39 protein-coding genes (1 of these 39 running past the window's edge) are annotated in these 57671 nt (G+C 70.8%); 20 read left to right on the forward strand and 19 right to left on the reverse strand.

Annotated elements, in window-relative coordinates; genetic code table 11:
* Positions 1-538: 538 nt before the first annotated feature.
* Both AB0K14_RS33965 and AB0K14_RS33970 read left to right on the forward strand, forming a co-directional pair.
* Positions 539-1765: a cellulose binding domain-containing protein gene (locus AB0K14_RS33965; RefSeq protein ID WP_360466773.1), complete on the forward strand. Its 1227-nt coding sequence runs from the start codon at positions 539-541 to the stop codon at positions 1763-1765.
* A gap of 152 nt (positions 1766-1917) precedes the next feature.
* Positions 1918-2751 (forward strand): hypothetical protein, encoded by an 834-nt coding sequence (locus AB0K14_RS33970; RefSeq protein ID WP_364339848.1) that lies wholly within the window; start codon positions 1918-1920, stop codon positions 2749-2751.
* Between the two features lie 55 nt (positions 2752-2806).
* Here the strand turns inward: AB0K14_RS33970 and AB0K14_RS33975 are convergent, their stop codons facing one another.
* The 4 genes from AB0K14_RS33975 to AB0K14_RS33990 are packed head-to-tail and all read right to left on the reverse strand — an operon-like array spanning position 2807 to position 6942.
* Positions 2807-3862 carry an ABC transporter ATP-binding protein gene (locus AB0K14_RS33975; protein WP_360457544.1) on the reverse strand — a complete coding sequence of 352 codons (1056 nt, stop codon included), beginning with the start codon at positions 3860-3862 and terminating at the stop codon, positions 2807-2809.
* On the reverse strand, positions 3862-4683 hold the full coding sequence (locus tag AB0K14_RS33980; RefSeq protein ID WP_360457547.1) for a carbohydrate ABC transporter permease: 822 nt from the start codon (positions 4681-4683) through the stop codon (positions 3862-3864). The genes AB0K14_RS33975 and AB0K14_RS33980 overlap by 1 nt, the downstream gene beginning before the upstream one ends.
* On the reverse strand, positions 4680-5564 hold the full coding sequence (locus AB0K14_RS33985) for a sugar ABC transporter permease (RefSeq protein ID WP_360457550.1): 885 nt from the start codon (positions 5562-5564) through the stop codon (positions 4680-4682). The genes AB0K14_RS33980 and AB0K14_RS33985 overlap by 4 nt, the downstream gene beginning before the upstream one ends.
* Positions 5551-6942: an extracellular solute-binding protein gene (locus tag AB0K14_RS33990; RefSeq protein ID WP_360457553.1), complete on the reverse strand. Its 1392-nt coding sequence runs from the start codon at positions 6940-6942 to the stop codon at positions 5551-5553. Before AB0K14_RS33990 ends, AB0K14_RS33985 begins: the two co-directional genes overlap by 14 nt.
* 226 nt (positions 6943-7168) lie before the next feature.
* On the opposite strand from AB0K14_RS33990, the gene AB0K14_RS33995 reads away from it, so the two are divergent.
* Positions 7169-8845 carry a ribonuclease J gene (locus AB0K14_RS33995; protein ID WP_360457557.1) on the forward strand — a complete coding sequence of 559 codons (1677 nt, stop codon included), beginning with the start codon at positions 7169-7171 and terminating at the stop codon, positions 8843-8845.
* A gap of 98 nt (positions 8846-8943) precedes the next feature.
* Here the strand turns inward: AB0K14_RS33995 and AB0K14_RS34000 are convergent, their stop codons facing one another.
* A complete protein-coding gene (locus tag AB0K14_RS34000) occupies positions 8944-11244 on the reverse strand; it encodes a CATRA conflict system CASPASE/TPR repeat-associated protein (protein ID WP_360457560.1) in 2301 nt (766 codons plus the stop codon).
* Between AB0K14_RS34000 and AB0K14_RS34005 the strand changes: the two genes are divergently transcribed.
* The 4 genes from AB0K14_RS34005 to AB0K14_RS34020 all read left to right on the forward strand — a co-directional run bounded on the left by AB0K14_RS34005 (position 11243) and on the right by AB0K14_RS34020 (position 17873).
* A complete protein-coding gene (locus AB0K14_RS34005; protein WP_360457563.1) occupies positions 11243-11656 on the forward strand; it encodes a CATRA system-associated protein in 414 nt (137 codons plus the stop codon). The two genes, AB0K14_RS34000 and AB0K14_RS34005, sit on opposite strands and share 2 nt — an antisense overlap.
* 50 nt (positions 11657-11706) lie before the next feature.
* Entirely contained in the window at positions 11707-15474 is a 3768-nt protein-coding gene (locus AB0K14_RS34010; protein WP_360457566.1) for a CHAT domain-containing protein, read from the forward strand.
* A 200-nt stretch (positions 15475-15674) separates the two neighbouring features.
* Positions 15675-16589, forward strand: coding sequence for an alpha/beta hydrolase (locus tag AB0K14_RS34015; RefSeq protein WP_360457569.1), 915 nt, complete (start codon positions 15675-15677; stop codon positions 16587-16589).
* A gap of 30 nt (positions 16590-16619) precedes the next feature.
* On the forward strand, positions 16620-17873 hold the full coding sequence (locus AB0K14_RS34020; protein ID WP_360457572.1) for a hypothetical protein: 1254 nt from the start codon (positions 16620-16622) through the stop codon (positions 17871-17873).
* A 24-nt stretch (positions 17874-17897) separates the two neighbouring features.
* On the opposite strand, the gene AB0K14_RS34025 is transcribed toward AB0K14_RS34020, so the two are convergent.
* The 5 genes from AB0K14_RS34025 to AB0K14_RS34045 are packed head-to-tail and all read right to left on the reverse strand — an operon-like array spanning position 17898 to position 23125.
* Positions 17898-19106: a class I SAM-dependent methyltransferase gene (locus tag AB0K14_RS34025; RefSeq protein WP_360457575.1), complete on the reverse strand. Its 1209-nt coding sequence runs from the start codon at positions 19104-19106 to the stop codon at positions 17898-17900.
* A gap of 14 nt (positions 19107-19120) precedes the next feature.
* Positions 19121-19834, reverse strand: coding sequence for a DUF1365 domain-containing protein (locus AB0K14_RS34030; protein WP_360457577.1), 714 nt, complete (start codon positions 19832-19834; stop codon positions 19121-19123).
* The gene (locus AB0K14_RS34035; RefSeq protein WP_360457580.1) at positions 19831-21081 is read right to left on the reverse strand and encodes an FAD-dependent oxidoreductase; all 1251 of its coding nucleotides are present in this window, start codon (positions 21079-21081) and stop codon (positions 19831-19833) included. The genes AB0K14_RS34030 and AB0K14_RS34035 overlap by 4 nt, the downstream gene beginning before the upstream one ends.
* Positions 21078-22265 (reverse strand): FAD-dependent oxidoreductase, encoded by a 1188-nt coding sequence (locus tag AB0K14_RS34040; protein WP_360457583.1) that lies wholly within the window; start codon positions 22263-22265, stop codon positions 21078-21080. Before AB0K14_RS34040 ends, AB0K14_RS34035 begins: the two co-directional genes overlap by 4 nt.
* An 11-nt stretch (positions 22266-22276) precedes the next feature.
* Positions 22277-23125, reverse strand: coding sequence for a cyclopropane-fatty-acyl-phospholipid synthase family protein (locus AB0K14_RS34045; protein WP_360457586.1), 849 nt, complete (start codon positions 23123-23125; stop codon positions 22277-22279).
* Positions 23126-23706: 581 nt separating this feature from the next.
* On the opposite strand from AB0K14_RS34045, the gene AB0K14_RS34050 reads away from it, so the two are divergent.
* The 5 genes from AB0K14_RS34050 (at position 23707) to AB0K14_RS34070 (ending at position 34935) form a co-directional block, all read left to right on the forward strand.
* A complete protein-coding gene (locus AB0K14_RS34050; protein ID WP_360457589.1) occupies positions 23707-26022 on the forward strand; it encodes a tetratricopeptide repeat protein in 2316 nt (771 codons plus the stop codon).
* 209 nt (positions 26023-26231) lie between these two features.
* Positions 26232-29648 (forward strand): hypothetical protein, encoded by a 3417-nt coding sequence (locus tag AB0K14_RS34055; RefSeq protein ID WP_360457592.1) that lies wholly within the window; start codon positions 26232-26234, stop codon positions 29646-29648.
* A 79-nt stretch (positions 29649-29727) separates the two neighbouring features.
* Complete coding sequence (locus AB0K14_RS34060; protein WP_360457596.1) at positions 29728-32766, forward strand: glycoside hydrolase family 2 TIM barrel-domain containing protein; 3039 nt, start codon at positions 29728-29730, stop codon at positions 32764-32766.
* A 196-nt stretch (positions 32767-32962) separates the two neighbouring features.
* Positions 32963-33610: a response regulator transcription factor gene (locus AB0K14_RS34065; protein WP_360457749.1), complete on the forward strand. Its 648-nt coding sequence runs from the start codon at positions 32963-32965 to the stop codon at positions 33608-33610.
* Positions 33607-34935 (forward strand): HAMP domain-containing sensor histidine kinase, encoded by a 1329-nt coding sequence (locus tag AB0K14_RS34070; RefSeq protein WP_360457599.1) that lies wholly within the window; start codon positions 33607-33609, stop codon positions 34933-34935. Before AB0K14_RS34065 ends, AB0K14_RS34070 begins: the two co-directional genes overlap by 4 nt.
* Here AB0K14_RS34070 and AB0K14_RS34075 read toward each other — a convergent pair.
* Positions 34916-36412, reverse strand: a complete 1497-nt coding sequence (locus AB0K14_RS34075; protein ID WP_360457602.1) for an aromatic amino acid ammonia-lyase — start codon at positions 36410-36412, stop codon at positions 34916-34918. The two genes, AB0K14_RS34070 and AB0K14_RS34075, sit on opposite strands and share 20 nt — an antisense overlap.
* 63 nt (positions 36413-36475) lie before the next feature.
* Between AB0K14_RS34075 and AB0K14_RS34080 the strand changes: the two genes are divergently transcribed.
* Genes AB0K14_RS34080 through AB0K14_RS34105 form a run of 6 tightly spaced genes read left to right on the forward strand, consistent with a single transcriptional unit; the run spans position 36476 to position 44825 of the window.
* On the forward strand, positions 36476-38026 hold the full coding sequence (locus AB0K14_RS34080) for an FAD-dependent oxidoreductase (protein ID WP_360457605.1): 1551 nt from the start codon (positions 36476-36478) through the stop codon (positions 38024-38026).
* Positions 38013-39485, forward strand: a complete 1473-nt coding sequence (locus tag AB0K14_RS34085) for a long-chain fatty acid--CoA ligase (RefSeq protein ID WP_360457608.1) — start codon at positions 38013-38015, stop codon at positions 39483-39485. Before AB0K14_RS34080 ends, AB0K14_RS34085 begins: the two co-directional genes overlap by 14 nt.
* 15 nt (positions 39486-39500) lie before the next feature.
* Positions 39501-41078 (forward strand): NAD(P)-binding domain-containing protein, encoded by a 1578-nt coding sequence (locus AB0K14_RS34090; RefSeq protein ID WP_360457611.1) that lies wholly within the window; start codon positions 39501-39503, stop codon positions 41076-41078.
* Entirely contained in the window at positions 41075-42166 is a 1092-nt protein-coding gene (locus tag AB0K14_RS34095; protein WP_360457614.1) for an alpha-hydroxy acid oxidase, read from the forward strand. The genes AB0K14_RS34090 and AB0K14_RS34095 overlap by 4 nt, the downstream gene beginning before the upstream one ends.
* Positions 42163-43542: a cytochrome P450 gene (locus AB0K14_RS34100; RefSeq protein ID WP_360457617.1), complete on the forward strand. Its 1380-nt coding sequence runs from the start codon at positions 42163-42165 to the stop codon at positions 43540-43542. Before AB0K14_RS34095 ends, AB0K14_RS34100 begins: the two co-directional genes overlap by 4 nt.
* Positions 43539-44825, forward strand: coding sequence for a cation:proton antiporter (locus AB0K14_RS34105; protein WP_360457620.1), 1287 nt, complete (start codon positions 43539-43541; stop codon positions 44823-44825). The genes AB0K14_RS34100 and AB0K14_RS34105 overlap by 4 nt, the downstream gene beginning before the upstream one ends.
* 50 nt (positions 44826-44875) lie before the next feature.
* On the opposite strand, the gene AB0K14_RS34110 is transcribed toward AB0K14_RS34105, so the two are convergent.
* Positions 44876-45532, reverse strand: a complete 657-nt coding sequence (locus tag AB0K14_RS34110) for a TOPRIM nucleotidyl transferase/hydrolase domain-containing protein (protein WP_360457623.1) — start codon at positions 45530-45532, stop codon at positions 44876-44878.
* 184 nt (positions 45533-45716) lie between these two features.
* Positions 45717-46346 carry a GNAT family N-acetyltransferase gene (locus tag AB0K14_RS34115; protein ID WP_360457626.1) on the reverse strand — a complete coding sequence of 210 codons (630 nt, stop codon included), beginning with the start codon at positions 46344-46346 and terminating at the stop codon, positions 45717-45719.
* Positions 46347-46469: 123 nt separating this feature from the next.
* Here AB0K14_RS34115 and AB0K14_RS34120 point away from each other — a divergent pair, with 123 nt between their 5' ends.
* Positions 46470-47486 (forward strand): LacI family DNA-binding transcriptional regulator, encoded by a 1017-nt coding sequence (locus tag AB0K14_RS34120; RefSeq protein ID WP_360457628.1) that lies wholly within the window; start codon positions 46470-46472, stop codon positions 47484-47486.
* A gap of 7 nt (positions 47487-47493) precedes the next feature.
* On the opposite strand, the gene AB0K14_RS34125 is transcribed toward AB0K14_RS34120, so the two are convergent.
* From AB0K14_RS34125 to AB0K14_RS34140, 4 genes are all read right to left on the reverse strand, one after another.
* A complete protein-coding gene (locus AB0K14_RS34125; RefSeq protein WP_360457631.1) occupies positions 47494-49893 on the reverse strand; it encodes a glycoside hydrolase family 9 protein in 2400 nt (799 codons plus the stop codon).
* A gap of 259 nt (positions 49894-50152) precedes the next feature.
* The gene (locus tag AB0K14_RS34130) at positions 50153-50917 is read right to left on the reverse strand and encodes an ATP-binding cassette domain-containing protein (protein ID WP_360457634.1); all 765 of its coding nucleotides are present in this window, start codon (positions 50915-50917) and stop codon (positions 50153-50155) included.
* Positions 50914-51939 (reverse strand): ABC transporter permease, encoded by a 1026-nt coding sequence (locus AB0K14_RS34135; protein ID WP_360457637.1) that lies wholly within the window; start codon positions 51937-51939, stop codon positions 50914-50916. The genes AB0K14_RS34130 and AB0K14_RS34135 overlap by 4 nt, the downstream gene beginning before the upstream one ends.
* 3 nt (positions 51940-51942) lie before the next feature.
* Positions 51943-52995: a sugar ABC transporter substrate-binding protein gene (locus AB0K14_RS34140; protein ID WP_360457640.1), complete on the reverse strand. Its 1053-nt coding sequence runs from the start codon at positions 52993-52995 to the stop codon at positions 51943-51945.
* 225 nt (positions 52996-53220) lie between these two features.
* Between AB0K14_RS34140 and AB0K14_RS34145 the strand changes: the two genes are divergently transcribed.
* Positions 53221-54285 (forward strand): LacI family DNA-binding transcriptional regulator, encoded by a 1065-nt coding sequence (locus AB0K14_RS34145; protein ID WP_360457643.1) that lies wholly within the window; start codon positions 53221-53223, stop codon positions 54283-54285.
* A 70-nt stretch (positions 54286-54355) separates the two neighbouring features.
* Here the strand turns inward: AB0K14_RS34145 and AB0K14_RS34150 are convergent, their stop codons facing one another.
* Together AB0K14_RS34150 and AB0K14_RS34155 are read right to left on the reverse strand one after the other, a co-directional pair.
* The gene (locus AB0K14_RS34150; protein WP_360457646.1) at positions 54356-55975 is read right to left on the reverse strand and encodes a hypothetical protein; all 1620 of its coding nucleotides are present in this window, start codon (positions 55973-55975) and stop codon (positions 54356-54358) included.
* A 360-nt stretch (positions 55976-56335) separates the two neighbouring features.
* A protein-coding gene (locus AB0K14_RS34155) for a GAF domain-containing protein (protein ID WP_360457648.1) crosses the window boundary here: on the reverse strand, positions 56336-57671 show its 3' portion. Its footprint extends 458 nt past the window's final position; only the last 1336 of its 1794 coding nucleotides appear in the window; its start codon lies off the right edge, out of view; its stop codon occupies positions 56336-56338.

Genomic DNA, 57671 nt, shown 5'->3' on the forward strand with positions numbered 1-57671 from the left:
CTTCGACGTCGAACGGGCTGATCACGGTGCACTCCCGTTGCGGATCGACCGGTCAAGGACCGCGACGACTGTAGCGGGCACACGTATCGAGACCCGATCGTTGACACTTCAGGTGGCCCTGGCCACACTGTGTGACACACCTTGGTTCTGCGGGGAGCCGGTGAGGCCGGCACCGGGCCGAGCTCGGCTTCCCGGTCGACGTACCGCCGGTCAGTCCGACCTGGCCCGTGGCGGGGCCCACTCACCTCTGCACGGCCGGGATGCCGGGAGCCGGCAACGCGCTTCGCCGCGCACACGGCCGCTGCGGCCGGCCGGCGACTTCCCGGCCGGCGACTTCGAGGTCTCTTCACACCACCGGTCCCAGGTCGAGCCAGGCCCGCACACACGTCTGTCCGCCGCGTTTCGGCAGGAGGTACATGCAGTGTTAGGAAGCAATGGCGCTCCCTTCACACCGGGGGGACCCGCACCCGGTCGGTCGAAGCGCCCCACCACAGGTCGGCTGTGGCAGCGCGGCGCCGCCGCGGCAGCGGCCGCGGTCATGTTCGGGACGCTGACGGTCGCGGCGGCGGTCAGCCCGGCGTCGGGCGCCGAGAACCCGTACCAGCGGGGACCCGACCCGACACCGGCCAGCGTCTCCGCCAATCGGGGCACCTTCGCCACCGCCCAGGTCGGCGTACCGGCCGGGAACGGCTTCGGCGGCGGGGTCATCTACCACCCCACCGACACCAGCCAGGGAACCTTCGGCGCGGTCGCCGTCGTGCCCGGGTACACGGCCACCTGGGCCGCCGAGGGCGCCTGGATGGGGCACTGGCTGGCGTCGTTCGGGTTCGTCGTCATCGGGATCGACACCAACAACCGCAACGACTTCGACACCGCCCGCGGCACCCAGCTGCTGGCCGCCCTGGACTACCTGACCCAGCGCAGCCCCGTGCGTGACCGGGTCGACGCGAGCCGGACGGCCGTCATGGGCCACTCCATGGGCGGCGGCGGGGCCATGCACGCGGCGCTCCAGCGCCCCTCGCTGAAGACAGCGGTCGGGCTCGCGCCGTTCAGCCCGTCGCAGAACCTGACGAACACGCGGGTCCCGACCATGCTCCTGGCCGGGCAGAACGACACGACGACCACCCCGGCCAGCATCCAGACCCTCTACAACGGGATCCCGGCCGCCGTCGAGAAGGCGTACCTGGAACTCGCCAACGCGGGCCACGGCTTCCCCACCTCGAACAACCCCACGATGATGCGCACCGTCATCCCGTGGATCAAGGTCTTCCTCGACAGCGACACCCGCTACACGCAGTTCCTGTGCCCGCTGGCGGACCGCAACGGCATCAGGACCTACCAGAGCACCTGCCCGCTGGTGCCCTCGGTGCCGACGACCACCACGACCACCACCACCACGACATCGACCACCACGTCGACCACCACGACATCGACCACGACGAGCACCACGACCACCACGCCGCAGCCCGGTGGAGCGTGCAGCGCCGCCTACCGCACCACCAACTCGTGGCCCGGCGGATACCAGGGCGAGGTCACGGTGCGAGCGGGCGACTCGGCGATCAACGGGTGGAACGTCCGGTGGGCGCTGGACAGCGGCCAGACGATCAGCCAGGTCTGGAACGGCACGCTCACCGTCGACGCGTCGACCGCATCGGTGCGCAACGCCGCGTACAACGGCTCGCTCGCGGCCACCGCGTCGACCACGTTCGGCTTCATCGGCGGCGGCTCACCGCCCACGTCGCCCCTCTCCTGCACCAGCCCGTGACGGTGCGGGGCGACGCCCGCGGAGGTACGACCGCTGCCGCGACGCCGGGGCTGAGCCTCCCGGCGAACGGGTGATACCCGGAGGTCTCGGGCGAGGCGGCTAACGGTGATCCCCCTCGGGTCGATTCCGCAATCGACCCGAGGGGGATCACCGTGACGACGACCGTCATCCCACGCACCACCGCCGGACCCCTGCGCTACTTACCGCTGCTGGTGCCCGGACTGCTGTTCCTCGTCGCGCTGGCCATCGCGCCGGTCTCGCCGGCGAAGGCCACCGACGGCCTGTACAAGATCACCACCACGCAGTTCTCGATCAGCCACCACGACATCGACTGCGTGAAGGACGCCGAGCAGGTGGCCACCTGCACCACGACCGTCGACGGGAAGGTGCTCGACGTCCGGCTGGACACCACCCCCGTCACGGAGTTGTCGTGCACGGCGACGTACGACTCGCTCGACACCGCCTGCACACGTGCGTTCGACTACGGCCCCGGTTCCCACCGGGTGCACCTGGACTCGCTGGTCGTCCCGGAGCCCGCTGCCCAGGAGATCCGCGACGCGTACCCGTGGTGGTCGTGGCTCTTCGACGGCCCGTGGTTCCTGTTCGCCCTCGGCCTGCTCGCGGCCATGACGATCGCGGCCGGCGCGCTGGCGTGGGTCTGGTCCCGCCACCCCCGCCCGGCCGCGAGGCACCGGGTGCTGAGAACGCTGGTGACGTTCGTCGTCTACTGGACCTTCTACCTGCCGGTCACGCTGGTCGTGGCGCCGTGGGAGGCGACGAAACTCACCTACCACCTCCTGCTCATACCGCACTCGGTCCTGTTCCCCGCCCTGCTCGCGCTCGTGTGGCAGCTCGCGGTCGGCGGGAAGGTCACCGGGGCGACCGGCCAACGGATCGGGCTCACCGCGGCGAGCGCCATCACGACCCTCGTGTGCGGCTCGATGATGATGTTGCTGCTCGCCGTGACGACCGGGATGCCCGACTGAGCGCGCGGCCGCGTCCACCAGCGCGCGGTCACGGTCGACAGCCTCGCCGGAGGAGTCAGCCGCCGAGCAGCCGGCCGTCGTCCGCGCCGTAGAACAGCAGCCTGCCGGGTGCGGCGTCGACGGTGAGGGACGTGCCGAGGGCCGGTTCCTCCTGCTCCGGCACGGTGAGGCTGATCAGCGTGCCGTCCGGGCAGTCGAGGGTCACCAGTGACGACACGCCCAGGTTCTCCACCGCGGCCACCCGGCCGGTGATGCCCTCACCGGCCGGCGCCAGGTACTCGGGCCGCACGCCCACCACGACGGGCGTGCCGTCGGCCAGTCCCGGCGGGCCGGGCAGCCTGGCCCCGGCGCACTCGACGCGACCGTCGCGGGCCTGCGCGTCGATCAGGTTCATCGGGGTCGAGCCGATGAAGTTCGCGACGAACGTGTCGACGGGCCGTTGGAACACCTCGCGCGGCGTGCCCAGCTGGCGGATCCGGCCTGCCTCCATCACCGCGATCCGGTCGGCCAGCGCCAACGCCTCGGCCTGGTCGTGCGTGACGAAGACGGTGGTGAGCGCCAGGTCGTGCTGCAACCGCTTGAGGAACGTCCTGGCCTCCAGCCGCAGCCGCGCGTCCAGGTTGGACAGCGGCTCGTCCAGCAGCAGCACGTCGGCGCCCGCGGCGACGGCACGCCCCAGTGCCGCGCGCTGCTGCTGACCGCCGGACAACTGCCCCGGCCTGCGGTCGAGCAGCGCGGACAGGCTCAGGCCCTCGGCCACCTCGGCGGCCGCTTCCCGTTGCCGGGTCTTGGGGGCGCGGCGCACGCGCAGCGGGTAGGCGATGTTCTCCGCCACCGTCATGTGCGGGAACAGCGCGTAGTCCTGGAACACCATCGCCACCCCGCGCCGGCCCGGTGGCAGGCGCGTCACGTCGCGCGACCCGATCGTGACGGCGCCCGCCGAGGGCAGCTCCAGGCCCGCGATCGTGCGCAGCAGCGTGGTCTTGCCACAGCCGGACGGGCCGAGCAGCGCGAACAGCTCGCCGTCCACCACGCGCAGGTCGAGCGCGTCCACCGCGCGTACCCCGTTCGGGTACACAGTGGACACGCCGGTGAGGTCGATGCCCGCCATCAGCTCTTGATGCCCCCGTGGAATCGGAACCCGTAACGCTTGTTGACGACCAGGTACAGCAGGACCACCGGGATGGAGTACAGCAGCGAGAACACCGGGATCACGGTCAGGTTGGCGCTGCCGCCCTCGTCCTGCAACGTCCGCATCAGCACCGCCGCGGGCTGCTTGCCGACGTCGCGCAGCAGCAGGAACGGCAACAGGAAGTTGCCCCACGCGTTGACGAACGACCACACCAGGATCATCGCCAACCCCGGTCTGGCGATCGGCAGCACCACGTGCCCGAGCACCTGGCGGGGTGAGGCGCCGAACACCCGTGCGGACTCCTCGTACGAGCGCGGCACGGAATCCATGAAGTCCTTGAGGATGAAGATGGCGGCGGGCAGCATGCCGCCCGCGATCACCAGGGCCGTGCCGAAGCGCGAGTCGATGAGCCCGAGCTGCAGCATCAGCACGAACAGCGGCACCATGGCCGCGGTGCCCGTGACCACGCTCGACAGCAGCAGCAGCACGTACAGCAGCACGTCCCGGCCGGGGATGCGCACGCGGGACAGCGCGTAGGCGGCCAGGGCGGCGAACGCCGTCGTCACCGAGGTCGCGACCAGGCACAGCACCAGCGAGTTGACCAGCGACCGCACCGCGTACGGGTGGCGGAGGGTGGCGGCCACGTTCGCCGACGTCCACTCCGGCCAGCGGAGGCCGAACCCCGGCCGCGCGTCGAACGGCGCGCCGGCCAGCCACAGCATCGGCACCGCGAAGAACCCCAGCACCACCGCGATCAGCACGTAGAAGCCGATCCGGCGCACCACCCACGCCGGTGTCACGCGCGCCTGCGCAACAGCCGCAGGTACACCAGCGCCACCGCCAGGTTCCCGACCAGCAGCAGCAACGACATCGCCGACGCGTACCCGAGCCGGCCGCTCTCCAACGCCTGCCGGTAGATCAGCACGGGCAGCACCTCCGATTCGTGGTTCGGGCCGCCCGCCGTGAGCAGGAACGGCGTGAAGTCGTTGGCCGTCCACAGGCTGATGAGCAGCGTGTTCGTCAGCACGTGCCCTCGGATGTGCGGGAACACCACGTCGCGCACGGTCTGCCAACCGCCGGCGCCGGCCAGCCGGGCGGTCTCCAGGTGCGACGGCGGCACGGCGGCCAGCGCGGAGGTGTACAGCAGCATCGAGAACGCCGTGCCCCGCCAGGTGTTGAACACGATCAGGCTCACCATCGGGTACTCGACCAGCCACGCCGTCGCCGGCCTGCCGAGGAGCAGGCCGAGCGTGCCGCCGTCCCGGCTCAGCACGGCGAACCACAGGTAGGCGACGACGGGACCGGGCAGGATCCACGCCAGCAGCACGAAGCCCTCGACGGTGCGCCGCAGCCCTGGCCGCACCCGGCGCAGGACCCAGGCGAGCGCGAAGCCGAGCACGTTCTGCCCGACGACCGCGGAGCCGAGCACGAACAGCGCGGTCAGCCACAGCGAGTTGGCGAACAGCGGGTCGGCCAGCGCGGTGGCGAAGTTGTCCAGGCCGACCACGCTCGGCTCGGCCGCGGCCGGTCCGGTCAGCTGGTAGTCGGTGATCCCGATGTAGAGCGTCCACAGCGCGGGGAACACCAGGAACAGGCCGATCAGCAGCAGCGCCGGCGCGACGAACCCGATCGCCCGCGTCGTGCCGAGCCCCGCCGGGTCGCGGCCGTCAGCCGCCCGCAACGGCGTCCTCGCCGACCGCCTCGACCAGCGCGTCGTGGTAGGACCGGGCGGCGTCGTCCGGGCTCCTGCCCGCCACCACGTCGGCGGTCGCCTGCTGCAACGCCGCCGACACCTTCGGGTAGTCCGCCAGGCCGGGCCGGTACCGGGTGATCGGCAGCACCCGCTCGGCGATGAAGCCCAGCATCGGGTCGCCCGCCAGCACCTCGTCGTTCACGTCGGTGCGCTGGGTGACCTGCGCGGCGCCCGCCAGCGCCGACTTGACCGCCTCGGCCGAGTTGAGGAACTCCATGAGCTCCCACGCCTGCCGCGGGTACCGCGTGTTCGGGTTGACCACCCGCACGCCGCCACCGGACGTGCTGACGAAGTCCTGCCCGCCGACACCGGCCCCCGGCACGCGTGCGGGGATCAGCGCCCACCCGACGGCCGTGTCCCGGTCGGCCATCCTGGCGACGCCGACGCGGGGCTCGACCACCGAGCGCCAGAAGTAGTCGCTCTCCAGCAGGATGCCGATCCTGTTCTCGGCGAACATCGCGAACGACCGGTCGCGGCCCTTCGCCTCCTGCTGGAGGATCGGGTCGCCGAGCCCGTCCCGGTAGACGCGCTGGTAGAGCGAGAGGACGTCCTTCACGCCCGCCGTGGCGCCCTGCCACTTGCCGTTCTCGTGCACGGTCGTGCCGGTGCCCAGCAACGCGGGCAGCACGCCCTGCATCGTGGTGGCCTCGCCCATCGCGGTGCCGGCGTTGAGCTGGAGCGGCGAGACGCCGGGCAGCGCCTTGAGCTTCGCGGCGGTGTCCAGGACGTCGTCCCAGCTGCGGGGTTGCCAGTCGGCGGGCAGGCCCACCTGCGCGAACAGCTTCTTGTTGTAGAACAGCACCCGGCCGTCGGTGCCCATCGGCACGCCGTAGCGCCTGCCGTCGAACTCGCCGAGGCCCTGCACGGCGTCCGGGATCTGCCGCCAGCCGTCCCACGCGTCGACCTCGTCCTTGCCGACGACGTCGTCCAGCGGCTTGACCTGGCCCGCCTGGGCGAACTCGCCGAGCCAGATGCCGTCCAACTCGACGATGTCACCGCCGCCGCCGGTCTTGAAGTCCAGCGCGACCTTCGTCTTGAAGTCCTCGTCGCCCGCGCCGTTCTGCTCGAAGCGGACGGTGGCGTTGACGCCCTTGGCCTTCTGCGCCTCGGTGAACCTCGGTATCACCCAGTTGGTGATCCAGTCCGCGCCGCGCGCGTTCTTCCCGCCCGCCACCGCGTTGGCCGTGATCGTCAACGTGACGTCCTTGGCGTCGGCGTTGCGCGCCGGATCCGCTCCCCGGGACTGGCCGAGGCACCCCGCGAGCAGGCCCGCCACCGACAGCAGGACGATCGTTGTCCGCCGCATCGCGCTCCCCCACCAGAGTGCACGCCACTTCGTCACCTCTCAACATGGCACCCCGGCCGGCCGATCGCAGCACCTCCGGTCGTCATCACCCGTTTGACGGCCCGCCGTCGTCGGGTGGGGGGCCGCCCGGAGGGCGAGGCAGGGGCCGGTGGTCGAGGTCGGCCGGTGCGACGCGGGGCGCCGATTTCGATTCCGTCACGCGCGCACGTAACGTGATGGTGTGACCATGGCTCGAACCTCCACCCCTCCACCAGCTCTCGCTCCCGACGCCCTGCGGGTCATCGCCCTGGGCGGGCTCGGTGAGATCGGCCGGAACATGACCGTGTTCGAGCACGAGGGCAAGCTGCTCGTGGTCGACTGCGGGGTGCTGTTCCCCGAGGAGCACCAGCCGGGCGTGGACGTGATCCTGCCGGACTGGAGCTGCTTGCGCGACCGGCTGTCGGACGTGGTCGCGGTCGTGCTGACCCACGGCCACGAGGACCACATCGGCGGGGTGCCCTACCTGCTGCGCGAACGGGCCGACATCCCCATCATCGGCTCGCGCCTGACCCTGAGCCTGCTCGCCGCCAAGCTCGTCGAGCACCGCATCACGCCCGTCACGGTGGAGGTCAAGGAGGGGCAGCGGCTCGCGCGCGGCCCGTTCGACCTGGAGTTCCTGGCGGTCAACCACTCCATTCCCGACGGTCTCGCCATCGCCATCCGCACCGACGCCGGCCTCGTGCTGCACACCGGCGACTTCAAGATGGACCAGTTCCCGTTGGACGGTCGGATCACCGACCTGCGTGGTTTCGCCCGCCTCGGCGAGGAGGGCGTCGACCTGTTCCTGGTCGACTCCACCAACGCCGACGTGCCCGGTTTCACCACCGCCGAACGCGACCTGGCCCCCGCCATCGACGAGGTGTTCCGCACCACGCCGCGCCGGGTCATCGTGTCCAGCTTCGCCAGCCACGTGCACCGCATCCAGCAGGTCCTCGACGCCGCCCACGCCCACGGCCGCAAGGTCGCCTTCGTCGGCCGTTCCATGGTCCGCAACATGAGCGTGGCCACCGAGCTCGGCTACCTCAAGGTGCCCGACGGGCTGGTCGTGGACATCAAGCGGATGGACCGGCTGCCACCCCACCAGGTGACCCTCGTCTGCACCGGCTCCCAGGGTGAGCCGATGGCGGCGCTGTCGCGCATGGCGAGCGGCGACCACTCGATCCAGGTCGAGGAGGGCGACACCGTCCTGCTGGCCAGCTCGCTGATCCCCGGCAACGAGAACGCCATCTACCGGGTCATCAACGGCCTGACCGACCGCGGCGCGAACGTGGTGCACAAGGGCAACGCCAAGGTCCACGTCTCCGGCCACGCCAGCGCCGGCGAGCTCGTCTACTGCTACAACATCGTGCAGCCGGCCAACGTGCTGCCCGTGCACGGGGAGGCCCGGCACCTGCGCGCCAACGCCGAGCTCGCCATCAAGACCGGCGTGGACCGCGAACGGGTGCCCATCGCCGCGAACGGGCACGTCGTCGACCTCCACGAAGGACGGGCCCGCGTCACCGGCAAGGTCGAGGTCCACAACGTCTACGTCGACGGGCAGACCGTCGGCGGGGTCACCGAGGCCTCGCTGGCCCAGCGCCGCACCCTCGGTGAGGAGGGCGTCATCACCGTCGTCACGATCGTCGACATCGACTCGCGCCGGCTCGCCGAGCCCCCGGACTTCATCGCCCACGGCTTCGAGCACGACGCCTCGACCTTCGCCCCGGCCATCCCCGCGATCGAGAAGGCCCTGGCCGGCGCGAACGAGCGGGGTGTCACCGACTTCGAGGAACTGGAACGGCTGCTCGCGCGCGAGGTGCAGAACTGGGCGTACCGGACGCACCGCCGTCGTCCCGTGGTCATCCCCGTGGTCATCGAGGCCTGAGACCCCCGGAGCCCTCTCACCGCACGGCCGCTTCCGGCACATCCGCGCGTGTCGGCGGCCGGTGGGAGGACTCCGCACCACGGGAATCAGACCGGGGGTCAACCGGTCTCGCCAGGGTTCGACCTGCCATTTCGGTGGTCGGACACCACGGCGAGCAGTCGTTCCGCCGCTTGGAGCCAGGTGCGTTTCAACGCCATGGTCCCGCGCACCGCTCCGGCCGCGCGAAAGGCAGCCGGCCTGTCCAGCAGGGCCCCGGCGATCCGGTTGCCCCACAGTTCGGCGTCCCGGTAGAGCTTGTTGGCGAGCGGCAACACGACCCGGTTCGCCAGGTCTTCGGGGAGTTGGGTCTCCAGCAGAGCGCCTACTCCACTGCGATCACTGACCAACAGTGGGGTGCCCGCCACGATTGCCTCATGACCGACCAGTCCGAAACCTTCCACCCTCGACGGCATGAGCACCAGGGACGCACGACGCAAGTCGCGATCGATCTCCTGGCGGTCGGCCGAGTAGTTCCGGACGGTGACCTCGACCGACGGATGATCGATCCACTGAAGGGCCTTGGTGCGAAGGGCTGCCGCCTGACCCTCCGGCGCACCTCGGATGAGCAACTCCCACCTGGTGCGCGCCGGGCTCAGGCGCATGGCGGTCCCGATCGCACGCGCGGCGATATCGATCCCCTTGATGTCGGCGTCCTCCGCTCTGCCGAGCAACAAGATCTGGGGCACGCCGGACGGGGCCGTCCGATCGGTGACATCCGTTACGTCGAAGCCCGGATCAAGACGCACCGGTCGAGGTGCGCCGCGGAGTTCGAGTTCCCGACCGATCCACTCGTCCAGACGCGGTCCGACTGGCACCGCGCGGGTGGCAAGCGCGGCCAGCTCCAGTTCGATCTTCGACCGCCGTTCCGCCTCGACTCCGGCGTCGTTCTCCCTGTCCAGCTTGTACCACTCGACCTGGTCGGGGTACACGTGCACCACGTGCAGGTACGCCGCAGCCCGGTAGAACTCCGCGCTCAGGGCGCGGGCCACGTGGCCGGTCACCCGACCGTGGCCGATCACCGCGTCCACGACGACTCCGTCGGGCAGGCGTGGCCTGCGCAGGAGCGACTCGCGGTCGGACAGACCCGGTACTCGAACGGCGTCGACGAGTTCGACCCCGATCAGACGGGCATCCGCGCGTTCCTCCGGTGAGGATTTCGGTACCAGGCAGTACACCCGGGCGTGTGCCGCGACCAATGCGGCACACAGCCAGCGGTTCAACGTGCTGATCCCGCCGTGCTGGGCGAACCACTCGTCGGCGACGGCGAGCACCGTGATCTGCTCGGCCGGTGCGGAGGTGGCAGTCGGAGGCAGGCTCTGCCCCTGCCCGTGCCCGTCCGGGAGATCGCCTTGGAGTTCCTTGACGCGTCTCATGTCCTGTTCATATCCGTCCAGGTAGTCGGCATCGTCGCCGAGTTGGTTCGCGAACCAGGTGGCCAACGCCTCGTCCCTGGTGAATGCGGTGTGTCCTCGACTGCTCGGCAGCTCGCCGCCCAGCGCGGTGCGCGCGTTCTGCCAACTGATCACCACCGACTTGCGCATGATTCTCAAGAATGACGATGTCTTGATCAGCGCGACGAGCGTCGCGGCAGGTACCGCAGAGGCGGCGTCGTACTCCGAGAGCACGGCCTCCGCTCGTCGACAGAGTTCGGCCGTGTCCGGGTAATTCCTGCGAACCCGCAGTTGATCGCGAATCTTCGCCACGTGCATCAGGTAGCGGGCGAATGGTGGCAGATGCGCGGCACCGGCATCAGACCACGTCCAGGAGCTCAGGAACGGCCGGCGTGCCGGTTCGGCCAACACCATGAACCGGCGTACGGCCCGACTGTCGGTGGTCGAACCGGTCTCCCACAGTGCCAATCCCGGGCCTGCGGCGACGCCCTCGTGCCACCAGCCCGGTGTGAGGTCCGCGCGGGGCAGGAGCGCGCTGAGGTCCGCACGGGATCTGCTTTCCTCCACTACCTCGCCGCTTATACCCAAGTAAAGCCGCACGCTTCCCATCAATGGCTCGTGGAAATCGTCGGATAGCGCTTCCACCAGACCGTCGAAATCCCGCCACGAATGACCCGGTCTCTCTGCCAACAGGACCGACAGGTTGAGGACCTCGTGCTCCCGCCGCACCAGCGCCTGCACGTTGCGCTCGTGATCTTGCCGTGCCCCGAGCAGTGCCGAACCGACAGTGGACGGCAGAAGCCTCAGATCGGGAAGTTCCACGGGCAGTCCGGTCGACCGGATCGGCTCGTCGGCCCCGAGCAGCCGACCACACCGCGCCCACATCGCTCGCAAGGTGGTCTCCTGCGCGTCGCCAACGGCGTAGAAGTGCGCGACCAGTTCCTGCTCGGCCACCACCGGACCGGTCATGCCGCGTTCGCCCCCTCCGGCCGTAACCGCAGCTACGATTCCTCGTGTGGCGTCCCATTATGATCGAATCGGCTCGTGGCTGGACGCGGAACCCCGGCGCACCGCCGGTAACGTCCTGGTGTCCCTGTCGGAATCAAGCAGGTCAGCGAATGAGTGGGCGGCGATCGGTGACGCGGTAGCCGCTCTGGAGACCGCCCTCGGATCGGGTGACGCGAAAGCGGTGGTGTCCGCTACGGCGCGCCTTGAACTCATGACTGACCACCGGGTCGACCGCGTCGACCCCAAGAAGGAGCAGCAGGCGCCACCGCCGCTGGTGGACCGAATGGTCCATCTGCAGCGCCGACTGGATGTCGATCTCACTCGGCTCACGACAGCTGATGAAGCCGATCAACGATCTGACCGGACGAAGTGAACGCTGCCGGCCGCCTGCGGTTATGGGCGGCGTTGCGGCAGGTGCGCGCAGTGGAGACGGGGCGACCGGCCGACACACCGGAACGGGTGATCAGATGGCTACGCCGCGCCCTCACTGACGCCCCGCAGGCCGAGGACCGGTTGTCGATCTTGACAGGGCTGGCGATCTTGCACACGGACGCCGCCGAGCGCGAAGGTGACGTCGCTGATCTCTGGGAGGCGGTGAGGTGGTCGACCGAGGCAGCCGACGTGGTCCCCGCCGACCATCGGCACGCCGCGATCACCCACTTGAGGCTGAGTTCCGCCTACGGCAACCTGCTGGCGGTTCTCGGCAGCCGGGACGCTGCGATCGGTGCGGCTGATGCGGCGCGGCGCGCGTACCGCCTGATACGGGATGACGATGCCCACCGCGTCGACCTGCTCGACGCGGTGATGGTCCAACTGACCGAAGCCGGTGCGCACTTGCACCGGGAAGATCTGCTCGACGAAGCGATCGAGGTGGGACTGTCCGCGATCACCGCCGGTGGCACGGGTCTGTACAACCTCGGCACCGCGTACCGCCTGCGCTTCGAAGTCGCCGGTGACGTCGGCGACCTGGTCGACGCCGAGCGGTTTCTCACCGGAGCAGTGGAGCTGGACGAGCCCCACGGACGGGCCACCGCCGCGCAGTTTTCCGAGTTGGCCCACGTACTCGGATTGCGTCACAAGGTCGGCGGTTCGGCGGACTACGCGCTTCGGGCCGCAGAGGCGTGGCGCAGGTCGCTGGAACTGGGTGAACCGGGCGACGGCGAAGACCGCGCACGTCGGGCCTCGTTCGCGGGTGCGCTGGTCGACCTGTGGAGGGTCGACCCGTCGAGCGATGTGACCGAGGCGCTCACCCAGGTGCGGATGTCGATGCTTCCCGGAGACGACGAACCCGACTACGCCACCTGTTACACGGCGGCCGCTGCCTTGACCGACTGGGCCGAGTACCGGCAGGACACCACCCTGTTGGAAGAAGCAGAGGCCGCCGCGCGAGCCGCAGTCGCCGCGAGCGGTGACGAGGCTGAGTCCGCGGACGCGCACGACCTCCTCGCCCGGGTGCTGCAGGGCCGCTTCGGCCTGGGTGGCGACGTCTCCTTGCTGGACGAAGCGATAGCGCTGGGCACCTTGGCCGCCGAGTCGTCCGAGGGCGCTCAGGACGACCACGCCGGGAGGCTGGGCAACCTCGGGATCTCGTTGCTCGACCGATTCCTGGCCCTGTCCGATCCGCAGGACCTCGATCTCGCGGTCGACGCAGACCGCAGGGCGGTCGCGGCCCTGCCTGACGGGCACCACGACTTCGCACGCTATCGGAACAACCTCGGCGTCGCGCTCTGTCATCGATTCCAGTTGACCGGCAATCCTCGCGACCTTGAGGAGGCCGTGCGGTTCGGACGTGAAGCGCTCGCAGGGGACGAGACTGGCCCTGATCGCGCGCAGCACCTGAGTAACCTGGGCAATGCCCTCTACCACCGGCATGCGCGCTTCGGTAACCTCGACGACCTCGACGAGGACGTCGACCTGCTGCGCGAGGCCATCCGGTGCGTGCGGGCCGGGCACCCGTTCTTTCCCGGCCTGCTGTCCAACCTCGCCACTGCCCTGAGGCTGCGGTACAGCCGTCTCGACACTGCCGACGACCTGGAGGAGGCGGTCGCGGCACTGCGCGACGCGTTGGCTGAAGACCTGCGGACGCGTGACCGGCGCACCATCGTGGACGCATACGCGACAGCCCTGCACACCATGGGTGAATCGACCGGAGATCGGCTGTGGCACCGGCAGGCAGTCGAGCAGTTGTCGTCGGTCGTGGTCCTGGAGCAGGACCGGGACCCCGACCTACCGCGGCGGTTGAGCAATCTGCTGTCCATGCTCTCCGGCGGGACCGAGGTCGACCCGGCCACCGTGGACGCGACCATCACAGCGGGCGAGCTGGTCGTCTCGACGCTGCCCGGTGACCACCCGCACCTCTCGGGCCTGCTCACGAACCTCGCACACGCCTTGCGCGGGCGTGGCGGTGCCGGTGACCTCGACCGCGCCGTCCACCACGCGGAGTCCGCGCTTCAGCACTCACCCGAAGTCCACCCGGACCGCGCCGAGAACCTGGTCAACCTGGCGGCATTCCTGCACAGCAGGTTCCGCCGGCTCGGCCATCCGCATGACCTGAGCCGCGCGGTGTCTTCGTTGCGGGAAGCCGCCACCTCGGATCCCTCGGCCCCTGACGTGCGCCTGCGCGCGGCGTCCTCGTGGGCGTCGCTGGAGGTCGAGCGAGGTGACACGATCACGGCGGCCTCGGCGATGGGACTCGCTGTCGAAGCGCTGCCCCTGGTGTCGCCGCAACGGCTCAACCGCACTGACGCGCAGCGCCGGTTGGCGGACTTGGCCGGTCTGGCTCCTGACGCCGCCGCGCTGTGCTTGGAAAACGCACAAGTGGAACGTGCTGTGGCCCTGTTGGAACTGGGACGCGGCGTGCTGCTCAACAGGACGCTGCACATCCGCGACGACACGGCCGCTCTCCGGGGCGCCGACGACCACCTCGCCGCGGCGTTCGAGCGCCTGCGCGACCAGTTGGACCACCTGGACTTACAAGACGCGATATCGGTCGACGTACACCCTCTTCCCGAACGTTCCGTCGACGCGCGGGCGCGCTCGGCGGCCGGACGGCACCGCGAACACCGCAGGACTATCGTCCGGGAGTTCACCGAGGTGGTCGAGCGAATCCGTGCCCTGCCCGGTCACGCCGGGTTCCTGCGGCCGCCGCCGTTCGCCGAGCTGCTGGAGGCAGCGGCCGACGGCCCGGTCGCCGTGATCAACGTGAGCCGGTGGCGATCGGATGCGATCGTGCTGACCATTGACGGCGCCCGCGTCGTCAGACTGGACAACCTGGTCGCCGACGAGATGCGGCAGCGTGCCGCGCGATTCCACCACGACGTGGTGGAGGCAGGCGACTACACGACCACAGCCGCTGAGCGAGAAGCGGCCGAAGAACGGGTGGCGACCGCGCTCGACTGGTTGTGGCGGGTGGTGACCAAGCCGGTACTGGATGCCCTACCGGAGGACACCGAGGTGGTCTGGTGGGTGCCGACCGGGGCGGCAGCTCTGCTGCCTCTGCACGCAGCGACCGCCGCCGACGGCAGCGGCTCGGTCCTGGACCGCATCACCTCGTCGTACGCGCCGACCGTCACCGCACTGCGCCACGCCCGGCGCCGGCTGACGAGCCACAGGACTGCGGCACCGGTCGTCGTGATCTCCACCCACACGGACGAGCGGACCAGGGTGCTGCGCTCCGCAATCGACGAGGCGCACGACGTGGCGGTCGGATACGGGGTGAAGGTGCTCGACGCCGCGGTCCTCGACAAACCGTTCCTCGTGCAGCGCATCGGCACCGCCTCCGACCTGCATGTCGCATTGCACGCCATCTCCGACGCGACCGACCCGTCACGCAGCAGACTGCGCCTCGGGACGCACAGCCTCTCGATGTCCGAGATAGCCGCGCTCCGAGTGGAGGGGGCGGGACTCGCCTACCTGTCCGCCTGCGAAACCACCCTGACCACCGTCGCGCTGGCGGACGAGGCCATCCACCTGACGGCGGCGTTCCAGTTGGCAGGCTTCCCGCACGTCGTCGGGACGTTGTGGCGAATCCCGGATGCCGTCGCGGCACATGCGTCGCGCAGGTTCTACTCGGTGCTCCGCCAGTCCGGGCGCACGACGGTGTCCGCCGCGCACGAGGCTGCTCTGTACCTGCGCGAGCGCTACCGCGAGTCCCCTGCGACCTGGGCGGCCTACCACCATGCGGGTGCTTGACCCACACGGCCCAGCCCGCCCGTCCTCGCGCTATGCGAATTTACCTCGGCTATGGAACAGATCCACAGCCGGAGCCGACACGAATGGGCACAACAAGGGTTCACCCGTTCGACCGACATCGACATGCCATCTTGACCGAAGTACACTGCGACAATAGCTCGCACGGCGCCTTCGCGAAGCAGTGGCGGAAAGGACGTAAGATGTCCACTCGACCGCTCTACTGTCCGCGCGGTTTGGTGGATGACCCGAAGGCGTTCGGCCTTCGCGACGGCTGGTTCGATTCCGATTTCGGATCGTTGCGCTACTTCACGAGCGACCGCCGGACCAGTGACGTCGCCACGCTGTTCCTGCACGGTGTAGGCGCGAGGTGGACCACGTGGACCCCCTTGCTGCGCAGCGCGCAGGAGCGCGATCACCTGGAATCCGACGTGGTCCTGGTGGACCTCCCGGGATTCGGCGAGTCCGAGAACCGACTGTCGCACCTCGATGCCGGCGTGGTGGCACGCACACTGCGATCGCTGGTGCAGGGACTGGGCTACAGCCGGTTGAGGCTGGTCGGCCACTCCATGGGAGGGTTCCTCGCACTGGACATGGCCACCACCATCCCGGAGATCACCTCCTCCGTCCACATCGTGGCCGGCGCCTACTTCTCGGTACTGAGGGCCGTGCAGTCGCCGATGGCCGCGATGTTCACGTCCCCGTCAGCCGCCGTCCTGTTCTGGGGGCAGTACGCGCTTTCCCTGTCTCACCGCTCCCCCGCACTTCTGCGCGAACTGGAACGAATCGGCATCCTGAAGCACATGCTCCGCGGGTTGGTCGCACACCCGAACGAGATGCCACGCGACGTCTTCATCGCCTTGGCGGATGACGCCAGGGGGGCTTCGTTCCGCTACGCCGCCTCCAACGGGGTGGACTACGACGCCGCGATCAAGTGGGGACACATCACGGCGCCCGTCATCGCAGTTTTCGGTGCCGATGACAAATTGGTTCCCGTCAGGGACATGGAGAGGCTCAAGGACGTCCTGCCGTCCGCGCAGGTCAGCCTCGTGCCGGACGCCTCGCACTTCCTGCACATCGAGAGGCCTGGCGAAGTCCTTCACGCGCTGGCACTATAAAGCCTCCACCGCAATCTCATTGGAGCATGATTGAGCTCGAACGACGCCGACGTGGCCGGTCTGCGCGGTCGCGTGAACGCGTTCACCGCGCCTGCGCGCCACCGCCAGAAGAAGTGGATCAACAATACCAAGGGTCAGGTGGCCACGCTCATCCTGACACCGGTCCTGATCCTGGGCATGGTCGTCATCGTCGGGTTCGCCTCCGGCGTCGCCACCCAACCGGGATGCACCTTCCGACAGCTGATCGGCCAACTCGTGTTCTCCCAGGACGGCGGCAAATTGCTGTGCCGTTCGGTACCGCTGTGGGGGGACATTCCCAGCTTGACGTTGTGCCTCACCTCGTCCTTCGCTCTCGGGCTGTTCTGGGTGTTCGTCACCCGACTCCGCTCGTTGCAGGAGAAGGTGGTTTCCGTCGGACTGTTCCATAAAGAAGACCTCGAACACGGCGCAGTGGGAGATGCGCTCGCCAGCCTGCGCAAGAACATCAACTATAGCAAGAAGCAGCGCCTGCCGATCTTCGTCGTCTCCCTGGGTCTAGGCTTCCTCCTCTACTTGTGGACCTTGAACAACGGTGAGATCTTCCGCGACCTGGCCGGTATCTATTCATCTGCGAATGGTGACCCTGTACGGGAGGAGGATCTCCGTCGATCGTGGTGGGCAAACTACGAGAATCACTTCGCCTTGGCCGCGCTTTGGATCGTGATCGGCGCGCTCGGAACATACTGCACAATCCTGCAAGGCTACCTGTACGTGGTGGTCGGGTTGTTCATATTCAAGGTCAGGAGAATCCTCCCGGCACGCTACGTCCCGAAGAGGCTGAACCGTCACTACGGATGGGGTGCGGGTAAATCGATCGTCACCGCGACATACTTCGGAGCGATCAACTTCGCAGTGTCGTTGACCGCGATCATCTACATGCTGAGCAGTGCGGAACGCGGCTCGACGACGAACGTGATCATCGCGATCATCGTCCTCCTGGGCGTGGGGGCGACGAGCCTCTTCCTGTTCTCGCTGATCTTCCAGATCAAGAAGAAGTTCCGAGCCTCGGTTGCCGAAGAATTGGCGGTGGTCAACGCACGGCTCGCAGACGTCGTTCCCGGTGTCGACGAACCGCGCGCCCGTCCGCGTCGCGGCGGGTACGACGCCTACCAGCTCGTCCTGGCCAACGAACTGGCCAACACGCCGAGGTATCCGTCGGACCAGAAGACCTTGAACCTGCTGTCGTTGTTGCCCGGGCTGGCGGCCCTGGTGAAACTGGTGCAGGAGGCCGCTAAGATCATTTGAGTGGTGTTCGGTGCCGATCGGTCGTCATCGGGTAACCCGTAGCTGCCACACGTTCAAGAACCCTGAGCGGAAGCCGGCCTCGGAGTACGCGAGGTAGAAGTCCCACATCCGCTGGAACCCGTCGTCGAATCCGGCCGACGCCACCTGCTCGCGATGCGCCAGGAATCGGTTACGCCACTCATCGAGGGTTCGGGCGTAGTGCTGTCCCAGGCTTCGTCGCTCCGCGATGCGGAGTCCCTGGATCCTCAAACCCTCCTCGACCACGCGCATGGACGGAAGCTGACCTCCCGGGAAGATGTGCTTCCCGATCCACGTGTGTACTCCCCGCATCGCCGACATCCGCTCGTGGGGCATCGTGATCGCCTGGAGCGCAAGCGCCCCACCTGGAGCGAGCACCCTGTCAAGAACGGCGAAGTAGTCGGGCCAGTACCGGGAACCGACCGCTTCGATCATCTCGACGGACACCACAGCGTCGTAACTGCCCTCGATTTCGCGGTAGTCTTGGAGCACCACGCGCACGGAATCACTGAGCCCTTCCACGTCCAAGCGCTCCCGCACGAAGCGCTGCTGTTCCGAAGACAGGGTCACGGTAATCACTGACGCGCCCCGTCGCGCCGCGCGGAGAGCCAACTCGCCCCAACCCGAGCCGATCTCGAGCAGCCTGGTGCCCTTGCCCACTCGGGCGTCGTCGAGCACCGCATCGATCTTGCGCAGCTGGGCGGAGTGCAGGTCGTCGTCGGGGCCGAACAACGCGGCCGAGTACGTCATCGACTCGTCCAGGAACAGGGCGAAGAGGTCGTTCGACAGGTCGTAGTGCTTTCGGGCATTGGACCTGGCGCCGTCGGGCGTGCCCAGGTCCGTATCCGGCCGTGCTTGACCGAGCCGCCGACGAAGCAACGCCACCATGCGTGAGGGCGGACGCTTCAGGCGTGCCGCGAAGGGCGTCAGAAGACCGGCCGGATCGGTGCTCGTCCAGTCACCTGCCATGTACGCCTCGCCCAGGCCGATCGGTCCGACGACGGCAAGGCGCCGGAAGAGGTGTGAGGGTCTGATCACTCGCATGATCGGTGAACTAGGGCCACCGCGACCGATCACCTCGCCGCCTGGAAACGCGACACGCACTGGCGCCGCCGAGACGAAGGCACGGAAGAACCGTTCCATCAGCCACTCGCGCATCGGCGCCGCTGGCGGGACGAGCGATGACCATGCGGGAACGGGAGTCGTGACCAGCATGTGGTGTCCTCTCATCAGGAGTGGAAGTCACGCGGAACTACGCGCATGCCCTGTGCCCACATGAGCACGCCGTGCCAGCGGATCAGCGTGCTCACCCGTTGCGGCATCAGTGGTGCGGTGAGCGCAAAACGCGCCACATCCCGCGCTCGTGCGTCGTGGCGGTGCGCGGTCATGACACCGGTGAACGCCACGCGGCCGTTCTGAACGAGGGACACGGTCAACGACAAGCGTTCCCCCGGTTCGGGAAGGCGCATCCGGTACTGCCCGGCAACCTCGAAGAACGGCGAGACGTAGAACTCCTTCTCCACTTCGGCGAAAGGCGCCTCGGGAACAGTGAGCAGGTAACAATGGCGCTGCGCGTACGTGTTGGTCACCTCCGCGATGACGCACGCCAGCGAGCCGTCCGGTCGGTGGCACCAATACACGGTGAGGGGGTTGAACACGTAGCCGAGCACGCGGGGTGACGTGAGCATCGTGATCCGGCCACTCTCCAGGTCGATGTCCCGCTCGGCCAGCCAGTGATCGACGTTGGCCCGTATTGACCGGTGTGGTGCCCCCAAGTGGTCGGCGGCGTCGAACTTCGCGAAGGCGTGCAGCCAGCCGGGCAGTTTCGGCAGGTTGTCCAAGTCGACGCACCACAGGTCCAGTCGGTGGCGGAACACCCTCAACTTCGAACCGCGACGGATGTGCACCAAGTGACCGCGGTAGATGGCGGGCAACGTCGTCACCAGCGCACCCCCAACGCCAACGCGGCACGCACGCCTGCGACGCACCCGTCCTCGTGGAAGCCCCATCCGTGGTAGGCACCGGCGAACGCAAGTCTCGGCGAGTTCAGCTCCGGCAGCCTCCGTTGCGCGGCCACCGCCTCTGCGGTGTACACCGGGTGCCGGTAGACCAACTCCTTGATGACCCGGGACGCGTCGACCCGGTCGCCAGCGTTGAGGCTGAGCACGTGGGGGACCGGCTCGCTCAGCCGCATCAGCCGGTTCAGGTCGTAGCTCACCAGTACCCGATCACGGCCCTCACACGCGGGTTTGAGGTAGTTCCAGGCCGCGTGAACCCGAGCACGAGTGGGCAGCAGAGCGGCGTCCGAGTGCAACCGCGCCTCGTTGCGGCTGTAGGTGAAAGCTCCGAGAACCTGCTTCTCCAGCGCGGTCGCATCGGCCAGGAGAGCAAGGGCCTGGTCTGCGTGCGTCGCGAGCACCACGCAGTCGAACACCTGGGCATGGCCCGCGGCGTCGATCAGTTCGACATCGTCTACGTGCCTGCGAACCACTTCCACCCTAGTGCCGGTGCGGACCGCGTGAGCCGCACCGATCTTGTCCACATAGGTGCGCGACCCGCCGATCACCGTCCGCCAGGGCAGCGAGCCGACCGGACTCAACATGCCGTGGTTGCGGAGGAACGCGAACAGGTGGGTGGCCGGATACGTGAGGCTGTGGTGTTCCCCGGTCGACCACACCGCCGACACCAGCGGCAGCGCGAAGTGTTCCGTGAAGTAGCGCGAAAACCTGCCCGCTGTGAGGAATTGACCGAAGCTCGGGCCACCATCCTCACTGAACTCGAACGTGCGGGCGGCACGGTAGAAACGCGGCACGTCGGCGAGCATCCGAGCGTACTCGCGCAACGGGCTGCCACCGCTCGGCACCATCCCGAGACCGCCCTTGCCACCGGCGTACTCCAAACCGCATCCCAGGCACCGGATGCTCATCGACATCTCGGTTTCACGGGTGGACACCCCCAGTTCGCGGAAGAGCCTGGTCAACGTCGGGTACGTGACGGCGTTGTGCACGAGGAACCCCGTGTCCACCGCCACGGAACTGCCGTCCGGGGTGATGACGTCGTGCGTGTCGGCGTGGCCTCCCAACTTGTCGCCGGCCTCGAACAGGGTCACGTCGTACTTGTGCCGCAGGACGTGTGCCGCGGTCAGACCAGAAACGCCGCTGCCGATCACGGCGGCTTTTCGACGGCTCATGATTGCTCCGACGTTCTCGGCCGGTCGCGTGTGGCGACCATCCCGGTGTTAACTGGTCCAAGGTTGAAGTCGTGGCGGATTGCGTCCACAGCCGTGAGGGCGCTGCGCACCGCACCCTCCGCCGAATCGAGCGGGTAGGAGTTGCGCATCGCGGATCCCGCGAAGTAGACGGCGTGGACGGCACGGCGGAGCAATTTTTCGGGATGCAAGTAGTCACCCACGAAGACCGCTTCACCGGGACGCTGGTTGGGGCGGCACTTCACCGTGACGGGATCCCGTTCCAGTTGCAGGAACTCAGTGATCTCGGCCACCACGTGCTGTCGAGCAGTGCGCGGTGAAAGCGTGCACAGCACGACGCACCGGTGGTGTCGAGGCTGTACCAGCACGTTGATGCCGCTGTGGCTGTACAGGCGTGGTCGCTCCTCGGCGAGCACCTTCTCCCGGCGGTCGAGGTCGATGGTGTACGCCACGCAATGCGTGTGCTCGGTCTCGACCACGGTGTGGTCGAGACGGGAAGCGTTCAGGAGGTTGACCAAGTCCGGGACGAAGGCCGTCACCACGACTGCGTCGAATCGCTCGGTACCCCTGCCTGCCGTGACGACCACCCCATCTTCGCCCGGCGCGAGCGCGGTGACCCGCGAGCCGGTGCGCAACACGACACCTCGTGCTCGGAGCGCGCCCAGCCACGGCTTCACGAGGTAGTCGTCCGTGGGGCCGGGCAGCACGTACCCGGTCTTCGACCTCAGGAGGTTGGCGCCCATCCGCGCCAGCCCTCCAGGTGAGTAGTTGCGCAACGAGCCGTAGCGGTTGCCGCCCTGCTCAGCCACCAGCGGGGTTCGGCGCCACGTCCGAGCGAGGCGCACCCGTTCCGACCACGGGATCTCCTTGGCGAGGAAGCGGTACAAGTGAGATATCTCGACCCACCCGGAGGCCGCCGTGCGGGAGAGCCTGCGCACGACCTCCAAGTCGTCGAAGACGCTGCGTCCGGAGTAGCCGCGGATAGTCCGAAGAATGGCGAGGAGCTCCGAGTAGTCGTCCATGAAGAACCGCGGGCAGTGCTCGCCGTTCTCGTCGGTGCCCGCACGGCCACCGAAGTGGTCAGCCTGTTCGTGCACGACCACGCGCACACCGACGTGGTCGGACAACTTCAAGGCAGTGGTGAGGCCGGAGATACCCGAGCCCACAACGCACACCCTCATCCCGATGGCCCTTCCGCATGACGGTCACCGACCTTGGCGACGACCTGGTGCACGCTCATCCGGTTCGCCTCGAATGCGAGCGACGCACCGGCGAGGTACAGCCGCCAGATGCGTGCCCTGCGGCTGCCGAAGCGGTAGTGGATCTCGTCCCGATCCGTCTCCAGTCGCCCGGCCCACGCGTCGATGGTGCGGATGTAGTCCTCACGCAGGCAGTCGACGGTGCGGACCTCGAAACCCGCAGCTTCGAGGTACTCCAAGGTCCGGTGCAGGGGACGCATGACCATGTCACGGGCTATGTAGGACTCGATGAACGGCCCGCCACCGGGAGCCGAGCGGCTACGCGACATTTGCTGGAGCAGCAGGCGTCCACCCGGGCGGAGAACCGAACGCATCGCCTCGCAGTAGGACGCGTAGTTGTCGTTACCTACGTGCTCCCCCATTTCGATGGAGGCAACCGCGGCGAACGAGCCTTTGATGTCTCGGTAGTGCTCCAGTCGTACCTCGACCAAGTGCTCCAAGCGCCGATCCACGACTTGCGACCGAACGTACTCGTACTGCTGCGCCGACAACGTCACGCCGGTGGCCCGAACCCCGTAATGCTCGGCGGCGTACAGGAGCAGCGACCCCCAACCACAGCCCACGTCCAGCAAGGTGTCACCCTGTCGCAGCGCGAGCTTTCGGCAGACGAGGTCGAGCTTCGCGAGCTGCGCGGAATCGAGCGTCGTACCCGGCCCGTCGTCCCGCCAGTAACCGCACGAGTACGCCATGGTGGGACCGAGCAGGGCGCGATAGAAGTCGTTGCCGAGGTCGTAGTGGTGGGCGATCGTAGTACGAGCGCGCGCCACGGTATTCCGCTGTCCACGGGGCCGGGACTCCTCGGCGGGTCTCCTGGGAAACGGCCCGATCGCACCCAATCTCACGACCAGGGACAACAGGCGGGGCCAGCAACTCATCGGCACTCGTCGGCCCGTCCTGGTCCGAGCCACGTATGCCAAGCCCATCCGCAACGCATCGCGCAGGTCACCCTCGACATCCAGGTCGCCCGATACGAATGCGCGAGCGAGGCCCAGCTCGCCAGGGCTGCGCAGTACGTGCCGGACAGCTCGCGGACTCCGGATCACCACGGTCGGGACGGTCGTGGGTCCTGCGCACTCGCCGTCCCATCCCCGCACCCGCCACGGTGGGTCGACCCCGAACGCGGCGCGGCTGAACGCTACTACCTCGGGAGCGATCCCCGCCGACGGCCGCGCCGCGCTGGTCTCCGCTGTCGTTCCCACAAGCACCTCCTCCACCACCGGGCGGCGAACGCATCGACCGCCGCATCGCAGGTACGACACCACGCGGGGTGTCACAGGTACTTCCGGTCTGCAGAACGCTGAAATACGCTGCACTGGCCGGTCAGGGCCGAGTACCCACCGGAGGTGCCATGCCCGAGGTCGATCCGAACGACGACCCCGCGAGCGGGTTGTCCCAGGAACTCACCAAGCTCGTCCTGCGGGCGGAACGGCGAAGCGGACGCAGCGTGGACCGGGCTGATCTGGCCCGCAGGCTGAACATCTCGGTCGGCAGCCTGTACGCCTACCTCAAAGGCACCACGGTGCCGCGGTCTCCCCTGTTCGAGCGTTTGATCACCGCGCTGGGGGCCAGTGGGTCCGAGTTGGGGCGGCTGAGTTCGTTGCGGGAGTCCGCCGAGCTGAGCCAGCGACTCCGACGACACAGGTCCACAGGTCGGGCGAAGCGCGGTACCGGCCGTTCGACATCGATACCGCAGCAACTGCCGTCGGTGACCGACAACTTCGTCGGGCGCCGGTACGAACTCGCCGTGCTCGACAAACTGCTCGACGAGGCGAGCACCGCTGCCGGCACGGTGGTCATCACCGCCATCGACGGGACGCCCGGTGTGGGTAAGACATCGCTCGCCGTGCGGTGGGCGCACCAGGTCGCCGAGCATTACCCCGACGGGCAGCTCTACGTGAACTTGAGAGGGTTCGACTCGCGTGCGCTGATGGCTACTACAGAGGCGCTCCACGGCTTCCTGGTATCACTCGGCGTGGCGTCTGATGCCATCCCCGGGGAACAGGACGCGATGTCCGCCTTGCTGCGGACATTGCTGGCCGATCGGCGAGTTCTCCTCCTGCTGGACAACGCCCGTTCCGATCACCAGGTCCGCCCGTTGCTGCCAGCCGCGCCCTCGTGCCTGGTAGTGATCACCAGCAGGAACAGGATGGACGGTCTGGTCGTCCGGGAGGGTGCCCGTCGGGTGCTGCTGGACGTGATGTCGAAGGAGGAGGCGCGCGCCGTCCTCACCGGGCTCCTGGGCGTCGAGAGGGTGGAGGAGTCCTCGCGGGCGGCCGATGACCTGGTCGAGTTGTGCGCAGCTCTACCGCTGGCCCTCGGTATCGCCGCCGCACGTGTCGCGAGCCGCCCAACACAATCGATGGCGGCGCTCGTCACCGAGTTGGGCGACGTACGCGCCCGGTTGGACTTCCTCGGGTCAGACGATCCTGACGTCGACCTGCGGTCGGTATTCCACTGGTCGTACGCGGCGCTCCCGCCTGATGGCGCCCGCCTGTTCCGGCTGCTCGGGACACATCCCGGTCCCGACGCGGACGAGGACGCGTGTACCGCTCTGCTGGGCGTCAGCACTGCTCCTCGCCAGGAATTGAGCGCATTGGTCAAAGCCAACCTCGTGGTAGAGCGCAGTCCTGGCCGCTTCGGCATGCACGACTTGATCCGAGGCTACGCCGAAGAACTGGCCGATGAGCACGACACCGATGAGCGCCGTGCCGTCACCCGCCGAATACTCGACCACTACTTGGACGCGGCGAACGCCGCAGACCAGCAGATCCAACCAGGTGGCGCGACCGTGCGATCAACGGCACCCGTCCCGGACGCGTTGCCTTCCCACTACAGCGACGCGATGTCGTGGTTCACGAGCACGTTCCCCGTTCTGCGGGCCGCCATTGCGCTGGCGGCCACCAGCGGTTTCGAATCACACGCCTGGCGGTTGGCACATGCCTGCACCGTCTTCCTGCGGCGTTCGGGGCGACGTGCAGACCGGGTGGCGGTGCACCGCACGGGCGTGGACGCCGCGTTGCAAGCAGGCGACCGGCGTTCATACGCGAACGAACTCCGACTGCTGGCAGACGCCCTCGCACGTACCGGCCAGCGGGACGATGCGCTCGACCTGCTGCACACGTCGTTGGCGGAGTCCATCAACCTCGGCGATGACGACGCTTGTCGTCAAGCTCATCTGTCTTTCGTGCGCCTCCTCGAAGGCGAGCGAACATTCGAAGACGCGCTGCAGCATGCGTTGCGCGCTCTCCACCTGGCACGCGACAAGGACCTCCTCGCCCAAGCAGACGGCCTGACCGCGGTGAGCAGGCAGCTGTGCTTGCTCGGCGAGGCCGAGAAGGCGCTGTCCTTCGGCACCCGTGCCCGTGAGTTCTACATCCGGCTGGGCCAACTCGAAGGGGAAGCCAGCATCTTGTCGACGATCGGCCTTGCCCAACAACAGCTCGGCCACCATGGAGAGGCAATCGCCAGTTACGAGCGATCTGTCGAGCTGGACCGGATCTTGGGAGACGCATACTGGGAAGCACGTGCGTTGAACGGACTAGCAGATGTGTATTACCTGCTCGATGAGCAAGAGGAGGTGCGCCTGTTGCGGGCACAGGCATTGGAGATCTTGGAATCGCTCCACCACCCCGACGCAGAAGCGGTCCGTCGGCACATGACGTAGCAGCTGACCGGCGATCGATGCGCGGATGCATCGCCGATCCCGGGAGGACCACGACGTCCACGACGGGTCTGGTCGGGTGGGTCGTTGCGGATGGGGTGACGCTTCGGGGCGGCGATGTGCGATGTTGAGGGTGTGGCACGGCGAGGGCGTGATCCGACTCTCTGACGGCACGGCGACAGGTCGAGCGGGCCTCGACGGAACGGCGGCGGGTGGACGAGGTCAGGGTCTCCAGGACCGGGGACGCGATCGCGAGCGCGCCGGGCGCGGTCGCGATCAGCGGGGTCGGCACGGTGCAGCTGAGCGGTGCTCCCCCGGCGCGCTCCGACTACCGGGATCGGATCGCCCAGATCGCCAGGACGCCGCTGCGCGACCGGGAGGCGGAGCTCGCCGAGCTGGCCGCGTTCTGCACCGACCCCGGCGAGGACGCGCCGGCGTACCGGTGGTGGCGGGCGCCGAAGTGGTCGGGCAAGACGCTCCTGATGGCCCACTTCGCGTTACAGCCGCCGCCGGACGTGCGGATCGTGGCCTTCTTCGTCACCGCCCGCCTGGCCGGCAACGATACCCGCGCGGCGTTCGTCGACGTCGTCGGCGACCAACTGGCCGAGATCCTGGGCGAGCCCAGCCCGACCACCCTCCCCCGGCACGTGAGCGACAGCTACCTGAACGGGCTGCTCGACCGCACCGCCCGGGCGTGCCGCGGGCGAGGCGAACGGTTGGTGCTGCTGGTCGACGGCCTCGACGAGGACCGCGGCACCCCGCACGACCAACCAGTGCACGGCACGAGCATCGCCGCCGCCCTGCCCGCGCACCCCCCGGCGGGGGTGCGGATCGTGGTGTCCGGGCGCCCCAGCCCCGAACTGCCCATCGACGTCCCGCCGGACCACCCGCTGAAGGTCCCCGCGGTGACGCGACCCCTGGCCCCTTCGCCGCACGCCGAGGTCGCCAAGGACCAGATGCTGCTGGAGCTGGATCGACTGCTGCACGCCGGTCCCCTGGAACGTGACCTGCTGGGCCTGGTGACCGCCGCACGGGGCGGCCTGACCACCCACGACCTCGCCGAGCTGACCGAGCGGCCGGCGGCGGACGTGCGGCGCCTGCTGCGCGGGGTCACCGCGCGAACCCTCGACACCAGGGGTGGGCACTGGCACCCCGACACCGAGGTCTACCTGCTGGGCCACGAAGACCTCCACGCCATCGCGACCGAGGAACTGGGCGAACCCCTGCTCGGCCGGTACCGGCAGCGCCTGCACGACTGGGCCGAGCGCTACCGTGACCTGCGCTGGCCGGCCGAGACGCCGGAATACCTGCTCCGCGGGTACTTCGCGATGGTGAGGGCCAACGGCCTCACGTCGCACATGCTCGCCTGCGCGACGGACCCGCACCGTCGGGACCGGATGCTCGACCTGTCCGGCGGCGATGTCGGCGGGTTGTCGGAGATCACCGCCACGCAAGAGGTCATCGCGACCGGGAATCGCCCCGACCTGTGCGCGATGGTCCGCCTCGCCATACACCTCGACCACGTCACCAACCGCAACAGCAACATCCCGACCGCACTGCCCGCGGTCTGGGTCGGGCTCGGCCACGTCGACCGAGCCGAATCCATCGCCTACTCGATCGTCGACCCCACGAAACGCTTGGACGCGTTGACGGCGGTGGCCACCGCGACCGCGGAGTGGGGTGATCGTGACCGTGCCGGGCGCCTCCTCGATCAGGCGGAGCAGCTCGCCCACACCATGACGGATGGTGCGAACTCGCACGCGGAGGCGCTGGCACGGGTCGCCGGGGCGGCTGCGGAGACCGGCGATCCCGCTCGTGCCGAGCACATCGCCCAGAGCATTGCCGACCACCCCCACGCATACGCGAACGCGCTGGTGCGGATGGCCGGAGCCGCCGCAAGGGCCGGCGACGCCGAGCGGGCCGAGCACATCGCCCACACCGTCGGACACCTCCCGCACCGTCACCCGACGACGCTGGCGCAGATCGCCGGAGCGGTCGCGGAGGCCGGCGATGTCGAGCGGGCCGAGCGGATCGCGCACACCCTCTCCGACGACCGCTACTGGCGGGCGAAGGCCATGGCTCGAATTGCCGGGGCGGTTGCCCACACCGGGGAGGTGGAGCGGGCCGAGCGGATCGCCCAGGCCATCACCGATTCCCCCGACCCGCACGCGCGTGCGGATGCGCTGGCGCGCGTGGCCGCAGCGGCCGCGGAAGCCGGTGACGCGGGACGTGCCACACGCCTCATCCACGAGGCCGAGCAGCTCGCCGACTCCATCAGGGAACCGCACAACCAGGCGAACGCGCTGGAGCGGGTGGCCGAGGCGCTGGTGCAGGCCGGTGATCTCGACGGAGCCGAGCAGATCGCCCGCACCATCACCTACCAGCCCTACCAGACGAAGGCCCTGGCCCGGTTGGCCGACGCGGTCGCGGCGGCCGGCCAGGTCGACCGGGCCGAGCAGATCGCCCACAGCATCACCGTCCACGACCCCTATGCGAAGGCGGAGGCACTGGCACGGGTGGCCGGAGTGGTCGCGGAAGCCGGTGACGCGGAACGTGCCACACGGCTCCTCCACGACGCCGAGCAGGTCGCGCGCACCACCACTCCCCGCCGGGCGCCGGTGGAGACGCTGGCGAGGGTGGCCGGGATGATCGCGGAAGACGGCGACTTCGAGCGGGCCGAACGCATCGCCGGCACCATCACCATTTCCCACTGGCGGGCGACAGCGCTGGCGCGGATAGCCGGGGCGGTCGCGGAAGCCGGTCATGTCGACCGGGCCGAGCGGATCGCCCGCACCATCACCGACGTCGACCCCTACTGGAAGGCGGAGGCGGTGGCGCGGGTGGCCGGGGCGGTCGCCGAGGCGGGCGACGTCGACCGGGCCGAGCAGATCGCCGGCACCGTCGACCACGGCAGTTCGCCGGTGAACGTCCTGGCACGGCTGGCGGAGGCAGTCGCGGGGACCGGTGATGTCGACCGGGCCGAGCAGATCGCCCGTGCCGCCCCCCACCGGGACGCCGAGGCACTGACGCGGGTAGCGGCCGCGACTGCCGGGGTCGGCTACTTCGACCGGGCTGAGCACATCGTCCGCTCCATGACCGACCGCTATTGGCTGGCGAAGGCACTGGCGAGGGTGGCCGGCGCGGTCGCGGAGGCCGGTGAACCCGGCCGCACCGCACGTCTCCTCGACGACGCCGAGCGCGTCGCCCGCAGCATCACTCAACCGCACAACCGGGTGAGCGTGCTGGTGTGGGTGGCCGAAGCGGTCGCCAAGGTCGGTGATCGCCGACGTGCCACGCGTCTGCTCAACGAGGCCGAGCAGGTCGCCCACGCGATCACCCACCCCTTTTCGCAGGCCGACGCCCTGACGCGGGTGGCGAGCGCGGTGGCCGAGACCGGGGACGTCGACCGGGCCGAGCGGATGGCCCGAGCCATCACGGCGGATCGTTCGCACCGGACGGAAGCGCTGGTGGCGTTGGCGCGGAATCGTTCGGCCCCACGCCGGGAACACCTGGTGGTCGACGTGTTGAGACTCCCGGACTGGCAGCTCTCCGTCGACGTCCTGGTCGAACTGGCCCCCGAGGCGCTTGAGGTGATCCTGGCCGAACTCGCCACCGTCGGGTGGGTCTGAAGCCCGTTGACCGCCTCCTGACCGCATCACTAGGCTATCGAACCGCTTCGACAGCCCGGGGCGGCGAGGAGGTGACGGGATGTCCGCACGCTACTTCGAGGCCTTCTCGCCCGGCTACGGCAAGGTCGCACCGCGCGCCGCGCTGGACTCGGACGCCCCGAGGTTGGACCTGGACGGCGACTGGGCCTTCCGGTTCTCGACGACGGGGCTCGACGAGCCGGACGGCTTCGAACTGCCCGACTTCGACGACACCGGGTGGGATCGACTCCCGGTCCCGTCGCACTGGCAGCTGCACGGCTACGGCCACCCGGTGTACGTGAACATCGCGTACCCGATCCCGGTCGACCCGCCGTTCGTCCCCGACGAGAACCAGACCGGCGACTACCGGCGCGTCTTCGACCTCCCGCCGTCCTGGGCGGGCACGCCGGCCGTGGTGCGCTTCGAGGGCGTGGACTCGTGCGCCCGGGTCTTCCTCAACGGCGTCGAGCTTGGCGTGACCTTCGGCAGCCGCCTGCCGACGGAGTTCGACGCCTCGGCGGCGCTGCGGCCGGGGCGCAACGTCCTCGCGGTCAGGGTGCACCAGTACTCCTCGGGCACGTACCTGGAGGATCAGGACACCTGGCGCATGTCCGGGATCTTCCGGCACGTCACCCTGCTGGCACGGCCCGCCGGCGGCATCCGCGACATGTTCGTCCACGCCGACTACGACGCGGCCACCGGCGGCGGGCGGTTGCGGGTCGACGTGGACGCGGACGCCCTCGCGGGGATCACCATCCCCCGGCTGGGGGTGGCCGACGCGCCGGTCGACCGGGTGTTCGACTTCGACGCCGTGCGGCCGTGGAGCGCGGAGGACCCCTTCCTCTACGACGCCGTGCTGGCCACCGGGAGCGAGCGGGTGCGCCTGCGGCTCGGGTTCCGCACAGTCGCGATCAACGGGTCCGGCGTGCTCACGGTCAACGGCCGCCGCGTGGTGCTGCGGGGCGTCAACCGGCACGAGTTCGACCCGGAGCGCGGGCGGGCGGTCACCGTCGGGACCATGCGCCGGGACGTCGAGATGATGAAGCGGCACAACATCAACGCCGTGCGCACCTCGCACTACCCGCCGGACCCGAGGTTCCTCGACCTGTGCGACGAACTGGGCCTGTGGGTCATGCTCGAATGCGACCTGGAGACGCACGGGTTCGAGTACAGCGGGCCCGGGTACTGGTCGGGCAACCCCTCCGGTGACCCGCGCTGGCGCCCGGCGTACCTCGACCGCGTCGAGCGGACCGTGGAGCGGGACAAGAACCACCCCAGCGTCATCTCCTGGTCACTGGGCAACGAGGCGGGCGACGGGGAGAACCTGGAGGCGATGGCCGCGTGGGTGCGCGAGCGCGACCCGTCCCGGCCGATCCACTACGAGGGCGACCGGATGGCCCGCTACGTGGACATCCACGCGGTCATGTACCGCACGCCCGCCGACGTCGGCCGGATCGGTCGCGGCCTGCTGCGGCCGGGCGAGAACCACTACCCGGCCGACGACGGCGAGGGCGACCCCGCGGACGAACCGCGCAACCGCATGCCGTTCCTGCTGACCGAGTTCGCCCACGCGATGGGCAACGGCCCCGGCGGCCTGGCCGAGTACGACGCGCAGTGCGAGCGGTACCCGCGGGTGCAGGGCGGGTTCGTGTGGGAGTGGATCGACCAGGGCCTGCGCACCACCGACGCCGACGGGCGCGGGTTCTTCGCCTACGGCGGCGACTTCGGCGAGGACCTGCACGACGGGAACTTCATCTGCGACGGGCTGGTGTTCCCCGACCGGACGCCGTCACCGGGGCTGCTGGAGTACCGGAAGGTCATCGAGCCGGTGCGCATCGAGGCGGGCGACGGCGCCGACGGCATCCGCGTGCACAACCGCTACGACTTCCTCGACCTGTCCCACCTGAGGTTCACCTGGTCGCTCTTCCGCGACGGCACCCTGATCGCCGACGGCGTCCTCCCCACGCCGCGACTCGGCCCCGGCGAGCGGACCGAACTGCCCCTCCCCTCGACCGCCTCGCCCGGCGGCGACGGCGACGGCGAACGGTGGCTGACCGTCGAGGCGGAGACGGCGGAGCCCACCGCTTGGGCGCCTCGGGGGCATGTGGTCGCGTGGGGCCAGATCCCGCTGCCGACCGCCGGCCACGTCCGCACCGTCACGCTGAGCGGTCCGCCCGTCCCCGCGCAACCCGTCGACGCGCACGTCGTTCTCGGCCCGGCGCGCTTCGACCGGCACACCGGGACGCTGGTCAGCCTCGGCGGGCAGCACCTGCTCGGTCCTCGGCTGGCGTTGTGGCGCGCACCGACCGACAACGACCTCTCGTGGACGCAGGGCGACGCGCGGTACTGGGAGGCACGCGGCCTGCACCGGCTGCGCCACCGGACGGTGTCGGTCAGCCCGGACCGTGACGGCCTGACCGTCGTGGTGCGCAGCGCGGCCGCGGCGGTGACGTGCGGTTACCTCACCACCTACCGCTGGGACGCCGACGGCGAGCGACTCCGCCTGCGCGTGCACACCGAACCGGTCGGCCACTGGCCGGAGCGGGACGACCGCTTCGCCGAGGCGATGGTCGACGCCGACCTGCCGCCCGAGCGGTACGAGGAACTCGTCCGACGGGACAAGGCACCCTCCCTGGCCCGCATCGGCCTGCGGTGGACGGTGCCCGAGGAGTGGTCCCACGTCCAGTGGCTCGGCGCCGGACCCGGAGAGGCCTACCCCGACTCCCGGCAGGCGGCGCGCATCGGCCGCTTCCGCAGCACGGTCGAGCAGCTGCAGACCCCCTACGTACGACCGCAGGAGAACGGCAACCGGCTGGACGTGCGCTGGGCCGAGGTGGCCGACCCGGAGGGCTCGGGGATCCGCGTCGAGGGCGATCCGGTGTTCAACCTGGCCGCCCGGCGGTGGAGCGACCGGCACCTGGCCGCGGCACGGCACCAGACCGACCTGACCGCCGAACCGAGGATCCACCTGTACACCGACCACGCCGTGCAGGGCCTCGGCTCCGGTGCGGTGGGGCCGGGCGTGTTGCCCGAGTACCGGCTCGAAGTCCGACCCGCCGAGTTCACCTTCGTCCTCACCGCCCTGCCGGGGCGCCGCTGACCGGGAGTGCCCTCCTTTCGAGACGGATGAGCGGCCCTTCGGTCCAACCCGACCCGCCGCCGGGCATACCGCCGATCCGCCGGAGGGTGGCGCGGCCGTAGCCACGGTGCTCTCGTCACGTTGACCGAACACCCCGAAGTGGGATTCTGGTCGCGTGCAGGGCAACTCCAGATCCTGGCCGGCCAACTGCTTCCGGTTGTTGCTGGTGGAGGACGACCGCGAGCTCGTGGAGTTGCTCGCCGCCGCGTTGCGCGAAGAGGGTTACGCGGTCGACGTCGCGTTGGACGGACAACGAGGACTGCACCTGGCCCTCACCCGCCCGTACGACGTGGTGGTCATCGACCGCGGCCTGCCCGCGCTCGACGGGCTCGACCTGCTGGTGCGGCTGCGCGCGAGGTCGGTGCGGGCGCGGGCGTTGATCCTGACCGCGCTGGGCGCCGTGCACGACCGGATCGACGGGCTCGACGCGGGCGCGGACGACTACCTGGCGAAGCCGTTCGACCTGGACGAGTTGAGCGCCCGGCTGCGGGCGCTGTGCCGGCGTTCGGTGGAACTGGCGGACGTGCTGCGGATCGGCGCCGGGCACCTGGACGTCGGGCAGCGGGAAGTGGTGCTGCCCGACGGCGGGCGGGTGCCGTTGACCACTCGGGAGTTCACGCTCCTGCGGGTGCTCGCCGGCCACCCGGACACCGTGCACACGCGGGCGTCGTTGCGGCGGGTGGTGTTCCCGGACGCCTCCGCGACATCCATTGTGGACACTTACGTGTACTACCTGCGGACCAAGATCGACCGTTCGGTGGTGCACACGGTGCAGGGACTCGGCTACCGGTTGGGGGCGCTGTGAGTCGTTCGTGGGTCGAGGCGGAACGCGCGGTCGTCGGGCGGGCGCGCCTGCGGATCAGCGTGCTGGTGGCCATGGCGATCACGGTGCTGGTCGCGTTCGTCGGCGGCATCGCCTACGCCGTGATGGTGCACGCGCAGGAAGCGCAGGTGAAGCGCGAGCTGTGGTACAACGCCACGTTCGGCGCCCCGTCGACGCCTCCGGGGTGCACGTGGCTGTTCATCCTCGACGACGGCGTGCTGGACGACGGCCTGCTGAAGGTGCCGCCGGGTTTCCCGCTGCACGAGGACATGGAGGCGGTGCGGGCGTCGGGCGGGACCATCGAGCGCGACCTCGACCTGAACGGCACCGAGTACCTGGTGCGGACCCAGCGCGGCGCGGGCGACAGCACCGTCCAGGCCGTGTTCGACACGCGCTACCAGCTCGCCGACCGGCGGCACCTGTTGCTGGCCTTGGTGATCGCGGAGCTGGGCGGCCTGCTCGCGGCGGCCCTGATGGGGTTGGGCGTGGGTCGCGGCACGCTCGCGCCGCTGGCCGAGGCCCTGGCCAGGCAGCGGCGGTTCGTCACGGACGCGAGCCACGAGCTGCGGGCGCCGATCGCGCGGGCGTACACGCGGGCGCAGTTGCTGGCGCGCCGGGCCGAGGCGGCGGACCTCCCCGACGACCACCGCGACAGCCTCGACAAGCTCGCCACCACGATCCGCGGGCTCGGTGACGTGGTGGACGACCTGCTGCTGTCGGCACGGTTGAGCCGGCCGTCCGAGGGTCCGGACGGCCGGCCGGTGGACCTGGCCGCGGTGGCCGACGCGGCGGTGGAGGCGGAGCAGGACCGGGCGGGCGAGCGGCGGATCGCGCTGAGCGTCGAACGCCCGGCGGGCCCGCTGGTCGTGATCGGCGTCGAGACCGCGCTGCGGCGGGCGGTGGACGAGCTGCTGGCGAACGCCGTGCGCCACACGCCGGACGGCGGCCGGATCGACGTGCGCCTCGGGCGGCGGGACGGGCAGGTCGAGCTGACGGTCGAGGACACGGGCGAGGGGTTCGACCCGATTGAGGCGGACCGCCTCTTCGACCGGTTCCACCGGGGACCGGGCGGTCCGGAGCGGCGGTTCGGCCTGGGGCTCGCGTTGTTGCGGGAGGTCGTGACCGGCCACGGCGGCACGGTGGAGGCGGTCGGCCACCCGGGCCGGGGCGCCCGGTTCGTGCTGCGGCTGCCCGCAGCCGACCCCGCCGCCGCGGCCGACCCCGCCGCCGCATCCAACCCCGCGGCCGCGGCCGACCCCGCGGCCGACCCGACCGCCGGCGAGGCGATCAGTACCGGCCCGCGATGACCAGGTCGGCCGCGACCCGGACGTCGACGTCCAGCGGTCGGTCGGGGTCGACCGGGGCGATCGCGTCGGCCAGGGCGTCGAGCAGCGCGGCGCAACGGGGTGCGGTGGGCCGTCTGCCGCCCACGTGGACCGCCTGCCGCAGGCCGAGCGCCAGTGAGCCGCACAGCAGCCGCAGCAGTTCGGCGAGGTCGTGGGCGCGCAGCGCGGCCTGGGTGCCGAACGGCACGACGTCCTGGTTGTGCAGGTTGGTCGGCAGGCTCTGCGTGCTCGCGGGCAGGACCGCACGACGGATCTCGGCGACGAACGCGGTCGTGGCCAGCTGCACGCCCTGCAACCCGTGCTGACGCCCGGGACCCGCGGCGAGCATCGGGGGCAGGCCGGTGTTGCGGACCGGGTCGACCAGCAGGTCCAGCTGCCGTTCCGCGAGGTTGCCCAACGACGCCGTGACCATGGCGAGCACGTCCGCGGCGAACGCGGCCGGCTGGCCGAAGAAGTTGCCGCCGTGCGCCACGAGGTCGTCACCGGGGAAGAACAGCGGGTTGTCGCTGACACCGCCGAGGTCGGCCGCGACGACGCCCTCGACGTAGCGCAACGCGTCCTCGGCCGCACCGAGCAGCTGCGGCGAGCACCGGATGCTGTACGGCTCCTGGAGGGCGCGCTGCCCGCTCGGGACGGTGCCGACGAGGGTCGCCCGCATGTGGTCGCCGACGACGACCGCACCGGGGTGGCCGTACGCCGAGATCAGCCTCGGTTCGAGGAACCCGGGATCGGCGCCGAGGACGTCCACGAGCAGGCACGTCAGGTCCTGGATGGCACGGTGTGAGGCGCGCACGCCCGCCAACGCCAGCGCGGTGGCGGCCGTCGTCACCGACGTGCCGTTGACCAGCGCCAACGCGTCGCGCCCGTCGAGGGTGAGCGGCGTGAGGCCGGCACGGCGCAGCGCGTCGTCCGCCGGCATCCGCTCACCGTCCACGTAGGCGTGGCCGCGGCCGCGCAGCGCCTGGGTCGCGTAGGCCAACGGGATGAGGTCGCCGCTCGCGCCGACCGAGCCGTACCGCGGGATCGCCGGGACGAACGTGGTCGCGAACATCGCCGCCAGCCCGTCCACGACGCGCGTGGAGACCCCCGAGAAGCCCTGGGCGAGCGACCACGTCCGCACGAGCAGCGCGGCGCGGGCGATGTCGGCGGGCAGGTCCGGTCCTTGGCCCGCGCCCAGGTGTGCGAGGGTGTTGTCGCACTGGTCGGCCTCGTCGTCACGGCCCGCGAAGCCGATGAGGGCGCCGAACCCGGTCTTCGCGCCGTACACGGGCCGTTCGTCGTCGGCCAGCACGGTGCGCAGGTACTCGCGGCCCCGGTCGACCCGCTCGCGCACGGAGGCGCTGACCAGCACGGGGAGCGGTGCCGCCGCGCGGCTGAGGTGGTCGCCGGTCAGCGGTGCGCCGAGGTCGACGGGAGCATCGGTCACGGTCGTCGTCACGGCACCGACGGTAGGCGTGCGATCTCAGAGAGTTCTGAGATCCGGTGCGTAGCTTCCTGGCCCATGGCGCACGACTACCTGATCATCGGGGCGGGACCGGCCGGTTTGCAGCTCGCCGCCCTGCTGGAGCGCGACGGTCGCGATTACGCCGTCCTGGAACGCGGCACCGGGCCGGGCACCTTCTTCACCCGCTACCCGCGGCACCGGACGCTCATCTCCATCAACAAGGTCCACACCGGGTACCCCGACCCGGAACGACGGCTGCGGATGGACTGGAACTCGTTGTTGTCCGACGACCCGGAGCTGCTGTTCACCCGCTACAGCCGCAAGTACTTCCCGGACGCCGACGACCTGGTCCGCTACCTGGCCGACTTCGCCGCGGCCACCGGCGTCCGGGTCCACTACGACACCGAGGTCGCGCGGATCTCCCGCGACGACGAGGGGTTCGCCGTGCTCGACCGCGGTGGACGGACGTGGCGGGCCGCGCGGGTGGTGGTGGCGACCGGGGTCTCGCAACTCCACGTGCCGCCGATCCCGGGCATCGAGCACGTCGAGCGCTACGACACCTTCGACACCGACCCGGAGGCGTTCACCGACCAGCGGGTGCTGGTGCTCGGCAAGGGCAACTCGGGGTTCGAGACCGCCGACGCCCTGGTGGAGCACGCGGCGGTCATCCACGTGGCCGGGCCGCACCCGGTGCGGCTCGCGTGGCGGACGCACTACGTCGGCCACCTGCGCGCGGTGAACAACAACTTCCTCGACACCTACCAGCTCAAGTCGGAGAACGCCGTCCTCGACGGCACGGTCGAGCTCATCGAGCCGCGGCCCGGTGGCGGCTTCCGGGTCCGGTTCCGCTACGCGCGCTCGGCGGAGTCGTCCCGGGAGCTGGAGTACGACCGGATCGTGGCGTGCACCGGTTTCCGGTTCGACGCCTCGATCTTCGACGACGGCTGCCGCCCGGCGCTGGTGATCGACGACCGGTTCCCGGAGCAGACGCCCGCCTACGAGTCGACCAGCGTGCCGGGCCTGTACTTCGCGGGCACCCTCACCCAGCAGCGCGACTTCAAGAGGTCGACCAGCGGGTTCATCCACGGCTTCCGCTACGGCGCCCGCGCCCTGCACCGCATCCTCGCCGCCCGCCACCACGGCACGCCGTGGCCGTCGACGGAGCTGGCCCCGTCGCCGGAGGCGATCAGCGACGCGCTGGTGGCCGGGGTGAACCGGTCGTCCGCGCTGTGGCAGCAGTTCGCGGTGATGGGCGACGTGGTGACGGTCTCCGGCGACACCGCGCGGTACGAGGAGGAGGTGCCGGTCGCGTACGTCGCCGACGGCGGCCTCGGCCCGGCCGGGCACCGGTTCGTCGCGACGCTGGAGTACGGGCCCGACCACGACACCGTGGACCCGTTCGACACCACCGTCCGGCGCGTGGCCGAGAACGACGCGGCCAACGCCCACGACGCGAGCTACCTGCACCCCGTCGTGCGCTACTACCGCGACGGCGCGCTCGTCGCGACCCACCACCTGGCCGAGAACTTGGAGAACCACTGGGACCTGGCGGCGGTGCACCAGCAGCCGCTGGCCCTGTTCGTGAAGGAATGCCTTGCCGGCGCGTGACGCCGAGCCGTTCCCCGCCGCGGTGCTCGACGCGCTGGAGACCGCCGGGGACCGGCCGGTGTTCGAACACGGCTCGCGCGTGGTGACCGGCGCGGAGCTGCTCGACCTGGTCGCGCGGATCGCGGCCGGGTTGCGGCGGGAGGGGCTGGGTCCGGGTGACGGCGTCGCGCTCCTGCTCGGCGTCGACCCGGAGGCGTTCGCCATGATCCTCGCCGCGCACACCGTGGGCGCGCGGGTGCTGGGGGTGCGGCCGGGACTGCCCGACGACCAGGTGCGCCACCTCCTCGGCCTCGACATCGCCGCCGTGGTCACCGACCCGGACGTGGCCCGCGCGGCGACCGTCGACCCGGACCGCACCCGCGTGCTGACCGTCGACTCGTTGCGCGGGGCCCGTGCCGACGGCCGGCCCCGCTGCGCGGGCAGGCCCGCGGACGTCGCACGGCTGATCCACACCAGCGGCAGCACGGGCGCGCCCAAGGCCTGTGCGCAGACCTACGCCGCGATGACGGGCGCGTGGGCCGCACGACCGGACGCGTGGCCGCCCGCGATCCGCGAGCTGGCGTCCCGGCTGGACCGCTTCCTGGTGTTCGGGTCGCTGTCGAGCCAGGTCATGTTCGAGTACGCGGTCGTGACGATCGCCGCCGGTGGCACCGCGGTCGTCGCCGACCAGCCGGGGTTCCCCGACGCGATCACCCGCCACCGCGCCTCGGCGAGCGTGATCACGGTGCCGCGGCTGGCGAAGCTCGTCGCCGCGCAGCGCCGGGATCCGGCCGACCTGTCGTCGTTGCGGGCGCTGATGGTGTCCGGGTCACCGCTGACGGCCGACCGGCACCGCGAGGCGCTGGACGTGCTCGGACCGGTCCTGTTCCACGGCTACGGCCAGACCGAGACGAGCATGATCTCGATGGCGACCCCGGCCGACCCGCCCGGAACGGTGGGGACGCCGCCCGCCGCCGTGCGCGTCGAGGTCCGCGGCCCGGACGGCGGGCCGGTCCCGCCGGGTGTCGACGGCGAGCTGTTCGTCCGCACGCCGGCGCAGGCCGACGGGTACTGGGCGGACCCCGCGCGGTCGGCCGAGGTGTTCGCGGACGGCTGGGTCCGCACCCGCGACCTCGGCCACTTCGACGCCGCCGGCCACCTGCTCCTGACCGGCCGGGCCCGCGACGTGGTCATCGTCAACGCGAACCTGCACTACGCGGGCCCGATCGAGCGGGTGCTCGCCGAGCACCCGGACGTCGCCGAGGCGTACGTGGTCGCCGTGCCCGACGAGGACACCGGCGAGGCGGTGCACGCGTTCGTCGTGCCCTCCGGTGACCGGGCGCCCGAACTCGCGGCCCTGCGCGAGTGGGTGACCGCCCGGTTGGGCGCCGCCTGCGCGCCGGTGCGCGTGACCGCGATCGAAGAACCGCCGCTCGCACCGAGCGGCAAACCGGACAAGCGCCTGCTGTCCGCTCCCTGACGTGAGGAGAAAGTCGTGTCCAGCGAGGTTTCCACGGAGTGTCTCGTGATCGGCGCCGGCCCGGCGGGGCTCCAGGTGTCGTACCTGCTCGCCCGCGCCGGGCGGGACCACCTCGTGCTGGAGGCCGGTGACGCCCCCGGCACGTTCTTCACCCGCTTCCCCCGGCACCGCACGCTGATCTCCATCAACAAGCCGAACACCGGGTGGGACGACCCCGAGCTGAACCTGCGCACCGACTGGAACTCGCTGCTGTCCGACGACCCGTCGCTGCTGTTCACCGGCTACACGCCCCGCTACTTCCCGCACGCCGACGACCTGGTCCGCTACCTCGGCGACTTCGCCGCGAAGCACGACCTGCCGGTCCGCTACGGCACGTCGGTGGTGGAGGTGACCCGGCCGGACGACTTCGTGGTGCGCGACCAGCACGGCGGCACCTACCGGGCGCGTCGGCTCATCGTGGCGACCGGGGTGTCCAAGCTCTACGTGCCGCCGATCGACGGCGTGGAGCTCGCCGAGCGGTACGACGAGGTGTCGGTGGACCCGGCCGACTTCACCGGGCAGAAGGTGCTGATCGTCGGACGCGGCAACTCGGCGTTCGAGACCGCCGACAACCTGATCGAGACCGCGTCGGTCATCCACGTCGCCGGGCCCGGCTCGCTGAAGCTGGCGTGGCAGACGCACTTCGTCGGCCACCTGCGCGCGGTGAATAACAACTTCCTCGACACCTACCAGCTCAAGTCGCAGAACGCGCTGCTGGACGGTCGGGTGCTGGACATCCGGCGGGACGACGACGGGTACCTGGTGCGGGTGAGCTTCGCGCGGGTCGCGGAACGGGTGAAGGAGATCCGCTACGACCGGGTCATCCTCGCGACGGGGTTCCGGTTCGACGCGTCGATCTTCGCGCCCGGGTGCCGGCCGCGGTTGACGATCAACGACCGGTTCCCGGACCAGACCGCCGCCTGGGAGTCGACGACCGTGCCCGACCTGTTCTTCGCCGGCACCATCACGCAGGCCAGGGACTTCAAGAAGTCGACCAGCGGGTTCATCCACGGCTTCCGGTACGGGGCGCGGGCGCTGCACCACATCCTGGAGCACCGCTACCACGGCGTGCCATGGCCCAGCCGCGACGTCGCCCGCGCGGACGTGGCCGACGCCGTCCTCGACCGGGTGAACCGCACGTCGGCGTTGTGGCAGCTGTTCGCGTTCATGGCGGACGCCGTGCTGGTCGGGCCGGACGGCTCCCTCCGCTACGCCGAGGAGGTGCCGGTCGCGCACCTGCACGAGGCGGTCGGCCGGGGCGACTTCGGCGACGTCGAGTCCTACCTGACCGTGACGCTGGAGTACGGCGCGGACCACGACAAGGTCAACCCGTTCGACATCACCGCGGGCCGGGTGTCGCAGGAGGACACCAGCGGGCTCGACGGCCGCTACCTGCACCCGGTGGTCCGGCACTTCCGCGCCGGGACACTGCTCGGCGAGCACCACCTCACCGAGAACCTCGAGAACGAGTGGGACAGCGAGCACGTGCACCGGGCGCCGCTGCTGGCGTTCCTGAAGGCCCGGCTGGCCCCGACCGCCGTGGGGTCGGCGTGAGCACGGGGCTCGCCGAGCTGCACGACGAGGCCCGCGCGGTGCTCGATGCCGTGCACTACGACTACTACGCGGGCGGGGTCGGCGACGAGGTCGTGCTCGGGGAGAACGAGGCCGCGTTCCGGCGCCTGGCCCTGTTGCCGAGGGTGTTGCGCGGCCGGGTGACCCGCGACCTCGGGGTCGACCTGCCCGGCGGCCGCCTGGACGTGCCGGTGCTCATCGCGCCGACCGCCTTCCACCGGCTCGCCCACCCCGAGGGCGAGCTGGCGACGGCACGTGCCGCGGCGGCGGCGCGGACGGTGCTCGTGTCCGGTGTGGCCTCCACGGTGGCGATCGGCGAGGTGGTGGCGGCGGCACGGTCGGTCGACGCGGACGCGTCCGTGTGGTTCCAGCTCTACCCGCAACCCGACGAGGACGTGACGCGGTGCCTGGTGGAGCGGGCGGAACGGGCGGGCTGCACGGCGCTGGTCGTCACGGCCGACTCGCCGGTGTTCGGCAGGCACCGCCGCGACGCCGAGCACGGCTTCCACGACCTGCCGGCCGGGTTGGCGGCGGAGAACATGCGCGACCTGCCCGGTGGGCCGCCGGGAGGTGTGCTGGACATCGTGATGTCGCCGTCGGTGTCGTGGGAGCACCTGGACCGGCTGCGGGAGCTGACGCCGCTGCCGTTGTGGCTCAAGGGGGTGCTCCACCCGCGTGACGCGGTGCTGGCGGTGGAGCACGGGGTGGCCGGGATCGTGGTGTCCAACCACGGTGGCCGCCAGTCCGACCTGGCCCCGGCGGCGGTGGAGGCGTTGCCCGCGGTGGTCGACGCGGTCGCGGGCCGGGTGCCGGTGGTGCTGGACGGCGGTGTGCGCGGCGGCGGTGACGTCGCCGTGGCGCTCGCGCTGGGTGCGGCGGCGGTCGGTGTCGGCCGGCCGGTGCTGTGGGGTCTGGCCGCGCACGGCGAGGCAGGGGTGGCGCGGGTGCTCGACGTGCTGCGCGACGAGTTCGACCACGTCCTCGCGCTGTGCGGCGGGCGTGACCCGGCCGACCTCACCCGCGACCTGGTCGTCGCGCGCGGGGCGGGGGTGTCCGCGCGGTGTGGGTGACCGGGTTGCTCGCCGCCGCGGTGGTGCTGACCGCGCCGCGGTGGCTGCCGGCGCGGGTGGTGGCGCTGCGCGCCAAGGTGTTCGAGAAGGTCAACGGGGACGACGCGATCACGTTCCCGAACGCCGAGGTCGGGCCGGACCGGTTCCGGGAGCTCTACGGGCACCCCGCGGCCGACGGCCGCAGCCGGGGCGCCGGCCTGTCGGACCTGTTCTGGTACTGGCTCTCCCCCGGCCCCGAGGTGCACCAGGAGCACCTGGAGGCCGGGCCGCGTTACGACGACGTGGCGCGCACGACGCGTGCGCTGCTGTCCGGGCCGGGCGACGTGCTGTCGGAGGCGGCGACCCGCTGCACCGCGGAGGTGCTCGACGAGGTCGTCACCGGACCGGTCACGCTGGTGCGGCTGCGCGACCTGATGATGCCGGTGTGGGCGGCGTACTTCCACGAGCTGGTGTTCGGCGAGCCGTGCCCGCGCGAGGCTCGTGACCTGATCGTGGGGCACGCCGACGACGTGGTGACGTCGCTGAAGTGCACCGGCCTGCGCCACCCCGCCCGGCGGGCCGCGCTGACCCGCTACCTGGCCCGGCGGGTCGCGGCGGGCGACGTGCGGCGGCCGTTGCCGTCGAGCCTGTCGCCCGCCGAGCAGGTGCACTACCTGCAGGGCACGTTCTTCAACACGGCCGTGGTGCAGATGTCCGAGGCGATGGCGCACCTGCTGCTGGCGCTGGCCCAGCACCCGGAGGCCGCGGCGCGGCTCAAGGCCGACGAGCGCTACTTCGCCCACGTCCTGGACGAGACGATGCGGATGTACCCGTTGTTCGGCATCGCGCACCGCATCACCACCGCCGACATCGCGTTGGACGAGCGCACCACGCTGCCCGCGGGGTCGGTGCTGTGCTTCGACTACCCCGCCTACCACGCCACCGCGCACGCGCGGCCGGACGTGTTCGACCCGGACCGCTGGGAGCACGTCGAGGCCCGCACGGTGCACCACATCCCGTTCGGCGTCGCCGCCAACCGCCCGTGCCCGGCGTGGCGGCTGTCCCCGCTGGCGCTGCGCGCGGCGACCTTCGAAGTGCTGCGCCGCGTGACCCTGCACTCCCCGGTGACGCACACCCGGTCGTTGCCGAGCCGGGGCCCCTGCCTGCTGGTCCGCGTGGGCGAGCCGTCGCGCGGACGGGCCGTGCTCGGCGCGTTCCTGCTCGTGCGGGACCGCTGGGAGGGCGTGTGGCGCAGCGTGGTGCAGCTGGTGCTCGGCACGGCCATGGTCCTGCACGCCCGCCGCCTGCGCCTGGCCGGGCGCTACTTCGACACGCACGACACCCAAGGTCGTCCGGTGCGGCGTCAGCCGCCTTCCACCGAGGAGATCACCGAGTGAACCAGATCCAGTTCGCGTTGCGGGTGTTCGCCGCGCTGGCGGTCGTGCTCGCGGCGACGACGCTGTGCGGGCGCGTCGCCATGGCGGTCAAGCAGCCGAGGGTCGTCGGCGAGATGGTCGCCGGCGTCCTGCTCGGACCGGCCCTGCTGGGCGCCGTGGCCCCCGGCGTGCAGGCCCAGCTGTTCCCCGCGGACGTCAAGGACACGCTGTACGTGCTCAGCACGATCGGCTTGACGTTCTACATGTTCCTCGTCGGGTCGTCGCTCGACCACGGGCTGGCCGCCGGGCGGAACATGCGGCGGGCGTCGGCGCTGGCGGTGTCGGGCATCGTGCCGACGTTCGCGTTGGGCGCGGGCGCGGCGGCGCTGTTCTTCGGGTCGCTGAGCCCGGAGGGCACGACCCGCTGGGAGTTCATGCTGTTCGTCGGCGGCGCGCTGTCGATCACCGCGTTCCCCATGCTGGCGCGGATCCTGCAGGAGCGCGGGATCGCGAACACGCCGATCGGCGGCCTCACGCTGGTCGCGGCGGCGATCGACGACGCGGCGGCGTGGGTGATCCTCGCGGTCATCATCGCCGTCGCGGCGGCGGGCAGCCCGTTCGACGCGGTGGGCACGGTGGCGGGTGCGGCGGTGTTCGCGGTGCTCATGCTCACGGTGGGGCGCAGGCTGTTCCGGCGGGTGGGCGAGCGGGTGGAGCGCGAGGGCCGGATGAGCCGCGACGTGATGGCGCTGGTGCTGCTCGTCGTGCTGGTGGCGGGGTGGTTCACCGACTACATCGGCGTGTTCTCGGTGTTCGGCGGGTTCATCACCGGGTTGGCGATGCCGCAGTCGTCGGTCGTGCGCCGGGAGCTGGAAACGCGGCTCACGGACCTGAACTCGATCCTGCTGCTTCCGGTGTTCTTCGCGTTCAGCGGGCTCAACACGCAGGTGTCCGGCTTCGGCGCGGGCGGTGGCCTGTGGTGGCCGCTCGCGGTGATCATGGCGGTGGCGTTCGCCGGCAAGTACCTGGGCTGCGCGGCGGTCGTGCGGGCCCAGGGTTTCTCGTGGCGCTACGCGTCGGCGGTCGGCGGGCTGATGAACGCGCGCGGCCTGATGATCCTGATCTTCATCAACATCGGCCTCGCGCACGGCATGGTGACACCGGAGCTGTTCGCGATCCTCGTCGCGGTCGCGATCGTGACCACCGCCGCCGCGATGCCGATCTACCGCGCCTCGCTGCCGGAGAGCCTGGAGAGCGGCACGCCCGACCTCCTACCACCCCCGGTGGCCGCGCGGAAGCCGTGAAGCCCGTCGTGCGCAGGCGGCCCCGTCCCCGGGGCCGCCTGGTCCTCCGGTCAGATGGCCGTCAGCAGCGCGTCGAGCGGTCGGGGCAGGGCGTCGCGGTCGACCGCCGCCGCCACCAGCAGCCGGGCGTAGCGCAGCTTGCGCCCGGAACCGCTGCCCAGGAACCGCCGCATCTGCGCCTCGGGCCGCCGGCCGCGCCAGGCGGGTTGGTTCTGCATCGAGCGGAACGACCCGAGGTCGCCCTGCAAGTCGAAGAGCGCCTCGACCCCCGCCCGGCCCACGGCGCGGACGAGCTCGTCCTCCAGGTCGTCGACGCAGACGTGGAAGCCGAGGCGCTCCAGGTCCGCACGCGTGCGGGGAGCGCCCACACCCGCCGCGACCAGCCCGCGCCGGAACACCTCCACCTCACCCAGGTCGCACAGACCGGCGAGGCGCACCCCGCCGGCCGACAGGCCCGAGCCCGCCAGGACACGGCCGATCGCCTGCGCACCGCCGATCGGCACGATCACCACCCGCTCGGCCTCCAGGTCCCGCCCGAGACCCACCGCGGCCGCTTCCACCGCGATCTGGTCGCTGATGCCCTCGACCACCACCACGGCCGCCGCGCCGTCGACCTTCGCCAAGGCACGAGCCGTCGCCCGGATGGGGGCACCCGGACCGCTCACGTCGTCGTCGAGCGCCGCGCGAGGTGGTCGGGCAGTGGCCATGGTCGTCATCATCGGCGACGTGCGGGCAGCCGACAAGCGGCGTTCGGGGTTGCCGGTCGCACTCTTCACCGCAGCTCAGGGCGTTCTCAGCCGGTCTCGGTACAACTGCGCACGGCGCGAGCGCCCGCCCCACCCGCTGACCGGCTGCCCCGATCACGCGGCGGGCACCTGCCCGGGTGAACGCTCAAGCGGTGTGCGGCGCCGCGGGGTCCGGGCGGTGCGCCGCGACCACCTCCGAGTCGACCCACCAGCCGAGGGACTCGTACAGGTGGCGCCCCTCGACCGTGGCGACCAGGACCGCGACGCCGGCGCCCCGGTCCCGCGCGTGCGCGCCGATCGTGCCCATCACGCACCGTCCCAGGCCGCGCCGCCGGTGGGCGGGCTCCGTCACGACCTGGTCCACCACCGCCACGCCGCCGTGCACCGCGAACCGGCCGCGCGCGGCCCGGCCACCGTCCGGAGCGGTCACGACCACCTCGTGGAACCGGCGCTCCCGCACGACCTCGGTGCGGTACCCGTCCGGCGCGGGAACCGCCGGACCGTCGCCGGGGGTGGTGCTCATCAGGAACTCCGGTGCGCCGACGACCCAACCGGGACCGAGCAGCGGCACCACGTCCGCGCGCCTCCCGCAGATCTTCAGCCACGTGCCCGGCTCCGTCGACGCCACCGCCCGCTCGCGCACCGACGCCGTGCCGGCCAACACGAACCGCACCCGGTGCCCCGGCAGGCCCACGTCGATCCGGAACCCGTCGGGCTCCTCGACCGGTTCCGGCGCGTCGCGGCACAGCGACCACCCCAACACCCATTCCCGCACGCGTTGCTCCACGAGATCAGCACGGTAGCCCGCTCGGCGCGCTCGCTCGCGACCCCTCCACGTCCCCGCGGGGCCGTCGGGTGATGATCGGGTGACCGCGCCGCGGCGCGTAGGCTGCCGTTCGTGGCTGTGGATGGGCGCGCGGGCGGTGAGGTGCGGGTTTCCCGGATCGCGGACCTGGCCGGGGTGTCCGCCTCGACCGTGTCGAAGGTGATCCACGGGCGGCCGGGTGTGTCCGACGGGACGCGCAGGCGCATCGAGGAGTTGATCCGCGAGCACGGCTTCCAGAAGACCGAGAAGGTCGAACCGGTCCCGATCGTCGAGGTGGTCTTCCAGTCCTTGGACAGCCTGTGGGCGCTGGAGATCATCCGCGGGGTCGAGGAGGCGGTCCGCCCGCACGGCCTGGCGGTGACGCTGACCGAGATGCAGGGCGGCCACACCCCCGAGAGCGCGTGGGCGCGGCAGATGCTGGCCCGCCGGCCGGTCGGTGTCATCGCGGTCTCCGCCGAGTTCAGCGAGGCCCAGCTGGCCCAGCTGGGCAGCCGGGCCATCCCGCTGGTCGCGCTGGACCCCACCGGCGAGCCGACCCACCCGATCCCGTCGGTGGGCGCGACGAACTGGAACGGCGGCCTGGTCGCCACCCGTCACCTGGTCGGGCTCGGCCACCGCCGCATCGCCATGGTCAACGGCCCGTCGGAGTTCCTGTGCTGCCGCGCCCGCCTGGACGGCTACCGCGCGGCCCTCGACGCGGCCGGCGTGCCGCAGGACCGCAAGCTGGTGCGGACCGCGCCCCTCTACCACGACGGCGGCCGCGACGCCGCGCGCGAGCTGCTGCGGCTGCCCGACCGGCCCACCGCCGTCTTCGCCGCCAACGACCTGCAAGCCCTGGGCGTCTACGACGCCGCGCGGGAGGCGGGGCTGCGCATCCCGCACGACCTGAGCGTGGTCGGCTTCGACGACCTGGCGTTCACCCAGTGGTCCGATCCCCCGCTGACCACCGTGCGGCAGCCGTTGCGGCGGATGGGCGCCGAGGCCGCCGGGATGCTGCTGACCCTGGCGGCGGGCGGTGAGCCGGACGACGACCGCGTCGAGTTGCCGACGAGGCTCGTCGTCCGGGGCAGCACCGCGCCGCCGCCGTGACGGACGGTCAGCCCGCGCAGGTGTAGTCCGAGGGCAGTGCGGTGCTGCCGTTGGGACGTGCCGCCTGGAAGCCGAACTCGGCCGTCGCCCCGGGTGCCAGCGAGCGGACGGCCCGCGCGGTCACGACCTGGCCGCCGGTGGTCAGCGCCGCGTTCCACGACCCGGTGACCGAGTGCCCGGACGGCAGCGTGAACGTGACCGCCCAGGTGATCGTCGACGCCCCGGTGTTGGTGATCCGCACCGGCTGCACGACGTAGCCGGTGCCCCACTGGCTCTGGGTCGTGGCGACGACCGTGCAGCCGGCCCCGCCGCCCGGCACGGTCACCGTGACCTCCGCCGACACGGGGGACGTGTTGCCCGCCGCGTCCCGCGCCCGTACCTGGTAGCGGTAGGTGCCCGCGGCCAGGCCGCTGTCGGTGTGGGACGTGCCCGGTGCGGTGGCGACCCGGGTGAACGTGCCGGACGAGCCGGTGGCGCGCAGGACGTCGTAGCCGGTGACGCCGACGTTGTCGGTCGAGGCTCCCCACGCCAGCGACACCGAGCCGCCCGAGGCCGACGCGGTCAGGCCCGCCGGCGTGCTGGGTGCGGTCGTGTCCGCGGGCGAGTCGGAACCCGCCTTCTCCGCCGCCCACGCCGACAGCCACGCCAGCGCGGAGTTCCAGTTCAACGCCACCTCGTTGACCGACCAGGCGTTGATGTCGTCCAGGTAGCACTTCTGGGGCTTGCAGCCCGCCAACTGCTGCTGCGCGACCGGGTCCTGGAGGTCGACGTTGGGGCCGCCCGCCAGCAACCCCGCGGGCGGGATCGGCAGCGACGGGTCCAGCTGGTTGGCCCAGAAGCGGTGGTGGGAGTTGCGGGTGGCGCGCTCGCCGTAGCCGGTCACGTAGGAGTGGTTGAACGGGTTGCGCCCGAACAGGTAGTCCAACGCCTGGTAGACGCCCGTCCGGTACTTGGCCTGGCCGGTGAAGTCGTGCGCCAGCGCCAGCACGTTGGCCGCGTTGGCGACCACGCCGTTGGATCCCCAGTAGTAGCCGCTCGCCGGCGCCGGGTAGCCCTGGGTCGACGCCTGGTTGAGCAGCCGGTCGCCGTAGGAGGCGAACGCCGCGCGGGTGGCCGACACGTCCGAGGCGGCCAGGCCGTTGGGCACCAGCGCCAACGTCGTGTCCCCCAGTCCCGCGGTCCACCACCAGTCGAACCCGCCCTGCTCGAACCCCCTGCCCCGGAAGAAGGACGACCCGGTCACGTCACCGCGGTAGGTGGCGGAACCGGTGGTGGTGAACAGCTCCGCCGCGGCCCAGAAGAACTCGTCGGTCACGTTGTTGTCGACGTACGTGCCGCCGCCGTTGCCGTCGTTGGAGTCGGCGTAGCGCGTCGGGTTGGCCTTGGCCGCGGTGTAGGCGCGCTGCGCGGCGGTCAGGGCGCGGGAGGCGAAGTCCGCGTCGACGTCGCGCCACACCCGTGCGGCCTGCGCGGCCACGGCGGCCAGGTTGAGCGTGGCGGCGGTCGTCACGGCCGACAGCAGGCGCGGCTGCGGGTCCTGGTCGGGGCGCATCGGCAGGGCGGTCCAGTTCTCGTCGCTGACCTTGTGCCGCACCATGCCCGCGTCCGCCCGCCCCTGCGGCACCTGCATCTTCATCAGGAACTCGATGCCCCACCGGGCCTCGTCGAGGATGTCGGGCACACCGTTGCCGCGCTCGGGGATCGCCAGCTTCCCGTCGCCCAGGGCCGCCCGGTCCGCGCCGCTCACGTACAGGGTGCGCTCGTACTCGTTGACCAGCTGCCACGCGGCGATGCCGGTGTTCACGCCGTACTTGCCGTGGTCGCCCGCGTCGTACCAGCCGCCCCGCACGTCGGAGGTGTAGCCGCACGACACCCGGCACGGCACCCCGTCGTCGCCCCGGTTCGGGGAGACGTTGACGTGCCCGGCGGGTCGCGCGTACCGCGCGCCGACGTGCTCGGCCAGGATCGGTGTGCCGCTGCGCTGGTGGTAGAAGAACGCGAGGGCGTCGTAGCGCAGGCGCCTGAGCGGATCGGCCGAGATGTCGAACGGGTTGCTGTTCGCCCCCGCCACCGACAGCACGTAGCCGGCGCCGGGCGTGTCGAACGACGAGAAGTCGACGACGTGCACGTTGTCGCCCGACAACGGGTCCGCGCCCCGCACGCTGGTCTGGCCCGAGGCCACGGTCACCCCGGAGGCGTTGCGCAGCGACCACGCCGCGGGCGAGCCCGAGCCGTTGACCACCGTGGCCTGCTTCGGCAGACCGGGCACGTAGGCCACCTGGTTGACCTTGACCGCAGGACCGGCGTCGGGAGCCGCCAGTGCGGCGGACGGGGCCAGGGTGGCCGCGGCCAGCGCCAGAGCCGCCGCCACCGCCACCCCGCGACGAAGTTGGTGATGAGTGCGCACGGACAGATCCTCCTTGGATCACGCCGCCACCCTGACCGAAACGTTCTCGATCCAGAACGACAGTGTTGCGGACCGGGAGCGCTCCCAGAAGAGCGCCTTCGGCTCTGAATGGTGAACCACCAGGAGCGCTCTGGTCAACGTTCTCTCTGGAGCGAGAAATTTTCGTAGCTCGCCTGCCGCGGATCGCCACATCACGCACGTTCGCCCCGGCCCGACGCACGTGGTGCGCCAGGCCGGGGCGACAGCGGGCGGCGTGAACCTAGTCCGGTGGCTCCATGGCACCGGTCATGATCGCGACGGCGTCGGACATCGAGACGGTCCTCGGGTCGACCACGGCCTTGCGGCGACCGAGGCGCTGGATGTGGATGCGGTCGGCGACCTCGAACACGTGGGGCATGTTGTGGCTGATCAGGATCACCGGCAGGCCGCGGTCCCGCACCTGGAGGACGAGGTCGAGCACGGCGCGGGACTCGCGCACGCCCAGGGCCGCCGTCGGCTCGTCCATGATCACCACCCGGCTGCCGAACGCGGCGGCCCGCGCCACCGCCACCGCCTGCCGCTGCCCGCCGGACAGCGTCTCCACCGCCTGGCCCGGGTTCTGGATCGTCATGATGCCCAGCGCGTCGAGCTGCCGCCGGGCCTCCTCGCGCATCCCGTTGCGGTCGAGCATCCGGAACACCGTGCCGAGGACGCCCTTGCGGCGGCGCTCACGGCCGAGGAACAGGTTGCTCGCGATGTCCAACGACGGCGAGACGGCCAACGACTGGTGCACCGTCTCGATGCCCGCGTCACGCGCGTCGATCGGCGAGGTGAACGAGACCGGCTCGCCGTCGAGCAGGATCTCGCCCTCGTCCGGCACGACCGCGCCCGACAACGCCTTGATCAGGCTGGACTTGCCGGCGCCGTTGTCGCCGATCACGGCCAGGATCTCGCCCGGCAGCAGCTCCAGGTCGGAACCCGCCAGCGCGGTCACCCGGCCGTAGCGCTTGACCAGCCCGCGGGCCTGCAACACCGGTGTGGTCATGGCTTCACCTTCCGGATCCACTGGTCGAGCGACACCGCGACGATGATCAGCACGCCGACCGCCAGGGTCTGCCACAGCACGTCCACCCCGGCCAGCGCCAGGCCGTTGCGGAACACGCCGACGATCAACGCGCCGATCAGCGAGCCGACGATGGCGCCGCGACCGCCGAACAGGCTGGTGCCGCCGATGACGACCGCCGTGATCGAGTCCAGGTTGTCCATCTGCCCGGCCTGCGGGCTCGCCGAGGCGATCCGGCCGATCAGCACCCAGGCCGCCAGCGCGTACACCAGGCCCGCTATCGCGTACACGCTCAGCAGCACGCGGGCGGTGCGGATGCCGGACAGGCGGGACGCTTCGAGGTCGTCGCCGGTGGCGTAGACGTGCCGGCCCCACGCGGTGTTCTTCAGCGCGAACGCCATCGCGGCCACCAGCAGCACCATCATGATCGAGCCGTAGGTGACGCGGGTACCGCCGAGGTTCACCGTCTCGCCGGTCCACAGCAGCAGCGACGGCATGTCGGCACCGCGGATGGTGGCGCTCTCCGAGTACCAGAGGTTCAGCGCGAAGAACACGTTCAGCGTGCCGAGGGTGACGATGAACGGCGGCAGCTTCAGCCGCGTGACGAGCAGCCCGTTGAGCAGGCCGCACAGCGTGCCCACCACGAAGCCGAGCAGCAGCGCGGGCAGGCCCGGCAGCCCGGTGTCCGCCGCCACCTTCGCCATCACGATCGACGTGAGCACCATGATCGCGCCGCAGGACAGGTCGATGCCGGCGGTGAGGATGACGATGGTCTGGCCGACGGCGAGCGTGCCGATGACCGCGACCTGCTGCAGGATCAGGGAGATGTTGCCCGGCGTGAGGAAGCGGGGCGACAGCACGGCGAACACGACGATGGCGACCAGCAGCACCACGGCGGGCCCGATGGTGGCCTGCGAGTGCAGCAGGTGCTGGAGACGGGTCAGGGGTGACGGACGGTCCTGGTCACCGCCCGGCGCGAGTTTGTCCGACAGCGTGGTCGACATGGCTCAGCCCCAGCAGTTCTGCAGGCCCCAGGCGGAGTCCTTCGACTCGACCCCGGCCGCGGGCTGGTCGGTGATCAGCGTGACACCGGTGTCGACGAAGTCCTTGCCCGCGGTGTTCTGCGGCTTGGTGCCGTCCTTGGCGAACTTCGCGATCGCCTCGACGCCGAGCTGCGCCATCTTCAACGGGTACTGCTGCGCGGTCGCGCCGATGACGCCGGACTTGATGTTCTCCACGCCGGGGCAGCCGCCGTCCACCGAGACGATGACGACGTCCTTCTCCTTGCCCGCCGCCTTCAACGCCTCGTACGCGCCCGCCGCCGCCGGCTCGTTGATCGTGTAGACGAGGTTGATGCCGGGGTCCTTCTGGAGCAGGTTCTCCATCGCCGTCCGGCCGCCCTCGGGCGCGCCGTCGGTGACGTCGTGGCCCACGATCCGCGGGTCGCTCTCGTCGCCGATCCGGTCCTTGTCCCGCACGTCGACGCCGAAGCCCTCCAGGAAGCCCTGGTCACGCTGCACGTCCACGGAGACCTGGTTCGGGTTGAGGTCCAGCAGCGCGATCTTCGCCTGCTTGCCCTCGGTCTCGAACTTCGCCTTCGCCCACTGCCCGATCAGCTTCCCGGCCTGGTAGTTGTCGGTGGCGAAGGTCGCGTCGGCGGCGTCGGCCGGCTCCAGCTGGGTGTCCAGCGCGATGACCAGCAGCCCGGCCTGGCGCGCCTTGTCCACCGACGGCACGATCGCCTTCGAGTCGTTGGGCGTGATCAGGATGCCCTTGGCGCCCGCGCCGATCAGGTTCTCGATCGCGTCCACCTGCGACTGGTTGTCGCCGTCCTGCTTGCCCGCGAACGACTGCACCGTCGCGCCGGCGGTGCCCGCGGCCTGCTGCGCGCCCTCCTTCATCTTCACGAAGAACGGGTTCGTGTCGGTCTTGGTCACCAACCCGACGAGCGTGCCGCCACCGGCCGCGTCGCCGCCGTCCCCGCACCCGGTGACCAGTGCCAGCAACGACGCCGACACCAGCGCCGTGAGCCTGACGCCCATTCGCGACCGTCCGGTCATGTCTCCTCCAACGTCAACGTTGACGTAACCAGCCATCGAGCAGGAAGCGGATCACGTCGGGCTTGGTCACGCGATATCGCGAGCAGAAGTCCCACACGTCCGCCCTCGACAGCTACACCGGGAGGAATGGGGGCTTTTGTTAAGTCATCGTTGACGCTAGCTTCGTGGTCCGAGGTGCGACAACCCGCCGTTACGCAAGCGTTACCCAGGATGGAGCAGAGGACCATGGACCCACGGGGCGCACGGCGCGAGCCGACCATGAGGGACGTCGCCGCACTCGCCCAGGTCAGCACGAAGACGGTGTCACGGGTGATCAACGACCTGCCCGGCGCCGGCGCCGAGGTCGTCGAACGGGTCCGCGCCGCCGCGCGCACCCTCGGCTACCGCCCCAACCTGACCGCCAGCAGCCTGCGCCGTTCCGACCGGCGCAGCGCCACCATCGGCGTGCTGTTCGAGGACCTGTCCAACCCGTTCGACGCCGCCCTCCTGCGCGCGGTGGAGGACCGGGCGCGGCAGAACGGCGTGCTGGTGCTGGCGGGCAGCAGCGAGGACGACCCCGGCCTCCAGCGCGAACTGCTCACCTCCCTGGCCACCCGCCGCGTCGACGGCATGGTCGTCATGGCCGTCGGCGGCCACCAGGACGCGCTCCAGCAGGAGCGCGAGCGCGGCACGCCCATGGTGCTGGTCGACCGACCGCCGACGTTCGGCGGCACCGACAGCGTCACCACCACCAACCGGGACAGCTCACGGGAAGCCGTGCTCCACCTGGCCGGTCGCGGTCACCGGCGCATCGCGTTCCTCGGCGACCGGCAGACGCTGTGGACCAGCCAGGAGCGCTACACCGGCTACCTGGAAGGGCTCGCCCACACCGGCCTGACGCTGCACGAAGAACTCGTCCGCACCGACCTGCACGGCCCCGACGCCGCGGCGACCGCCGCCGCGGCCCTGTTCGACCTGGACGAACCGCCGACCGCGATGTTCACCGCGCAGAACCTGGTGACCGTCGGCGCGATGCGGGTCCTGCGCGCCCGCGACCTGCACCACCGGGTCGCGCTGATCGGCTTCGACGACTTCCCCCTGGCCGACATGCTCGAACCCGGTGTCACCGTCCTGCGCCAGGACGTCCCCGCGCTCGGCCGCAGGGCCGCGGAGCTCATCTTCGCCCGCATCGCCGGCGACCAGTCCCCACCGACGCACGCCGTCGTACCGGCCACCCTCGTCCAACGCGGTTCCGGCGAGCTCACGCCACCGCACGACCGTCCGGACGCTCTCGCGCACCGGGCACGGTGACGTCCGGGCCCCGCCCACCGGCGGGGAGCCCGACCGGTCGTCGGACTCCCCGCGGTCGGGTGCGGGTGGGTCAGGGGCCCGCGACGGCCTGTGCCTTGGCGTTGCGCTCGAAGACCGACCAGAACGAGGACGAGCAGTAGGTGCAGCCGGGGCCGAAGTACAGGCCGCGGGCCTGTTCGTCGGCCATGAGGTGCAGGCGGAACCAGGCGGTGACGGTGCCGTGGAGGGCGGGGATGCCGTAGTGGTCGGCGCCGCGTTGCTCGGCGTAGATGGCGGGGACCTGGGTGGCCTGGCGGTAGGTGTTGCGGACGGTGGTGGGCGTGACGATGGTGTCGTTCTGACCGGCGATGAACAGCGCGGGCCCTCGCAGTCGGCCGGCGCTGCTGAACGCGAGCGGGTAGATCGGCGCGATGGTGTCCACGCGGGGGTCGGCTCCGGCGTCGACCGCGGCGCCGCCGCCGAAGGAGTGGCCGGTGGCGCCCACGTTGGACAGGTCGACCTTGCCCTGCAGGACGCTGCCGGCGCGGTTGTGCTCGGTCGTCAGGTGGTCCAGCCCCTGGAGCATCGGGCCGCCGGTGCCCGCGTTGCCCTCCGCCGCCGCGACGATGAAGCCGTGGGAGGCGAGGTGGTTGAGCAGCGGGACGTACCGGTCCAGCCCGGAGCGGGCGCCGTTGTTCCACAGCACGACCGGGTGGGTCGTGCAGCCCAGGGTGCCCGGGGCCACCGGCCGGAAGACGGTGGTGCCGCGGCCGTTGGACGCGGAGGTCACGGCGAACGGACCGGCGTCGGCCCACCGGCCGTCGACCGACGAGCAGGGCGAGGTGGGCGGCGCGGTGGTGGTCGTGGTGGTGGTCGTGGTGGGGCTGCTCGTCGTGGTGGGGTCGCTGGTGGTGGTCGGCGCGGTCGTGGTCGTGGTGGGCCTCTGGTTCTCGTACTCGACGATGGTGTTCTTGATCTGGTTGAACACGCCGATGTCGCCGGGGAAGCTCCCGTGGCCGATGCACGTCGGCGTCTGGAGGTTGGTCGCCCCGGACAGTTCCGCCGACGTGCTGGGGTTGACGTTCCAGTCGCAGGCGGAGCGCTGCGTGGTGTAGCGGACGGCGGGCGAGCCCGGGACCTCGGTGCCGGCGTTGAGCGCGGCCAGCCACGGCGAGCCGATGGCGAACTGCCGGCACGACACGTAGGTGTACTGGCACATCGACGCGGTGGTGGTGCCGTGGTGCGGGCCGGCCATCGAGAAGTACAGCGACACCTTGTCCTGCGCGCCGGGCACGTTCTTGAGGTAGGAGCGGGCCGCCAGGGTGGAGGCCGACCAGGTCACCAGCACGACCTTGGCCGCGCCGGTCCGGGACAGCACGCTGTCGACCTTCCGGCCGATCTCCTGCCCGGCCCGGGTGAGGTCACCGGTCATGCTCGTGCTGTCGGTCCAGGTGTCGACCCGGTCGGACCGCCAGCCCGCGTTGACGAAGTTGCGCTTCATCGGCTCCATGTGCGAGGTCGTGCCGGTCATACCCGGCATGATGATCACCGGGTCGTGCTCGACGGCCGCGGCGCCCTGGACGGCGACGAGGTCTGCGCGCGCTTGGGGCGAGATCCCGATCAGTGACAGCGCGGCCGCGACGGCGGCCAGCACCGCGAGCAGTGCCGCCGCGCGAACGCGGACAGCGGCGCGTGCGTAAATGGTGGACATCGGACAGCCTTCCTGGACAGGGAGTGGTGCAGGGAATCGACAGGTGATCCGGGTCGCCCTGTTTCGCCGATGCTACGAATGCGAAAACGGCGACGCCATGGATCCGCGCACACACTTGAGACGCCTCCGCATGTCGTGAACCACACACCTGGTCCCGGTCTGCGAAAGGCCGCGCCGCAGTGGTCCCCGCACAGCCTCGACCAGCGGACTGTGTGGTCACGGACATAGCTGCCGTCTGCGCTCTTCGTTATTCTCGGAAGATCCGGCTGTCGATTTTTCGCGCTGTGCCCGGTATTCGACTGCGCCTTTTCCCGGAGGGCGATCGATGTCTGATCTGATCGTCGCCACGGTGGAGGCCGTCTACGTCGCCTGCAACGCGTGCAGGCGCAGCGCGAGCTGGATCTCCAGCATCCGGTTCGGGGACTGCCAGTCCGGGCCGAGCAGCTTGCCGATCCGGTCCAGGCGCTGGGCGACGGTGTTGACGTGGACGTGCAGCAGGTCCTTGGCGCGCGGCGGGTTGCCGCCGCTGGCGAAGTACGCCTCCAGGGTGCGGACGAGTTCCGTGCCGCGCTCGCGGTCGTAGTCGAAGACCGGGCCGAGGGTGCGGCGGATGAACCCGGCGTGGTCGGCGTGGTCGGCGAGCAGGGTGCCGATGAAGCCCAGTTCCGCCATCGAGGCACCGGTGCCCTCGCGGCCCAGGCGGAGCAGGGCGCGCAGGCACCGGCCCGCTTCCGCGTGGGCGCGGGCGAGTTCGACGGGTCCGCGGGCCGGGCCGGCCGCGGCGACGGTGACGGGGCAACCGACGGTGGCGGCCAGTGCCGCGCGGACGCGGTCGGCCGGCACGCCGGCGGTCTCGGTCGGGATGAGCAGCACCACCTGTTCGGCGTGGATTCCGCTCAGGACGGCGCACCGGGCGGCGGCCGACGCCAGTCGGCGGCGTGGGACCGCGGGGGCGTGGGCGATGAGCACCGCGTGGGGTCCGGTGAGGTCCACGCCGAGGCGTCGTGCGCGGTCGACCAGGGCGGCGGGGTTGCGGTCGGGCGCGGTGAGCAGGTCGGTGAGCAGTTCGCCGCGGACCTCGTCCTCGGCCCTGGCCACCGAGCGGCGCAGCAGGAGCAGCAGGGCGGTGACGACGGCGGCGCGTTCGAACAGGCGCCGGTCGGCGTCGACGAGGTCCCCCGAGCCGCTGCCGGCGCCGCGTGCGATGCTGCCGAGCAGTTCCGGTCCGGCCTGCACCGCGCAGACCCAGCCGTCCGGGGTGGGCACGGCGCGGCCGGAGTGGTGGGAGAGCGCCACGGCCTGCGGGTTCGGGGCTTTGACGGGCGGACCGGCGCGGGCCAGTTCGGCGCCGTCGGCGGTGTGCACGCCGATGCCGCCACCCAGCACGTCGGCGACCGCGGCGGCGACGGCGGAGAGGTCCCCGCCGCGCAGCACCAGGTCCATCAGCTTGTCGTGGGCCTCCTCCGCGCGCTCCACGGCCTGGCTGTGGGCGCTGATCTCGGCCAGCAGCCTCGCGTTGTCCAACGCGACGGCGGCGTGGTCGGCCAACGAGGACAGCAGGGCGATCTCGTCGGGCGTGAACTCGCGCGGCGTGCGCTCCGCGGCGTACAGCACGCCGATGACCGCGTCGCCCACCGTCAGCGGAACGGCCAGCAGCGCGGTCATCCCCTCCTCCTTCACCGCCGCGTCCACGGGC

The sequence above is a fragment of the Actinosynnema sp. NPDC050801 genome, from assembly GCF_040673975.1.
GTDB lineage: Bacteria > Actinomycetota > Actinomycetes > Mycobacteriales > Pseudonocardiaceae > Actinosynnema.

What these genes read in the sequence shown, in the direction of transcription:
- AB0K14_RS34080 (WP_360457605.1), top strand. Translation starts at nt 36,476, where the DNA reads ATGGCGCACGACTACCTGATCATCGGGGCGGGACCGGCCGGTTTGCAG.
- AB0K14_RS34035 (WP_360457580.1), bottom strand. Translation starts at nt 21,081, where the DNA reads ATGAGCCGTCGAAAAGCCGCCGTGATCGGCAGCGGCGTTTCTGGTCTG.
- AB0K14_RS34050 (WP_360457589.1), top strand. Translation starts at nt 23,707, where the DNA reads ATGCCCGAGGTCGATCCGAACGACGACCCCGCGAGCGGGTTGTCCCAG.
- AB0K14_RS34060 (WP_360457596.1), top strand. Translation starts at nt 29,728, where the DNA reads ATGTCCGCACGCTACTTCGAGGCCTTCTCGCCCGGCTACGGCAAGGTC.
- AB0K14_RS34150 (WP_360457646.1), bottom strand. Translation starts at nt 55,975, where the DNA reads ATGTCCACCATTTACGCACGCGCCGCTGTCCGCGTTCGCGCGGCGGCA.
- AB0K14_RS33990 (WP_360457553.1), bottom strand. Translation starts at nt 6,942, where the DNA reads ATGCGGCGGACAACGATCGTCCTGCTGTCGGTGGCGGGCCTGCTCGCG.
- AB0K14_RS34140 (WP_360457640.1), bottom strand. Translation starts at nt 52,995, where the DNA reads ATGACCGGACGGTCGCGAATGGGCGTCAGGCTCACGGCGCTGGTGTCG.
- AB0K14_RS34025 (WP_360457575.1), bottom strand. Translation starts at nt 19,106, where the DNA reads ATGCTGGTCACGACTCCCGTTCCCGCATGGTCATCGCTCGTCCCGCCA.
- AB0K14_RS34145 (WP_360457643.1), top strand. Translation starts at nt 53,221, where the DNA reads ATGGACCCACGGGGCGCACGGCGCGAGCCGACCATGAGGGACGTCGCC.
- AB0K14_RS34135 (WP_360457637.1), bottom strand. Translation starts at nt 51,939, where the DNA reads ATGTCGACCACGCTGTCGGACAAACTCGCGCCGGGCGGTGACCAGGAC.
- AB0K14_RS34130 (WP_360457634.1), bottom strand. Translation starts at nt 50,917, where the DNA reads ATGACCACACCGGTGTTGCAGGCCCGCGGGCTGGTCAAGCGCTACGGC.
- AB0K14_RS34000 (WP_360457560.1), bottom strand. Translation starts at nt 11,244, where the DNA reads ATGACCGGTCCGGTGGTGGCCGAGCAGGAACTGGTCGCGCACTTCTAC.
- AB0K14_RS34110 (WP_360457623.1), bottom strand. Translation starts at nt 45,532, where the DNA reads ATGGCCACTGCCCGACCACCTCGCGCGGCGCTCGACGACGACGTGAGC.
- AB0K14_RS33965 (WP_360466773.1), top strand. Translation starts at nt 539, where the DNA reads ATGTTCGGGACGCTGACGGTCGCGGCGGCGGTCAGCCCGGCGTCGGGC.
- AB0K14_RS33995 (WP_360457557.1), top strand. Translation starts at nt 7,169, where the DNA reads ATGGCTCGAACCTCCACCCCTCCACCAGCTCTCGCTCCCGACGCCCTG.
- AB0K14_RS33975 (WP_360457544.1), bottom strand. Translation starts at nt 3,862, where the DNA reads ATGGCGGGCATCGACCTCACCGGCGTGTCCACTGTGTACCCGAACGGG.
- AB0K14_RS34015 (WP_360457569.1), top strand. Translation starts at nt 15,675, where the DNA reads ATGTCCACTCGACCGCTCTACTGTCCGCGCGGTTTGGTGGATGACCCG.
- AB0K14_RS34005 (WP_360457563.1), top strand. Translation starts at nt 11,243, where the DNA reads ATGCCGCGTTCGCCCCCTCCGGCCGTAACCGCAGCTACGATTCCTCGT.